This is a genomic window from Crossiella sp. SN42, from assembly GCF_023897065.1.
Lineage (GTDB): Bacteria > Actinomycetota > Actinomycetes > Mycobacteriales > Pseudonocardiaceae > Crossiella.
In genome coordinates this window covers 1-55,324 of record NZ_JAMHIV010000007.1, presented here as the reverse complement: position 1 = coordinate 55,324, position 55,324 = coordinate 1, and the positions used below count along the sequence as shown (strand labels likewise).

At 71.2% G+C, this 55,324-nt stretch carries 58 protein-coding genes (1 of these 58 cut by a window edge); 16 read left to right on the top strand and 42 right to left on the bottom strand.

The window, feature by feature from the left end:
- The 7 genes from M8C13_RS10170 to M8C13_RS10140 form a co-directional block, all read right to left on the bottom strand.
- On the bottom strand, positions 1-10 hold the 5' portion of the coding sequence (locus M8C13_RS10170) for an MFS transporter (RefSeq protein ID WP_252480268.1). The gene continues 1,193 nt to the left of window position 1, outside the view; only the first 10 of its 1,203 coding nucleotides appear in the window; its start codon is at positions 8-10; the stop codon falls past the left edge of the window.
- Between the two features lie 45 nt (positions 11-55).
- Positions 56-829, bottom strand: a complete 774-nt coding sequence (locus tag M8C13_RS10165) for an enoyl-CoA hydratase/isomerase family protein (RefSeq protein ID WP_256508872.1) — start codon at positions 827-829, stop codon at positions 56-58.
- Between the two features lie 57 nt (positions 830-886).
- Positions 887-1,681, bottom strand: a complete 795-nt coding sequence (locus tag M8C13_RS10160; RefSeq protein WP_252480266.1) for an LLM class flavin-dependent oxidoreductase — start codon at positions 1,679-1,681, stop codon at positions 887-889.
- Positions 1,682-1,737: 56 nt separating this feature from the next.
- Positions 1,738-2,640, bottom strand: a complete 903-nt coding sequence (locus M8C13_RS10155) for a GNAT family N-acetyltransferase (RefSeq protein ID WP_252480265.1) — start codon at positions 2,638-2,640, stop codon at positions 1,738-1,740.
- A 174-nt stretch (positions 2,641-2,814) separates the two neighbouring features.
- Positions 2,815-3,150 carry a DUF4333 domain-containing protein gene (locus tag M8C13_RS10150; protein WP_252480264.1) on the bottom strand — a complete coding sequence of 112 codons (336 nt, stop codon included), beginning with the start codon at positions 3,148-3,150 and terminating at the stop codon, positions 2,815-2,817.
- A 46-nt stretch (positions 3,151-3,196) separates the two neighbouring features.
- Positions 3,197-3,712 (bottom strand): SRPBCC family protein, encoded by a 516-nt coding sequence (locus M8C13_RS10145; RefSeq protein ID WP_252480263.1) that lies wholly within the window; start codon positions 3,710-3,712, stop codon positions 3,197-3,199.
- A gap of 781 nt (positions 3,713-4,493) precedes the next feature.
- Positions 4,494-4,934: a DUF1772 domain-containing protein gene (locus M8C13_RS10140; protein ID WP_252480262.1), complete on the bottom strand. Its 441-nt coding sequence runs from the start codon at positions 4,932-4,934 to the stop codon at positions 4,494-4,496.
- A gap of 138 nt (positions 4,935-5,072) precedes the next feature.
- Here M8C13_RS10140 and M8C13_RS45040 point away from each other — a divergent pair, with 138 nt between their 5' ends.
- Positions 5,073-6,029, top strand: coding sequence for an AraC family transcriptional regulator (locus M8C13_RS45040; protein ID WP_308202780.1), 957 nt, complete (start codon positions 5,073-5,075; stop codon positions 6,027-6,029).
- Positions 6,030-6,095: 66 nt separating this feature from the next.
- The gene (locus M8C13_RS10125) at positions 6,096-6,923 is read left to right on the top strand and encodes an MOSC N-terminal beta barrel domain-containing protein (RefSeq protein ID WP_252480261.1); all 828 of its coding nucleotides are present in this window, start codon (positions 6,096-6,098) and stop codon (positions 6,921-6,923) included.
- 3 nt (positions 6,924-6,926) lie between these two features.
- Here the strand turns inward: M8C13_RS10125 and M8C13_RS10120 are convergent, their stop codons facing one another.
- Complete coding sequence (locus M8C13_RS10120) at positions 6,927-7,919, bottom strand: DUF695 domain-containing protein (RefSeq protein ID WP_252480260.1); 993 nt, start codon at positions 7,917-7,919, stop codon at positions 6,927-6,929.
- Positions 7,920-8,021: 102 nt separating this feature from the next.
- Between M8C13_RS10120 and M8C13_RS10115 the strand changes: the two genes are divergently transcribed.
- Both M8C13_RS10115 and M8C13_RS10110 read left to right on the top strand, forming a co-directional pair.
- Positions 8,022-8,591, top strand: coding sequence for a DinB family protein (locus M8C13_RS10115; protein ID WP_252480259.1), 570 nt, complete (start codon positions 8,022-8,024; stop codon positions 8,589-8,591).
- Between the two features lie 34 nt (positions 8,592-8,625).
- Complete coding sequence (locus tag M8C13_RS10110; protein ID WP_256508845.1) at positions 8,626-9,648, top strand: tyrosine-type recombinase/integrase; 1,023 nt, start codon at positions 8,626-8,628, stop codon at positions 9,646-9,648.
- 578 nt (positions 9,649-10,226) lie between these two features.
- Here M8C13_RS10110 and M8C13_RS10105 read toward each other — a convergent pair.
- Positions 10,227-12,524, bottom strand: coding sequence for a GH92 family glycosyl hydrolase (locus M8C13_RS10105; protein ID WP_252480258.1), 2,298 nt, complete (start codon positions 12,522-12,524; stop codon positions 10,227-10,229).
- Between the two features lie 158 nt (positions 12,525-12,682).
- Between M8C13_RS10105 and M8C13_RS10100 the strand changes: the two genes are divergently transcribed.
- A complete protein-coding gene (locus tag M8C13_RS10100) occupies positions 12,683-13,417 on the top strand; it encodes an SDR family oxidoreductase (RefSeq protein WP_252480257.1) in 735 nt (244 codons plus the stop codon).
- On the opposite strand, the gene M8C13_RS10095 is transcribed toward M8C13_RS10100, so the two are convergent.
- Positions 13,398-13,826 (bottom strand): protein-tyrosine phosphatase family protein, encoded by a 429-nt coding sequence (locus tag M8C13_RS10095; protein ID WP_252480256.1) that lies wholly within the window; start codon positions 13,824-13,826, stop codon positions 13,398-13,400. The genes M8C13_RS10100 and M8C13_RS10095 overlap by 20 nt on opposite strands.
- A 196-nt stretch (positions 13,827-14,022) precedes the next feature.
- Between M8C13_RS10095 and M8C13_RS10090 the strand changes: the two genes are divergently transcribed.
- Positions 14,023-15,171, top strand: coding sequence for a Cmx/CmrA family chloramphenicol efflux MFS transporter (locus M8C13_RS10090; protein ID WP_252480255.1), 1,149 nt, complete (start codon positions 14,023-14,025; stop codon positions 15,169-15,171).
- A gap of 12 nt (positions 15,172-15,183) precedes the next feature.
- Positions 15,184-16,011, top strand: coding sequence for a pentapeptide repeat-containing protein (locus M8C13_RS10085; RefSeq protein ID WP_252480451.1), 828 nt, complete (start codon positions 15,184-15,186; stop codon positions 16,009-16,011).
- 180 nt (positions 16,012-16,191) lie between these two features.
- On the opposite strand, the gene M8C13_RS10080 is transcribed toward M8C13_RS10085, so the two are convergent.
- The 7 genes from M8C13_RS10080 to M8C13_RS10050 all read right to left on the bottom strand — a co-directional run bounded on the left by M8C13_RS10080 (position 16,192) and on the right by M8C13_RS10050 (position 23,716).
- The gene (locus M8C13_RS10080; protein WP_252480254.1) at positions 16,192-16,956 is read right to left on the bottom strand and encodes a 3-oxoacyl-ACP reductase; all 765 of its coding nucleotides are present in this window, start codon (positions 16,954-16,956) and stop codon (positions 16,192-16,194) included.
- Entirely contained in the window at positions 16,956-18,323 is a 1,368-nt protein-coding gene (locus tag M8C13_RS10075) for an aldehyde dehydrogenase family protein (protein ID WP_252480253.1), read from the bottom strand. Before M8C13_RS10075 ends, M8C13_RS10080 begins: the two co-directional genes overlap by 1 nt.
- Complete coding sequence (locus M8C13_RS10070) at positions 18,320-19,057, bottom strand: gamma-glutamyl-gamma-aminobutyrate hydrolase family protein (protein ID WP_252480252.1); 738 nt, start codon at positions 19,055-19,057, stop codon at positions 18,320-18,322. Before M8C13_RS10070 ends, M8C13_RS10075 begins: the two co-directional genes overlap by 4 nt.
- On the bottom strand, positions 19,038-20,411 hold the full coding sequence (locus M8C13_RS10065) for a glutamine synthetase family protein (protein WP_252480251.1): 1,374 nt from the start codon (positions 20,409-20,411) through the stop codon (positions 19,038-19,040). The genes M8C13_RS10070 and M8C13_RS10065 overlap by 20 nt, the downstream gene beginning before the upstream one ends.
- Positions 20,412-20,485: 74 nt before the next feature.
- Positions 20,486-21,235 carry a FadR/GntR family transcriptional regulator gene (locus tag M8C13_RS10060; RefSeq protein ID WP_252480250.1) on the bottom strand — a complete coding sequence of 250 codons (750 nt, stop codon included), beginning with the start codon at positions 21,233-21,235 and terminating at the stop codon, positions 20,486-20,488.
- Between the two features lie 13 nt (positions 21,236-21,248).
- Entirely contained in the window at positions 21,249-22,703 is a 1,455-nt protein-coding gene (eat, locus tag M8C13_RS10055; RefSeq protein ID WP_252480249.1) for an ethanolamine permease, read from the bottom strand.
- Between the two features lie 95 nt (positions 22,704-22,798).
- Positions 22,799-23,716: a phosphotransferase gene (locus tag M8C13_RS10050; RefSeq protein WP_252480248.1), complete on the bottom strand. Its 918-nt coding sequence runs from the start codon at positions 23,714-23,716 to the stop codon at positions 22,799-22,801.
- 97 nt (positions 23,717-23,813) lie between these two features.
- Here M8C13_RS10050 and M8C13_RS10045 point away from each other — a divergent pair, with 97 nt between their 5' ends.
- Positions 23,814-26,267, top strand: coding sequence for an FAD-dependent oxidoreductase (locus M8C13_RS10045; protein ID WP_252480247.1), 2,454 nt, complete (start codon positions 23,814-23,816; stop codon positions 26,265-26,267).
- A 50-nt stretch (positions 26,268-26,317) separates the two neighbouring features.
- On the opposite strand, the gene M8C13_RS10040 is transcribed toward M8C13_RS10045, so the two are convergent.
- Positions 26,318-27,199 (bottom strand): alpha/beta fold hydrolase, encoded by an 882-nt coding sequence (locus tag M8C13_RS10040; RefSeq protein WP_252480246.1) that lies wholly within the window; start codon positions 27,197-27,199, stop codon positions 26,318-26,320.
- 95 nt (positions 27,200-27,294) lie between these two features.
- Here M8C13_RS10040 and M8C13_RS10035 point away from each other — a divergent pair, with 95 nt between their 5' ends.
- The gene (locus M8C13_RS10035; RefSeq protein ID WP_252480245.1) at positions 27,295-27,915 is read left to right on the top strand and encodes a TetR/AcrR family transcriptional regulator; all 621 of its coding nucleotides are present in this window, start codon (positions 27,295-27,297) and stop codon (positions 27,913-27,915) included.
- Between the two features lie 27 nt (positions 27,916-27,942).
- Here the strand turns inward: M8C13_RS10035 and M8C13_RS10030 are convergent, their stop codons facing one another.
- Together M8C13_RS10030 and M8C13_RS10025 are read right to left on the bottom strand one after the other, a co-directional pair.
- On the bottom strand, positions 27,943-28,602 hold the full coding sequence (locus tag M8C13_RS10030) for a class I SAM-dependent methyltransferase (RefSeq protein ID WP_252480244.1): 660 nt from the start codon (positions 28,600-28,602) through the stop codon (positions 27,943-27,945).
- An 86-nt stretch (positions 28,603-28,688) separates the two neighbouring features.
- Positions 28,689-29,294 carry a VOC family protein gene (locus M8C13_RS10025; protein ID WP_252480243.1) on the bottom strand — a complete coding sequence of 202 codons (606 nt, stop codon included), beginning with the start codon at positions 29,292-29,294 and terminating at the stop codon, positions 28,689-28,691.
- Positions 29,295-29,799: 505 nt separating this feature from the next.
- Here M8C13_RS10025 and M8C13_RS45760 point away from each other — a divergent pair.
- Positions 29,800-30,126, top strand: coding sequence for a thiamine pyrophosphate-dependent enzyme (locus M8C13_RS45760; RefSeq protein ID WP_252480242.1), 327 nt, complete (start codon positions 29,800-29,802; stop codon positions 30,124-30,126).
- Here M8C13_RS45760 and M8C13_RS10015 read toward each other — a convergent pair.
- From M8C13_RS10015 to M8C13_RS10005, 3 genes are all read right to left on the bottom strand, one after another.
- The gene (locus M8C13_RS10015; RefSeq protein ID WP_252480241.1) at positions 30,112-31,713 is read right to left on the bottom strand and encodes an alkaline phosphatase D family protein; all 1,602 of its coding nucleotides are present in this window, start codon (positions 31,711-31,713) and stop codon (positions 30,112-30,114) included. The two genes, M8C13_RS45760 and M8C13_RS10015, sit on opposite strands and share 15 nt — an antisense overlap.
- A gap of 10 nt (positions 31,714-31,723) precedes the next feature.
- Positions 31,724-32,716, bottom strand: coding sequence for an adenosine deaminase (gene add, locus M8C13_RS10010; RefSeq protein ID WP_252480240.1), 993 nt, complete (start codon positions 32,714-32,716; stop codon positions 31,724-31,726).
- 190 nt (positions 32,717-32,906) lie between these two features.
- Positions 32,907-33,809, bottom strand: a complete 903-nt coding sequence (locus M8C13_RS10005; RefSeq protein WP_252480239.1) for a LysR family transcriptional regulator ArgP — start codon at positions 33,807-33,809, stop codon at positions 32,907-32,909.
- A gap of 66 nt (positions 33,810-33,875) precedes the next feature.
- On the opposite strand from M8C13_RS10005, the gene M8C13_RS10000 reads away from it, so the two are divergent.
- On the top strand, positions 33,876-34,493 hold the full coding sequence (locus M8C13_RS10000) for a LysE family transporter (RefSeq protein ID WP_252480238.1): 618 nt from the start codon (positions 33,876-33,878) through the stop codon (positions 34,491-34,493).
- Between the two features lie 19 nt (positions 34,494-34,512).
- Here the strand turns inward: M8C13_RS10000 and M8C13_RS09995 are convergent, their stop codons facing one another.
- From M8C13_RS09995 to M8C13_RS09945, 11 genes are all read right to left on the bottom strand, one after another.
- Positions 34,513-36,054, bottom strand: a complete 1,542-nt coding sequence (locus tag M8C13_RS09995; protein ID WP_252480237.1) for an alkaline phosphatase — start codon at positions 36,052-36,054, stop codon at positions 34,513-34,515.
- Entirely contained in the window at positions 36,054-36,584 is a 531-nt protein-coding gene (locus M8C13_RS09990) for a hypothetical protein (RefSeq protein WP_252480236.1), read from the bottom strand. The genes M8C13_RS09995 and M8C13_RS09990 overlap by 1 nt, the downstream gene beginning before the upstream one ends.
- Before the next feature lie 94 nt (positions 36,585-36,678).
- Complete coding sequence (locus M8C13_RS09985; protein ID WP_252480235.1) at positions 36,679-37,230, bottom strand: antibiotic biosynthesis monooxygenase; 552 nt, start codon at positions 37,228-37,230, stop codon at positions 36,679-36,681.
- A gap of 40 nt (positions 37,231-37,270) precedes the next feature.
- A complete protein-coding gene (locus tag M8C13_RS09980; RefSeq protein ID WP_252480234.1) occupies positions 37,271-38,851 on the bottom strand; it encodes an ABC transporter permease in 1,581 nt (526 codons plus the stop codon).
- The gene (locus tag M8C13_RS09975; protein WP_252480233.1) at positions 38,848-39,756 is read right to left on the bottom strand and encodes an ABC transporter ATP-binding protein; all 909 of its coding nucleotides are present in this window, start codon (positions 39,754-39,756) and stop codon (positions 38,848-38,850) included. Before M8C13_RS09975 ends, M8C13_RS09980 begins: the two co-directional genes overlap by 4 nt.
- 25 nt (positions 39,757-39,781) lie before the next feature.
- Positions 39,782-40,540 (bottom strand): alpha/beta fold hydrolase, encoded by a 759-nt coding sequence (locus M8C13_RS09970; protein WP_252480232.1) that lies wholly within the window; start codon positions 40,538-40,540, stop codon positions 39,782-39,784.
- 13 nt (positions 40,541-40,553) lie between these two features.
- Positions 40,554-41,045: a GyrI-like domain-containing protein gene (locus M8C13_RS09965; protein ID WP_252480231.1), complete on the bottom strand. Its 492-nt coding sequence runs from the start codon at positions 41,043-41,045 to the stop codon at positions 40,554-40,556.
- Positions 41,046-41,123: 78 nt separating this feature from the next.
- A complete protein-coding gene (locus M8C13_RS09960) occupies positions 41,124-42,257 on the bottom strand; it encodes a glycosyltransferase (RefSeq protein WP_252480230.1) in 1,134 nt (377 codons plus the stop codon).
- Between the two features lie 20 nt (positions 42,258-42,277).
- On the bottom strand, positions 42,278-43,390 hold the full coding sequence (locus tag M8C13_RS09955) for a serine hydrolase (RefSeq protein ID WP_252480229.1): 1,113 nt from the start codon (positions 43,388-43,390) through the stop codon (positions 42,278-42,280).
- 33 nt (positions 43,391-43,423) lie between these two features.
- Positions 43,424-44,236, bottom strand: a complete 813-nt coding sequence (locus M8C13_RS09950) for a class I SAM-dependent methyltransferase (protein ID WP_252480228.1) — start codon at positions 44,234-44,236, stop codon at positions 43,424-43,426.
- A gap of 1 nt (position 44,237) precedes the next feature.
- Positions 44,238-44,735: a MarR family winged helix-turn-helix transcriptional regulator gene (locus M8C13_RS09945; RefSeq protein ID WP_252480227.1), complete on the bottom strand. Its 498-nt coding sequence runs from the start codon at positions 44,733-44,735 to the stop codon at positions 44,238-44,240.
- Positions 44,736-44,788: 53 nt separating this feature from the next.
- Here M8C13_RS09945 and M8C13_RS09940 point away from each other — a divergent pair, with 53 nt between their 5' ends.
- From M8C13_RS09940 to M8C13_RS09925, 4 genes are all read left to right on the top strand, one after another.
- A complete protein-coding gene (locus M8C13_RS09940) occupies positions 44,789-45,658 on the top strand; it encodes an EamA family transporter (RefSeq protein ID WP_252480226.1) in 870 nt (289 codons plus the stop codon).
- Positions 45,659-45,663: 5 nt separating this feature from the next.
- Entirely contained in the window at positions 45,664-46,293 is a 630-nt protein-coding gene (locus M8C13_RS09935) for an NAD(P)-dependent oxidoreductase (protein ID WP_252480225.1), read from the top strand.
- Between the two features lie 37 nt (positions 46,294-46,330).
- Positions 46,331-46,867: a hypothetical protein gene (locus tag M8C13_RS09930; RefSeq protein WP_252480224.1), complete on the top strand. Its 537-nt coding sequence runs from the start codon at positions 46,331-46,333 to the stop codon at positions 46,865-46,867.
- Positions 46,868-46,945: 78 nt separating this feature from the next.
- Positions 46,946-47,758 (top strand): alpha/beta fold hydrolase, encoded by an 813-nt coding sequence (locus M8C13_RS09925; protein ID WP_252480223.1) that lies wholly within the window; start codon positions 46,946-46,948, stop codon positions 47,756-47,758.
- Here the strand turns inward: M8C13_RS09925 and M8C13_RS09920 are convergent.
- From M8C13_RS09920 to M8C13_RS09885, 8 genes are all read right to left on the bottom strand, one after another.
- Positions 47,755-48,252 carry a pyridoxamine 5'-phosphate oxidase family protein gene (locus tag M8C13_RS09920; protein ID WP_252480222.1) on the bottom strand — a complete coding sequence of 166 codons (498 nt, stop codon included), beginning with the start codon at positions 48,250-48,252 and terminating at the stop codon, positions 47,755-47,757. The genes M8C13_RS09925 and M8C13_RS09920 overlap by 4 nt on opposite strands.
- A 17-nt stretch (positions 48,253-48,269) precedes the next feature.
- A complete protein-coding gene (locus M8C13_RS09915; RefSeq protein ID WP_252480221.1) occupies positions 48,270-48,893 on the bottom strand; it encodes a Sua5/YciO/YrdC/YwlC family protein in 624 nt (207 codons plus the stop codon).
- 54 nt (positions 48,894-48,947) lie between these two features.
- Positions 48,948-49,868 (bottom strand): DUF5829 family protein, encoded by a 921-nt coding sequence (locus M8C13_RS09910; RefSeq protein ID WP_252480220.1) that lies wholly within the window; start codon positions 49,866-49,868, stop codon positions 48,948-48,950.
- A 58-nt stretch (positions 49,869-49,926) separates the two neighbouring features.
- Positions 49,927-51,072, bottom strand: a complete 1,146-nt coding sequence (locus tag M8C13_RS09905; RefSeq protein WP_252480219.1) for a hypothetical protein — start codon at positions 51,070-51,072, stop codon at positions 49,927-49,929.
- 196 nt (positions 51,073-51,268) lie between these two features.
- Entirely contained in the window at positions 51,269-52,063 is a 795-nt protein-coding gene (locus M8C13_RS09900) for an ABC transporter permease (RefSeq protein WP_252480218.1), read from the bottom strand.
- Complete coding sequence (locus M8C13_RS09895) at positions 52,060-53,025, bottom strand: ATP-binding cassette domain-containing protein (RefSeq protein ID WP_252480217.1); 966 nt, start codon at positions 53,023-53,025, stop codon at positions 52,060-52,062. The genes M8C13_RS09900 and M8C13_RS09895 overlap by 4 nt, the downstream gene beginning before the upstream one ends.
- 119 nt (positions 53,026-53,144) lie before the next feature.
- Positions 53,145-53,711, bottom strand: a complete 567-nt coding sequence (locus M8C13_RS09890) for an EXLDI protein (protein ID WP_252480216.1) — start codon at positions 53,709-53,711, stop codon at positions 53,145-53,147.
- Between the two features lie 101 nt (positions 53,712-53,812).
- Positions 53,813-54,682, bottom strand: a complete 870-nt coding sequence (locus M8C13_RS09885; RefSeq protein WP_252480215.1) for an alpha/beta fold hydrolase — start codon at positions 54,680-54,682, stop codon at positions 53,813-53,815.
- An 82-nt stretch (positions 54,683-54,764) separates the two neighbouring features.
- On the opposite strand from M8C13_RS09885, the gene M8C13_RS09880 reads away from it, so the two are divergent.
- Entirely contained in the window at positions 54,765-55,313 is a 549-nt protein-coding gene (locus M8C13_RS09880) for an ABATE domain-containing protein (RefSeq protein ID WP_252480214.1), read from the top strand.
- Positions 55,314-55,324 lie beyond the last annotated feature (11 nt).

The following is a 55,324-nucleotide window of genomic DNA, read 5'->3' as shown; positions in this document are numbered from 1 at the left end:
GAGTCCCCATGACCACAGGACGTGCCGCACCCGGAACGAGTTGCGGGGGAGGAGCTCACCTGCCGTTGAACGTGGCCTTGCCCGGACCCTCGGTCAGGAACGACCGCACGCCGCCACGCAGGTCCTCGGTCTCGAACAACTCCGCCGCGATCCCGGTGACCTCCCGGTTCGCCTCCGCCACCCCACCCCGCTCGTAATGCGCCAGCACCCGCTTCGTCGCCGCGTGCGCCCTGGTCGGACCACCGGCCAGCCGCACAGCCAGCTCCCGCGCCGCCTCGGCGAAACCCTCCGCCGGCAGCACCCGGTTCACCACACCCCACTCCCGCAACGTCTCCGCCGGATACCGGTCCCCGGTGAACACGAACTCCTTCGCCCGCGCCACCCCCGCCCGAGCCGCCAGCCGCTGCGTGCCACCCATCGTCGGGGTCAACCCGATCACGTTCTCCACCAGGCCGAAGGAGGCCCGCTCACTGGCCACCAACAGATCACACGCCAGCGCCACCTCAAACGTCCAGGTCAGGCACAAGCCATGCGCGGCGAACACAGTAGGGAACGGCAGCACCGCAATCCGCTCCGGCACCTGAAGCATCCGGTCGAACAACACCTTCGCCTGCCCCGCATCAGCCTGCTCGGCGAACACCGACACATCCACCCCGCCACTGACCACCTTGCCCGCCGCCCGCACCAGCAACGCCCTCGGCCGCGCCGACTCCAGCTCACCGATCGCGGCCAGCAGCTCCTCCTGCAACGCCGCGGTGTAGAGGTTCAACGGCGGCGCGTCGATGGTCAGCACGGCCAACCCGGACGATTCCCGCTCAAGGCGAAGCAACTGCACCTCAGACTCCCGTCATCCACGCAAGGGCACACACGACAACAGCAACCAGGCTCACCGAGGGGGACCGGCGGCCACCACCGCCCGCAACTCCGCAACCGACCGCCGCCAGGCATCCTGCAGCAACCAGGTCACCCCGGCCTCCGCATACGCAGGCACCAGCGCCGCCGCCGGCTGCACCCCGCTGCCCCACAACGCCAGATCCGCATCGGCCCGCCCACCCGAGGCAACGAAGTCCGCCTTGATCCGCCCCGCCTGCTCCGGCGTCGGCAACACAAACCCGTCCCCATCCCGGATGATCGGGAACAACCCGTCCACCCGCGCCGCGGACAGGAACGGCGCCTTGCGCGGCCACAACCCACTGGTCCACATCGGCACCCGCACCGGCGCGAACCCCACGTCCGAAACCTGGAAGTGCACGCCCTCGTGCCGAACCCGCTCCCCGGCGAAGAACCGCTCCAGCAGCTCCACACCCTCCCGGAACCGCCCAGCCCGCACCGCGGCCGGCTCCGCCTCGCCAAAACGCTCGTAGTCCCTGGGCACCCCCATGCCCAGCCCCAGCCGCAACCGCCCACCGGACAACCGCTGCAACGTACCGGCCTCCGCGGCCAGCTTCCACGGCCGGCGACGGGGGAGCGGCACGATCATCGGCCCGAACACGATCCGGCTGGTCCGCGCCGCCACCGCACCCAAGGTCACCCACGGATCAGCCACCGGCGGCGCCGCCACCAGGTGATCCCACAGGAAGAAACCGTCCCAGCCCGACTCCTCGGCAGCCACCGCCAGCTCGGCCAGCAACGCCGGATCCCCGTACGGGCCGTAACAGGGCACGTAGATCGCAAACCGCATACCCGCAGTCTGGCAAAAAACGGTGTGGGGCGGTCGAAACAACCGCCCCACACCCGTCACACCAGGTCGACGCGCTCCATCTGCACCGGATACCCGGCACGGGCGAACGTCGCCGCCATCGGCGTGTTCGTCTGATCGGTGGCGGCCACGATGCGGTCCACCCCAGCCGCGGCGTGCACCTGCGTCGCCTCGACCAACAGGTCAAACGCATAACCACGGCCCCGTTGTTCCGGCACCACCCCGACGTACCCGACCACCGGATCCGTCGGCGTGTGCCCCGGCACCGTGATCCCGGCCAGCTCACCAGCAGGCGTGTAAGCCAGCAACCAGGTCTCCGGCCCACTCGGCAGCCACTTGAGGTAGTCCAGCTCCTCCTGCGCCGCCGCCTCCAGACCCTCAGCCGCCACCGTGCGCCGCACATGCGCGTCCAAGCTGTCCTGGTGGATCAACCGGAACGCCGCCAGCACCGACTCCTCATCAGGAGCAGGCCGGAACACCAACCGCCCAGGCCGCTCCGGCACCCCGCACGCCGGCGTCCACCGGTACCGGAACCGCTCCACCAGCACCGAGTACCCAGCCGCCTCCGCCGCCGCGATCCGCGCCTCACCAGCAGCCCTGGCCACCGGATCCTGCCGCCAGCCCGGCGGCAACCGCAGCTCGTACTCGGTGCGCAGGGGAGCGGCCCGCAACAACTCCGCCGCCGCATCGGCATCGGAGAAGTCGAACCAGTCCAGCATCCGCGGCTCACGGTCCTGCGGACCACCCCACCAGGCGGCGCGCGCCACGACCACGTCCTCGCGCAACGCCACCCAGGTCCACTCCGGCCGGTAGTCGCCGGTAGCGGCCATGGTGAGGTAGTCCTGTCCGAACCGGGCCCTGCCTACCACAGCGGGATCAGGCAGCGAAGCGAACAACCGCTCCTCGCCAGGCACGATCGAACGAATGACCAGATCGGTCATGAGAAGAAGTCCCTTCGGAAAGCTCAGCGCTCCCCGCTCAGAACTTCGACGCCCTCGCAGCGAAGGGGGAGCACCAGATCGACAACGAACGAGCGATCACGGTCCTCACCTCCCTTTCTCGCCTCGGAGAGCGTGCCCGAACCCTAACAAACCCCGCCGCCAGGGACGAACCCATTACGCCGGCAAGCCCACCTCGTACGAGCCATCCGCACCGCGCACCGTCACCCGAACCTGCTTGGCAGCCCCGGAAACCACCACCAGACAAGCGAAACTGCTCGACGCCACCACCGGCTGCCCGCTCGGACAGCGCACCGACGCAAGCCCGGCCACCCGGTACTTCTCCACCAGCACCTTCCGCACGCCGTCCTCCAGCCGGGCCACCTCGAACACCGGCCCCGCCGGCGAGCGGACCGGGGGAGCGGCACTCGGACGCGCCACACCAGCGCACCCGGACAACGCCGCCAGCAACACCCCGCAGACGGCCAGGCCGGACCGCCCGAATCGCATCATGCGACAGAGGATATCGGCCCGGCCCACACTTACCGCAACCGGTTCACTACCGGGAGTCAGCGCCCGTCATCGCCTTGATCGTCTGCGTCATGTGCTCCCGCAGCTGCGCCAGCCGCTCCTCGACCACCACGGAGACCTCCGCCGGCGTCTTGCCCTCGGCCAGCACCCGCACCCCGGTGTTACCAGGACCGTGCTCGAAGGTGTGCCGCACCGTCGTCCCACCGTTGTCAGCAGGGGAGAGCTCGTACCGCCAGGTCGTCCCCGGCCGCGCCACATCGTCCTTGTCGTCGAGCACCACCCAGCTGAACACCCGGCCCGGCTCGCACTCGGTCACCTCACCGGTCACCTCGCCAACAAAACCGTTCCCGAACTCGTTGCGACCGGTGAACCGCGCACCAACCCTGGGCCCGGGGGAGCCCGCGTCCAGCCACGCCGCGTCCTTGCACTCCGGGCTGAACTCACCGATCCGGGTCACGTCAGCGACGATCTCCCAGAACTTCTCCGGCGGGACCCCCACGGTCAGCTCAACCTCGGTCCGCGCCCCGGTCACCTGATCCACCATGACATTCCTCCCTCTGTCGGCCTGCTGTCGGTATACCGACGAAAGGCGAGGAAGGAAATCGACCGAACTCAGCGAGGACGAGCGCGCCGAATGTCGCGGACAACGTCCCGCGCACGAAGAGTGAGCTCCAGCACCGGACAGTAGCGGCATCCGATCGCGAGAACCACTACTTAACATAATGTAGATTATCGGTCAGAAACCAGGATGGCCCAAGAGGGGCTGATCAGCTGGATTCCGGGCTGTCTCGCAACGCGTTGTCCGTCGCGCTGACAGCCGACGCCGACGGCCTGCTGACGGCGGTCGGCGCGCTCGGCGCTCGTGTCGACGCTCGACGCTCGACGCACAGCCGACCAGCGGGCGAGTCCAGACAGCGGCTGGCAGGGCTGACAGGTGAGCCGTCGAGCGACAGGCGGCGCTGAGAGCCCCGGATCGTCGTCCCGGCCGCACCCCGCCTATCCCAGGGCCTTACGTCACTGTGACGCTAGTTAGCCCTGGCTGATGCGCGGATTCAGGCCATTGCACGATCTGCGCCGGATCATCCGCACATCACCTCCGCTGAGCCTCGGGCCAAGCCGTCGGTCATCAGCCGCCGAGAGCGCCCGTCAGCGGGAGTTTCGTCGGAACGGCCACCCAGGCCAACCTGGACGACCCGGCAGCGAGCGGCATCCCCCGAGGGCATAAGCCCGCTGTCACTCCTGGTCAGACGGGTGTTTCGTGCATAACCGCCATTATGCACGAAACCATAAGAATCACGGGGGAGTAAGCAGCCAAGCTGATTTCGTCACGCCATCGCGTACAGCACCGTCGCCCCCAGACAGGCCACCGTGCGCAGGTGGTTCCACGCTGTCCACCGCCGCAGGTACCCGCTCCACAGCTCCTGCCCCGCTGTCGTGGCCGGGTCGCTGGCCTCCAGGGCGTTGTTCATCGGGACGTTCACCATCGCGGTCACCGCGAGCATCCCCCCTACCACCAGCACGGCGGCGATGGTCGGCAGCAGGGCGAACTCCCCCACCACCGCGACCGCCGCGGCGGTGATCGGCGCGCCCAGGAAGGCCAGCAGGAACAGCGGGTTGACGATGGTGCGGTTGAGCTGGCGCATGGTGTCGGCGGCCTCGGCCGGCGGGCGTTTGGCGAGGGCGGGCATGACGACCGCGGAGAAGGTGAAGAACAGGCCGGTCAGGACGGCGGTGGTGGTTTCGGCGGCGACGGTCAGCGCGGTCATGGTGTCCTCCCAGTGTTGTGCAGTGCGTCCAGTCTGGATGCCGTTGGTCGGATGATCCATGCTCGTGATGCGAGACTTTATGCTCGTGCGTCCAGCTGTCGTGGACGTTTGGGCAGGGTCTGGCCGATACTCGGTCAGGTGGCTGTCACCTCTCCCCTGGCCCCGGTCGGCGATCCGCTGGGCGCCGCGCTGCACCACCTGCGGATGGACGGGGCCTGTTACTTCCGGTCCGAGCTGACCGAACCGTGGCGGCTCAGTCTGCCGTCGATGGGTGACTGCCTGTGGTTCCACGTCGTCACCTCCGGGCGGTGCTGGCTGGCGGTGCCCGGCGAGGAACCGCGGCTGCTGCAGCCGGGTGAGCTGGCGCTGGTGCCGCACGGGCAGGGGCATGACCTGTGGAGTGCGCCGGGGCTGCCCGCTCCCCCGGCGATCCAGGACATCCCGCACGAGTTCGTCAGCGAGCGGTACGCGGTGCTGCGGCACGGCGGGAGTGGCGCGCCGGCGAGCCTGGTGTGCGGGGCGGTGCGCTTCGACCATCCGACCGGGTACGGGTTGATGGCGCTGCTCCCCCGGCTCATGGTGGTCGCGGATCCGGCGGTGGAGAGCACGTTGCGGCTGTTCGCGGAGGAGGCGCGGGTGTTGCTGCCCGGTGGCGAGACGGTGATCACCCGGCTGGCGGATGTGCTGGTCATCCAGGCGATCCGGAGCTGGCTGGCCAGTGCGCCCGAGGCGCGGGCCGGGTGGCTGGGGGCGTTGCGGGATCCGCAGGTGGGGCGGGCGGTGGCGCTGGTGCACCGGGAGCCGGCGCGGGCGTGGACGGTGGCGGGGCTGGCTTCGGCGGTGGCGATGTCGCGGTCGACGTTCGCGGCGCGGTTCACCGAGCTGGTGGGTGAGCCGGTGATGGGGTACGTGACGCGGTGGCGGATGCACGTGGCGGCGGGCCGGTTGCGGGCGGGTGAGGTGTCGGTGGCCGAGGTGGCGCGGGAGCTGGGGTACCGGTCGGAGGCGGCGTTCAGCCGGGCGTTCAAGCGGGTCACCGGGGTCTCCCCCGGTTCGGTGCGGCGGGCCGGGCCGCCGGTGGGGTTGCTGAGCTAAGTCTGCCGGTGGTGAAGGTGGCGATATTCGAGTCCTGGTGGTGGGGCTGGGCGGTAGTTTCGGGCTGTGGCGAGGGTGTTGGAGCTGAACTACTTCCCGATCAAGGGCTGTGCCGGGGTGTCGGCGGCGGATGTGTCGGTGACGCCGGCCGGGCTGGCCTTCGACCGGAGTTTCATGGTGGTCAGTCCGGAGGGGGTGTTCCGGTCGCAGCGGCGGGATCCGAGGCTGGCGCTGGTGCGGCCGTCGGTGCTGGGCGGCGGTGAGGTGCTGCGGCTGGCGGCCGAGGGGTTCGAGCCGGTGGAGTTCGAGGTGGCCGCGGCCGGTCCGGGGCGGCCGGTGGAGATGTTCGGGGTTCCGTATCGCGGGATCGACCAGGGTGAGGCAGCGGCGGCGTGGTTGTCGGCGGTGGTGGGTGATCCGTGCCGGTTGGTGCGGGTGCCCGCGGACCATGACCGGGTCACTGATGGGTTGACGCCGGGGACCTCGGGTTTCGCGGACAGCAGTGCGGTGCACCTGTTGTCGGCGGCCTCGCTGGCGGGGTTGAACGAGCGGATGGTGGTGGCGGGGGCGGTGGCGCTGCCGATGGCGCGGTTCCGGCCGAACATCGTGGTCGACGGGTGGGACGAGCCGCACGTGGAGGACGGGTTGCGGCGGCTGCGGGTCGGTGATGTGGAGCTGGGCTACACGAAGCTGGCGATCCGGTGTGCGGTGACCACGGTGGACCAGGAGTCCGGGGTGAAGCGGGGGCCGGAGCCGCTGCGGTCGCTGGCGAAGTACCGGCGGGCGGCGCAGGGCGGGGTGGCCTTCGGGGTGAAGTTCGCGGTGACGCGGGTGGGCAAGGTTTCGGTGGGTGATGAGGTGTCGGTGCTGGAGTGGGGCGAGTCGGAGCTCTGAGGGTCAGCGGAGGTGGCTGACCTGGTCCCAGGCGGGGTCGGGCTGGGTGTCCAGGCTGGCGTTGGGCTGGCGCTGGGTCCAGGTGGTGAGGGTGGCCTGGGTGGCGGCGTCGGTGGAGTCGCAGTAGAGGTGCAGGGTGCGGGCGCCGCGTCCGGTTTCGTGGGCGACGAGCAGGACGGCGTTGTCGAGTAGCCGGAGCAGGTCGTCTTCTTGCTGCTGGAGTTCGGCGAGGTCTTCCCCGGTGGGCAGGTCGCGGGGGTCCAGGGCCGGGTAGGTGAGGGTGATGCCGGCGTGCAGGTCCAGCAGTGGGTGGTCGATCCAGCGCAGGGGGCGCATGGCCACCGCGGTGAGCTGGGCGCCGTCCTGGCCCTCCCCCTCCATGACGACCCAGGTGGGTTCGGGGTGGCGGGCGGCCATGGCGTGCACGGTTTCCGGGAGCGCGTCGGCGGGCAGGGCGTCGGCTGGTTCGGCGGTGGCGGTGTTGACCTCGCCGATCCAGCGTTCCAGGTCGTCTTCGCCGAGTAGCCAGGTCAGGGCGAGGAAGGCGATCTGGAGGGCGGCGCTTTCGGGCATGGTGGCGAAGGTGGGGTGGTGCACGGTGACGTCGACGAGCAGGGACTGTTCGTCGACGGTGAGGGAGAGCCGGGTCTGGTCGAGCTCGACCTCCCAGTCGCCGAAGGTGAGCTGCTGGTTGAGCACGTCGGGGTCGGCTTGGCGGGCGGCGCGGTATTCCCAGGTGGCGTCGGGTGGTGGGGCGGCGCGGAGCCAGCGTTCGGTGAGGGGGCGCAGGGCGGGGTCGCCGTTGGCGGTGACGCAGAGTGAGTGCTGGGCCTGGGTGCCGGGGCCGAGCTCCCATTGCAGGTCTTTGTCGATGGCGTTGACCAGGTGGGCCATCTGTTCGGGCAGGTCGCTGAAGTCGCCGGTGTGGATGGCGTTGGCGAGTTGGGTGGCGCCGTCCTGCTGCCACCAGTGCCAGAAGTCCGCGATGCTCTGCATCTCACCCATCCCGCCGTGGGTTCGTGACGGTTGCGCGGTCAACGTAACCGATGCGGGGTTATTGCGTTGCGTATCGGGGCGCGGCGCGTCAGGGTCGCGCGCATGACGCAGGGTGAGCGGGCTTCGGGGTTCGCGTGGTCGAACATGTTCGTGCGGCCGGAGGAGGATCCGCGCAGCTATGACGGGTACAGCCCGGATGAGCGGGTGGTGCTGGCGGGGTATCTGCGGGATCAGCGGTTGACGCTGGAGCTGAAGTGCTCGGGGCTGGACGCTGAGCAGCTGGCGCGGCGGGCGGTGCCGCCGTCGGGGTTGTCGCTGCTGGGGTTGGTGCGGCATCTGGCGGATATGGAGCGGTTCTGGTTCCGGCGGGTGCTGGCTGGTGAGCAGGTTCCGTGGTTGTACCGGCGGGCGGAGTGCCGGGATGCGGACTTCGAGGAGGCGGTGGCGGATCCGGCGGTGGTGGCGCGTGCGTGGGCGGACTGGCGGGCTGAGGTCGAGTACGCGGAGGGTTTTCTGGCCGGGTGCGGGGACCTGGGTGCGGAGCTGGTGGACGCCGATGGGGAGTCGACCTCGGTGCGGGAGGTGGTGATCCATGTGATCGAGGAGTACGCGCGGCACATGGGGCACGCTGACCTGCTGCGGGAGTTGATCGACGGGCGGTTGGGTCAGTAGGTGGTGAGCGGCTGGTCACCGGCCGTGTCGATCTTTGTCGGTGGTGTGCGGTATTCCTCTGGGTGTGTTGTTGTCAGAGGCCCAGGAGTCGTTCTTCCTCGCGCGTCGGTCGCGGAAGGACTCGCCGCACACCACGGCGGCGTATCGGCGTGATCTGGCGGGGATCGTGGCGCTGCTGGCCGCCGCGGCCGGGTGTGCTCCCGCGGAGCTGGAGTTGGCGCGGGTGGGGGCGGGTGCGTTGCGGGCGGCGTTCGGGGAGTTCGCGGAGACCCATGCCAAGACCTCGGTGTCGCGGGCCTGGTCGACGTGGAACCAGTTCATGAACTTCTGCGTGGCCGATGGGCTGGTGGCGGGGAATCCGATGGGGGCGGTGGCGCGGCCGCGGCCTGCGCCGTCGATGCCGAAGCCGTTGCGGGGTGAGGACACGCCGGAGCAGTTGTTGTCGGCGGTGGCTTCGGGTGAGCGGAAGTCGCGGGATCCGTGGCCGGAGCGGGACCTGCTGGTGGTGGGGCTGGGACTGGTGACCGGGTTGCGGTCGGCGGAGATGCGGGCGTTGCTGGTCAGCAGTGTGGTGGGGCGGCCTGGGGAGCAGCGGTTGCACGTGCGGGGCAAGGGCAGCCGGGAGCGGTCGATTCCGATCAGTGCGCCGATGGAGGCGGTGATCGGGCGGTATCTGGCCTCCTGCCGGGCGCGGTTCCCGGGGTTGCGGTTGGGGCGGGAGTCGGCGCTGGTGCTGGATCTGCGGGGTGAGCCGATCGGGCGGGGTGCGCTGCAGTATCTGGTGAGTTGTTGTTATCGGGCGGCCGGAATTCATGACCGGGTGCCGACGGGGGCGAACCTGCACGCGTTGCGGCACACCTTTGCCACCAGGCTGGCTGAGGATGGGGCGAATGCGGCGGAGATCATGGCGTTGCTGGGGCATGCGAACCTGAATACGAGTCAGAACTACATCGAGGCGACGGGGCGGGAACAGCGGGCGGCGGCGGTGGGCAACCGTACTTACCGGGCGTTGGCGAAGGTGGCGGATCCGGGGTCGGCGGGGGTTGTGGAGGGCTGATCCTGGGTGGGTTTCATCCGGAATTGGGGTCGATTACGGGTGTTGTTCACCGGGTTGCGGAAAAGATGCTTGGGAATGGCGGGTTCGTCACTTATCGTGAACGTGTAACCACAGTTGTGACGCTCCCCCGTTCACCTGGAGGTGGCGCCGTGACCAGCCCAGGGCACGGCTTGACGCAGGGTACGACGTCGGTGGTGTCGTGTCCGGAATGTGGCCGGTCTGTTTCGCATCGGATGGAAAGGGAGCAGCTTCGGGCTGACCTGACCGTGGTGTGGCTGCTGGTGGATGTGGCTTCGGTGGTGCGGGTGCGCCGTTTCTGTGTGGGGTGTGCGCCGCGCGGCGGGGTGCTGAATGTGGAATGCCATGGGTGTGGCGATGGTCCGTTGGTGTGTGCGCCGGGGCCGGATTTGCCGGAGCCGGTGGTGGCGTGGTTGTGCGCGTCGGGTTGGTTGTTGGACGAGCCGGTGACGTGTGCGCGTTGTGCTTCGCGGTCGGTGCCCGCACAGCGGCAGCCGCGGTAGGCGCCGGAAGTTTTTCCGGGCCGACCGCGGCTGTTTTTCGTTATGGGGCAACAGTTGTCACTGATATGAGGGTGGGGCGGCCGCGGGTGTGGTCGCCCAGTTGTGGTCGGGTGTGGCGCGCAGCCGGAAGTGGAGTTCGCCGCCGGTGCGGACGATGCTTTGCGGCAGCCAGGTGCGGGCCCAGGGGCGGCCGTCGAGGTGGAGTCCGGTGATGTAGGGGCGGGCGGTGCCTGCGCCGGGTGCGGTGATGTGCAGCTCCCCCGCGTTGCCGGGGGTGATGGTGATGGCGGGGAACAGCGGGGTGTGCACGGAGAGGTCGGCGGTGCCGGGGGTGACCGGGTAGAGGCCGAGGGCGGACCAGACGTACCAGGAGGACTGGGCGCCGAGGTCGTCGTTGCCGGGCAGGCCGTCGGGGTTGGGGGCGAAGAGCTCGCTCTGGATGCGGCGGATGACGGCCTGGCTCTTCCAGGGCTGGCCGACGTAGTTGTAGAGCCAGGGGGTGGAGAAGTCGACCTCGTTGCCGGACCACTGGTAGGGCTCGTTGGGGCCGACGTTGATCTTGGTGAAGAACTCGTCCATGAGCGGCTGGGCCTTGACCTTGCCGCCGAGGGCGGTGATCAGGCCGGCGATGTTGTGCGGGACGAACCAGCGGTACTGGGCGGCGTTGCCCTCCTCGAAGCCGTCCTGGCCGAACTGGCCGGGTGGGGGTGGCACGAAGCCGGGTCCGGGCGGGAACTGGCCCTTGCTGTCCTTGGGGCGCAGGTAGCCGGTGTTCGGGTCGAACAGGTTGCGCCAGTACTCGCCGCGTTTGGCGAAGGTGGCCGCGGTGGTGTGCTCGCCGAGGGTGCGGGCGAAGCGGGAGATGGTGAAGTCGTCGACGGCGTACTCGAGGGTCTGGGAGGCGCCTTTGCGGACGTGGCCGACCAGGGCGCGGTCGTTGGGGACGTAGCCGAGCTTCTGGTAGTCCTCGATGCCCTGGCGTTCGATGTAGCCCCACTGGACGGGTTCGGCCTTGGTGGCGCCCTTGATCATGTATTGCAGGGCGGTGCGGGTGTCGAAGTCCTTGGCGCCGTAGGCGTGCAGGTTGACCATGAGCGGGACGCTGTTGTCGCCGTTCATCACGCTGGTGTAGCCGTTGGCCATGGGCCAGCGTGGCAGCCAGCCGCCTTGGACGGCGGCCAGCACGAGGCTCTGGGCCATGTCGGAGGCGCGGTCGGGGTAGAGCCAGCCGTGTAGTGGGGCCAGGCTGCGGTAGGTGTCCCAGTCGGAGAAGTTGGCGTAGTGGGTGCGGCCCTTCTCGACCTGGTGGATCTTGCTGTCGAAGCCGATGTAGCGGCCGTCGACGTCGTTGAAGGTGTTGGGGTGGATCAGGGAGTGGTAGAGGGCGGTGTAGAAGGTGGTGCGGTGGGCCGGGGTGCCGCCGCCGATGCGGATGCGGCTGAGGTGTTCGCGCCACTGGGCGCGGGTGGCGGCGCGGACGGGTTCGGGGTCCCAGCCGGGGATCTCGCTGAGGTTGGCGCGGGCGCCGTCGGCGCTGACGTAGGAGAGGGCGACCTTGGCGCGGAGCGGGCGGGTGCCGGCGGGGTCGAAGGTGAGGTAGGCGCCGGACTTGGGGTGGTTGGCGGTGGCGCTGCCGGGGGTGATGGTGGTGCCGTCCCAGGTGCCGTGGGCGTTGAAGGGGCGGTCGAACTTCAGGGCGAAGTAGACGGTGTACTTGTTGCCGCCTTCGCCGCAGAAGCGGCCGCTGGTGGCCGAGCCGGTGACCTCGTCGGGTCCGTTGACCGAGACGGTGGCGGCGCTGTTTCCTGCGAGGCTGGCGCCGGTTTTGACCAGGACCTGGGGGGTGGCGCCGTCGGGGTAGGTGAAGGTGCCGAGTCCGGCGCGGGTGCTGGCGGTGAGCTCGGCGCGGACGCCGGAGTCCTCCAGGGTGACGCCGTAGTGGGCGACCTCGGCGGTCTCGGTGCGGTGGGAGAACTTCTCGGTGCGGTTCCACGGGGTGGCGCCGAGCGCGCCGGCGACGGGGAGGATGGGGATGTCGCCGAAGGCGTGGCAGCCGACGGAGGCGTGGGTGAGGCTGAAGCCGCGGATGGGGCCCAGGTGGTAGTTGTAGCCGGCGTAGTTGCCGTTGTCCGGGCTCCACTGGATCATGCCGAAGGGGGCGGTGGGCCCGGGGAAGGTGTTGATCTCGCCGACGACCGGGCCGCCCTTGCCGGTGCCGATCATCGGGTCGACGTACTGGGTGGGGTCGTCGACGAGGGTCTGGTCGGGTTCGGCCGCGGTACCGGGGATGGCGGTGCTGAGCAGGGTGATCGCGGCGAGTGCGCCGATGATGGCGCGTCGGGTTCGTGGTCTCACACGTCCTCCTCGACCATGTCTGACAACGTTGTCAGGATCGGGTGCGAGATTGAGGATGGCCCGGTCCGGGTGTAACGGACAAGCTTCTAACGGGTGGTAGCCGCCCACCACCCATCGGGAGTCTTCCCCCTGGCCGGAAGGCGATCACAGACTTGCCCGTGCTCATCGAGGGAGAAGGGGCGCCGGTACCGCCGACCCGCGCCCAGGACCAGCCGACGGCGGTGGTCACGGGCGCTTCCCGGGGCATCGGGGCGGAGATCGCCGCCGCGTTGGGGGCCAGTCACCGGCTGGTGCTGGGCGGGCGGGGCTCCCCCGCGCTGACCCGGCTGGCACGGGAGTTGCCGGATGCGCGGGCGTGGCCGGTGAACCTGGCCGATCCGGCGGCCCTGCACGTCCCGCCGGGGGTGACGAGGCTAGACGCGCTGATCCACAACGCCGGGGTGCTGGCCACCGGGCGGATCGAGGAGTGCGACGGCGGGCTGTGGCGGCGGACCTTCGAGGTCAACGTCTTCGCCGTGGTCGAGCTGACCCGGTTGCTGCTGCCGGCGCTGCGGGCGGCCGGTGGGCACGTGGTGCTGGTCAACTCCACCGCGGGGTTGCAGGCCAACCCGGCGCGCGGGGCCTATTCGGCGAGCAAGTTCGCGCTGCGGGCCTTCGCCGACGCGTTGCGCGCCGAGGAGCCGCGGTTGCGGGTGACCACGGTGTTCCTGGGCCGGGTGGCCACCGACATGCAGCGGGATGTGTGCGCGGTGGAGGGGCTGCGCTACCAGCCCGAGCGCTACCTCTCCCCCGTCACCGTGGCCGAGACCATCCGGGCGCTGCTGGCCACGCCGAGGCAGGCGTGTGCGACCGAGCTGGTGCTGCGGCCGGGGCTCAGCCAGGGAAGCGGCTGACCCAGCGCTTCTGCCAGGGCGTCTCCACCGCGCGCTTGTGGTAGTGCGCGCGGGCCCAGGCGACGGCTTCGGTGGGCGGGATGCCGGAGAGGATGGCCAGGCAGGCGATCACGGTGCCGGTGCGGCCGACTCCGCCGTTGCAGGCGACCTCCACGGCCTGGCCGGAGTGGGCGGCGGCGTGCAGGGCGCGGATGCGGGCGATGGCCTCGGCCTGGTCGCGGGGCAGGCGGAAGTCCGGCCAGTCCAGCCAGTGGTGTGGCCAGGTGAGGGTGTGCTCGTGGCGGGCGCGGAGCTTGGGGCCGCCCAGGTAGAGCCCGAACTCCGGGGCGGGGCCGCCGGGGGCCGGGTTGCGCAGGCCGCGGCCGCGGATGATCGCGCCGTCGGGCAGGGTGATCGCTGCGGTCAACATGATCAAACCCTAGTCGTGGTGGAAATCGGTTCGACCCGGTTTCACTCTGGGCGATAACGTGCCCGTCGTGCGCAGCCCCGAGGCGTCCAGACGCTAGCCACCGGTCCTCTTTCCGGTGGCGTGCTCCTTCACGGCCACCGGCCGGACCGCTCTCGATGAGTCCTTCCTCGAGCCACTGTGGTTGCGGAGCGTTGCTGTGCCTTTCGTGTTGTACCTGCTTGCCCTTGCCGTGTTCGCGCAGGGGACCTCGGAGTTCATGCTGTCCGGTCTGCTGCCGGACATCGCCGCCGACCTGAACGTCTCGATCCCGGCCGCGGGCGCGCTGACCTCGGCCTTTGCTGCCGGGATGATCGTGGGCGCGCCGCTGACGGCGTTGCTGAGCCTGCGCTGGCCGCGCCGGGCCGCGCTGCTGGGATTTCTGGGCGTGTTCCTGCTCGCGCACGTGGTGGGCGCGCTGACCAGCAGTTATCCGGTGCTGCTCGGCACCAGGGTGATCGCCGCGCTGGCCAACGCCGGATTCCTGGCGGTGGCGCTGGCGACGGCGACCAGCCTGGTGGCGGCCAACGCCAAGGGCCGGGCCACCGCGGTGCTGCTGGGCGGGGTGACCCTGGCCTGCGTGGCCGGGGTGCCCGCGGGGGCGGTGCTGGGCCAGGCGTGGGGCTGGCGGGCGGCGTTCTGGGCAGTGGCCCTGGTCTCCGCGCCCGCGCTGGTGGCCATCCTGTGCTCGGTCCCGGCCGGCGGCAGTGGGGTGGCACCGAGTGTGCGAGGTGAGCTGGGCGCGTTGCGGCAACCCCGGCTGGGGTTGCTGTTGTTGTTGGGGGCGCTGGTCAACGGGGCCACCTTCTGCACGTTCACCTATCTCGCGCCGCTGGCCACCGAGGTCGCCGGGATCGGGGCGGGGTGGGTGCCGGTGGTGCTGGCGGTGTTCGGACTGGGTTCCTTCCTCGGTGTCAGCCTCGGCGGGCGGCTGGCGGACTCGCGGCCGAGGATGCTCGTAGTGGCGGGTGGCCTGGCGCTGGTGTGCGGGTGGGCGGTGTTCGGGCTGGTCGCGGCCGATCCCGTGGGCGCGCTGGTGCTGACGCTGGTACAGGGCACGCTGTCCTTCGCGGTCGGCTCGACGTTGATCTCCCAGGCGCTCTATGCCGCCACCGGCGCGCCGACGCTGGCCGGGGCGTGCGCGACCGCGGCGTTCAACGTCGGCGCGGCGCTGGGTCCGTGGGCCGGTGGGCTGGCCATCGCGGCCGGGTTCGGCTTTCGGTCGCCGCTGTGGGTGAGCGCGGGCCTGGCCGGGCTGGCGGTGCTGGCCGGGGCGGTGTCGAGGCGGTGGCTGTGGCCGCGGCCGTAGAGTCGGCGGGTGATGTTGCGAGCCGACTGCGCGAACTGCTTTGGCCTCTGCTGTGTAGTGCCCGCCTACTCAGCCTCGGCCGACTTCGCCATCACCAAGCCCGCGGGCACCCCCTGCCCGAACCTGCTCGCCGACTTCCGCTGCGGCATCCACACCCAGCTCCGCGACCGCGGTTTCCCCGGCTGCACGGTCTACGACTGCTTCGGCGCGGGCCAGCAGGTCGCCCAGCACACCTACCAGGGCAAGGACTGGCGCGCGCACCCCGAGCACGCCCAGGAGATGTTCGCCGTCTTCCCGGTGGTGCGCGCGCTGCACGAGTTGCTCTGGCACCTCACCGAAGCCGAGCGCTGGCCCGCCACCAGTCCCCTGCACCCCGACCTGACGCGCCTGCGCACCGAACTCACCGAGCTCACCGAGTTGCCCTCGGCCGACCTGCTCGCCCTGGACGTGGCCTCCCGCTGGAAGACCGCCGACCCGCTGCTGAGCCGGGCCAGCGAGCTCATCCGCGCCGACTCCCCCGGCCCGGAACACCGCGGCGCGGACTTCATCGGCGCGGACCTGCGCCGCAAGCGGCTGCGCGGGGCGAACCTGCGCGGCACCTACCTGATCGGCGCCAACCTGCGGGAGGCCGACCTGACCCTGGCGGATCTGATCGGCGCGGACCTGCGCGGCGCCGAGGTCAGCGGCGCGAACCTGTCCGAGGCGCTGTTCCTGACCCAGTTCCAGGTCAACGCCGCCCGCGGCGACAGCGCGACCCGCCTGCCGACAGGGCTGGACCGGCCTGCGCACTGGACCAGCGCCGCGCGGGCGAAGCGGCCAGGTCCCCGGCGACGGCGCTGACGCTCGGCCGGTGTGAGCCGGTCGAGCACGATCAGCAAGGCCTCGCCCACCGAGTCGGCCAGCAGCGCTCCCTGCGCGGTGCCCTCGGCCTCGGTCAGTGAGCCGAGCATCCAGTAGGCCACCGCGAACGTGACAGCGGCCCCGCACCGGCGGTCTCACGCGCCGGTGCGGGTGACTGCCCTAGAGCGGGGTGACGTAGGCGCCGGTGAGGCCGCCGTCGACGAGGAACTGGGACGCGGTGATGAAGCTGGAGTCGTCGCTGGCCAGGAAGGCGACCGCGGCGGCGATCTCGGTGGGCTCGGCGAAGCGGCCCATCGGGATGTGCACCAGGCGGCGGGCGGCGCGTTCGGGGTCCTTGGCGAAGAGCTCCTGCAGCAGGGGGGTGTTCACCGGGCCGGGGCAGAGGGCGTTGACGCGGATGCCCTCGCGGGCGAACTGCACGCCCAGTTCCCGGGACATGGCCAGCACGCCGCCCTTGGAGGCGGTGTAGGAGATCTGGCTGGTGGCCGCGCCCATCACCGCGACGAAGGAGGCGGTGTTGATGATCGAGCCCTTGCCCGCGCGCTGCATGTAGGGCAGCACGTGCTTGCAGCACAGGTACACCGAGGTCAGGTTGACCTCCTGGACCTTGCGCCAGGCCTCGATTCCGGTGGTCAGGATCGAGTCGTCCTCCGGCGGGGAGATGCCTGCGTTGTTGAAGGCGATGTCGATGCGCCCGTACTTGTCGAACACCGTGGCGTAGAGGGACTCCACGTCGGTGGCGCTGGTGACATCGGCCCGCACGAACAGGCCGTTGACCTCGTCGGCGACCTGCTTGCCGGTGGCCTCGTCGATGTCGACGACCACCACCGTGGCGCCCTCCTCGGCGAAGCGGCGGGCGGTGGCCAGGCCGATGCCGCTGGCCGCGCCGGTGATGACCGCGACGCGGTCGGTGAGCCGTCCCATCAGTTCTCCTCAGTGCTGACGAACACGTTCTTGACCTCGGTGAACCCATCCAGGGCGTCCGGTCCCAGCTCACGGCCGAGCCCGGACTGCTTGAAGCCGCCGAAGGGCGTCCAGTAGCGCACCGAGGAGTGTGAGTTGACCGAGAGGTTGCCCGCCTCGACCCCGCGGGCCACCCGCAACGCGCGGCCGACGTCCCGGGTCCAGATCGAGCCGGAGAGGCCGTACTCGGTGTCGTTGGCCAGCCGCAGCGCGTCGGCCTCGTCGGTGAAGGGCAGCGCCGAGACCACCGGCCCGAAGATCTCCTCGCGCCAGGCCCGGTCCCGCTCGTCCTTCGGCAGCAGCACGGTGGCCGGGTAGAAGAACCCGTCGCCGCCGGGGGCCTGGCCGCGGTAGGCCACGGTGGTCTCCTCCACGTAGGAGGCGACCCGGTCGCGGTGCGCGGCGGTGATCAGCGGACCCATCTCGGTGGACTCGGCCGCCGGGTCGCCGACCACGACGCCCTTGACCGCGGGTTCGAGCAGTTCCAGGAACCGGTCGTAGACCTCGCGCTGGACGAGGATCCGGGAGCGGGCGCAGCAGTCCTGGCCCGCGTTGTCGAACACCCCGTACGGCGCGGCGGCCGCGGCCCGTTCCAGGTCGGCGTCGGCGAAGATGATGTTGGCGCTCTTGCCGCCCAGTTCCAGGGTCAGTCGTTTCACCTGGTCCGCGCAGCCGGCCATGATCTGTTTGCCGACGGCGGTGGAGCCGGTGAAGACCACCTTGCGCACCGCGGGGTGGGTGACGAAGCGCTGGCCGACCACCCGGCCGGCACCGGGCAGCACCTGGAAGACGTCCTCGGGGATGCCGGCCTGGTGCGCCAGCTCGGCAAGGCGCACCGCGGTCAGCGGGGTCAGCTCGGCCGGTTTGAGCACCACGGTGTTCCCGGCGGCCAGCGCGGGGGCGAAGCCCCAGGCGGCGATCGGCATCGGGAAGTTCCACGGCACGATCACCCCGATCACGCCCAGCGGCTCGTGGAAGGTGACGTTGAGGCCGCCGGGCACCGGGATCTGGCGGCCGAAGTGCCGTTCGGGCGCGCCCGCGTAGTAGCGGATCACGTCCCTGGCGTTGCCGGCCTCCCAGCGGGCGTTGCCGATGGTGTGCCCGGCGTTGCGGACCTCCAGCTGGGCCAGGTGTTCCAGGTCGGCCTCCACCGCCTCGGCGAAGCGGTGCAGCAGCCGCACGCGGTCGCCGGGGCTGACCGCCCGCCAGGCCGGGAAGGCCTTGTCCGCGCGCTCGATCGCGGCGTCGGTGGCGGCCTCGTCGGCCAGGGCGATGCTGTCGAAGACCGCGCCCGTGGCCGGGTTGATCAACTCGTGGGTGGCGGTCACGCTCTCGCTCCTTCTGCCGCGGCGTTCACCAGCGCGGTGAACAGGGGTGCGCTGGGATGCGCGGGGTCGGCGGTGTCTTCCTCGGGATGCCACTGCACCCCGAGTACGAACGGATGGCCAGGCCGGCGGATGGCCTCGATGGTGCCGTCGGTGGCGTGCCCGACGGCTTCCAGGCCGGGAGCCAGCTCCTCAATGGCCTGGTGGTGGTAGCAGGAGACCTCGATCTTCTCCCCCAGCAGCGTCGCCGGCGGGCAGCCCGGTTCCAGCCGGACCGTGGTGCGCCCGTACTGCCCCGGCGCGGGCTGGTGGTCGCGGTGACCGAGCACCTCGGGCAGGTGCTGGTGCAGGGTGCCGCCCAGGCCGACGTTGAGCAGCTGCGCGCCCCGGCAGATGGCCAGCAGCGGGGTCCGCCGCTCCAACGCGCGGTGCAGCAGGGCCAGTTCGGTGGTGTCGCGGTCGGGCCGGATGCCGGTGGTGTGCTCGTGCGGTGCGGCCTGGTAGCGGGCCGGGTCGATGTCGGCGCCGCCTGCCAGGACCAGCCCGTCCAGCCGGGGCAGCGCGCGGGCGGCCTCGGCGCCCGGCGGCAGCAGCACCGGGATGCCGCCCGCGGTGATGACGGCGTCGACGTAGGTGCGGGGCAGCAGTGCGGCCGGGCGCTGCCACACGCCCCAGGCGGCGGTCTCGCTGTAGCAGCTGATCCCGATGACGGGCGCGTCAGAGGCGTTCGAAGCCACGGAAGAGCTCCCAGTCGGTGACGGCGGCCTGGTAGGCGCCGATCTCGATGCGCGCGGCGTTGAGGTAGTGCGCCACCACGTCCTCGCCGAAGGCGGTGCGGGCCAGCTCGCTGGCGGCGAAGGCTTCCACCGCCTCGGGCATGGTGGCCGGCACGTGCTCGGCGTCGCTGGCGTAGGCGTTGCCGGTGAGCGCCTCGCCCAGCGGCAGCTCGCGGTCGATGCCGTCCAGGCCGGCGGCGATCAGCGCGGCGGTGGCCAGGTAGGGGTTGACGTCGCCGCCGGGCACCCGGTTCTCCACCCGCAGGCTGGCCCCGCCGTGGCCGACCAGCCGCAGCGCGCAGGTCCGGTTGTCCGGGCCCCAGGCCACCGCGGTGGGGGCGAAGCTGCCGGGCACGAACCGCTTGTAGGAGTTGATGTTCGGCGCGAGCAGCAGGGTCAGCGCGCGCAGGTGGGCCAGCTGCCCGGCCAGGAAGTGCTCGGCCAGCGCGGACATGCCGTGGCGGCGGTCCCCGGCGAAGACCAGTTCGCCGTCGGCGCCGCGCAGGCTGATGTGGATGTGGCAGGAGTTGCCCTCGCGCTGGTTGTACTTGGCCATGAAGGTCAGGCTCTTGCCCTCCTGGGCGGCGATCTCCTTCGCGGCGGTCTTGTAGATGCTGTGGTTGTCGCAGGTGGCCAGTGCCTCGGCGTAGCGGAAGGCGATCTCGTGCTGGCCGGGATTGCACTCGCCCTTGGCCGACTCCACCCGCAGCCCGGCGGCGGTCATCTCGTTGCGGATGCGGCGCAGCAGCGGCTCGATCCGGGAGGTGCCCAGCAGCGAGTAGTCCACGTTGTACTGGTTGCTGGGGGTCATGTTCCGGTAGCCGTTGGTCCAGGCCTGCTCGTAGCTGTCGTCGAAGACGATGAACTCCAGCTCGGTGCCGACCTGGGCGACCAGGCCGCGCTCGGCGAGCCGGTCGAGCTGGCGGCGCAGGACCTGCCGGGGTGAGGCGGCCACCGGGCTGCCGTCGGCCCAGGTGACATCGGCCAGCACCAGCGCGGTGGCCGGGTGCCAGGTGGCCATGCGCAGGGTGTCCAGGTCGGGCCGGAGGGTGAAGTCGCCGTAGCCGCGTTCCCAGGAGGACATCTGGTAGCCGCCGACGGTGTTCATCTCCACGTCGACCGCGAGCAGGTAGTTGCAGGCCTCGGCGGAGTGCGGGACGACGTCGTCGAGGAAGTGCCGGGCGGCGATCCGCTTGCCCTGCAACCGGCCCTGCATGTCGGTCATGGCCAGCAGCACGGTGTCCACCGCGCCGGTGTCGACCAGCTCGTGCAGGCGGGCGAGCGAGAGCGGGGCCGTGGTTCCCGGCTGCGACACGTCCGCCTCCAAATGGTCTGCGATTGGACCTTTGCAGGATGGTGGGTGACCGGCACCACTGTCAAGCGCGCAGGTCAGCTCAGGAATCCGCGCAGCAGCGCCGCGGTCCCTTCCAGGTGTTCGGCCATCGCCGCGCGTGCGGCCTCGGCGTCCCCGGCCAGCACCGCGGCCACGATCCGCTCGTGCTGCTCGTGCGAGTGCTCGATGTTGTGCCCCAGCAACGGGATCGCATCCAGCAGCTCGTTGATCCGCATCCGGTTGTCAGCCACCGCCGATGCCAGCGAGGCCGAGCCGGTGATCTGCGCGATCGCCAGGTGGAACCGCGAGTCCAGCTGCCGGTAGGTCTCCGGGGTGGCGGCGCGGACCTGCTCGTGCACCGCGCGCAGCAGCGCCCGGTCCGGCTCCGGCAGCGCCCGGCCGGCGGCGGCCTGCGCCGCGCCGGTCTCCAGCACCTCCCGGAAGATCAGCGTGTCCTCCAGGCCGACCTGGCCCATGCCGACCACCAGCTTGCGCAGCCGGGCCCGCCCGCGCGGGGCCTGCTCGGCCCGGTTGACCACAAACGTGCCGCCGAAGCGCCCGCGCCGGGACTCCACGTACCCGGACTGCTGCAGCGCCCGGATCGCCTCCCGCAGCGTCATCCGGCTGACCCCCAGCCGCACGGCCAGGTCCCGCTCGGCGGGCAGCCGCTCACCGGGACCGACCACGCCGAGCTTGATCGCCTGCAGGATCCGCTCCACCGCCTCCTCGAAGGCGTTGCCGCTGCGGACCGGACGGAAGACCGCCCGGTCTGCCAGGGTGGCCGGTGAGTCCTGCTCGGTGCTCATGACCGCCACGATCTCACGGGTCCTCCAGCTCGGCCGTGGCGCGACGCACCGCCTCGAACTCCTCCTCAGGGGCCTGGGCGACCAGGTGGTGGCGGCTGTAGAACCAGAAGTAGGCCAGCGCCAGCAGGAAGATCCCGGCCATGATCCCGGCGGCCAGGATGTCCACCAGGAAGGTGGCCACCACCGCGGCCGCGGCCAGCACCAGCGCGATGCCCGTGGTGACCACCCCGCCCGGCGTGCGGTAGGGGCGCGGCAGGTTCGGCTCGCGGACCCGCAGCACGATGTGGGAGACCATCATCAGCACGTAGGACACCGCCGCGCCGAAGACCGCGATGTTGATCAGCTTGGCCCCGTTCTGGGTGGCCGCGGCCAGGATGAACCCGATCGCGCCGGGAACCAGCAGCGCCAGGATCGGCGTCTTGCGCTTGCCGGTCACCGACAGCTTCCTGGGCAGGTACCCGGCCCTGGAGAGGGCGAACAGCTGCCGGGAGTAGCCGTAGATGATGGAGAAGAAGCTGGCCACCAGCCCGGCCAGGCCGATGTAGTTGACGATGTCGGCGATCACCGCGTTGCTCCCGTAGACCGCGCGCAGCGCCGCGGGCAGCGGGTTGTCCGAGGACTTCAGCGCGTTGCTGCCCGCCCCGCCCGGCGCGGCGATGAGGATCAGCCCGGCGAAGACCAGCAGCACCAGCATCGCGGCCACGATGCCCTTGGGCATGTCCTTGCGCGGGTCCCGCGCCTCCTCCGCGGCCAGCGGCACGCCCTCGATGGCCAGGAAGAACCAGATGCCGTAGACGAAGGCGGCCAGGATGCCCGCGTAGCCGAAGGGCAGGAACGAGCTGGCCCCGACCGCGTCGGTGGGCGGGATGTCGGTCAGCCGGGACAGGTCGATCATCGGGATCATCGCCACCACGAAGATCACCAGGCCGACCACGGCGATCGCGGTGATGACGAACATCAGCCGCAGCGCCTCACCGACGCCGTAGAGGTGCACGCCGACGAAGATGGCGTAACAGACCAGGTAGACCGGCCAGCCGTTGGTCAGCCCGAACAGCCCCAGCGCCTCGACGTAGCCGCCGATGAACACCGAGATCGCCGCGGGGGCGATGGTGTACTCGATCAGGATCGCGGTGCCGGTGGCGAACCCGCCCAGCGGCCCCAGCGCGCGCCGGGCGAAGCCGTAGCCCGCCCCGGCCACCGGCATCGCCGAGGCCATCTCGGCCAGGCCGAAGACCATGCAGGTGTACATCACCGCCATCAGGATGGTGGCGATCAACAGCCCGCCGAACCCGCCCTGGGCCAGGCCGTTGTTCCAGCCGGAGAAGTCACCGGAGATCACGTAGGAGACGCCGAGCCCTGCCAGCAGCACCCAGCCCGCGGCGCCCTTCTTGAGCTGGCGTTGCTCCAGGTAGCCCGCCTCGACCGAGGTGTAGTCCACTCCCCTGCCCTGGGGTTGTTCTGTGCTCACGCGCGCCTCCACCTGGGGTCCGGACAGCGGCTAATTAGTCAACGGTCAGACCATTGCCTATATGTGTGAGCGAGGTTACAAACGCTGTCAAGCCCTCAGTGGGCCAGTTGCAGCAGCCGGCCCAGCCCTGGATCGGTCAGGGCGGCCTTGGCCCGCCCCCATTTGCCCGCGGCCTCGCCCCAGTAGTCGAAGGTGCTGCCCGGCTTGCTGAGCAGGCCGTGGTGGATGCAGAACCACAGCGTCCAGGTGAAGTCCGACATCGCCTGGAACAGCCGCACCCGCGCGGTCAGCCGCGGTGAGCGCTCGCCGAAGTAGGCATCGGCCAGCAGCGTCACCCGGTCGGGGTCGAACTGGCCTTCGGCGCAGATGTTGCCCAGCTCGAAGCCGGGGTCGCCGGTGCCGCTGAGCTGGTAGTCCACGATCCGGATGCCGCCGGGCCCGGCGATGAAGTTCTCCGCCAGCAGGTCGTTGTGGCAGGGTTTCGCCGGCAGCGGGTCCGCGCCCAGCACCGCCTCCAGCTTGCGCGCCAGGCCCAGGTGGTCCAGGTAGTCCTCGAACAGGGTCAGCTCGTGGCGGCGGCAGATCTCCAGCAGCTGCCGCTGCTTGGCGAAGATGTCGAACTCGTTGACGAAGGGCCGCGGCGCGGCGTGCAGCCGCAGGCAGGCCGCGGCCAGCAGCGGGATGCGCCCGGGTTCGCGGGTGTCGTCGAAGTTGAGCGTGCGGCCGGGCAGGTACTCCAGCACCAGCGCGGGCAGCTCGGGCAGGATGTGCAGCACCCTCGGCCCGGCCCCGGACTCCGCGGCCACCACGGTGTTGGCGATCTCCTGCTCCAGCGGCACCCCGAGCCCGGCCTCGGCGACCGCGGGGTCGAGCACCCGCAGCACCTGGTCCACCCCGTCGACCCGCAGGTGGGCGACCTGGTGGCTGAGCCCGCCGGTCATCGGCAGCAGCTCCACCTGCCGTCCCGTCCACGCCGGGACCTGACTGATCGCGTCCTGCACGGTCGCCGACATAGTCGCCGAGTGTGTTGGCGCGCACACTTGTCCGTCAAGACACGCGGCCGCACGGTTCCCCCGACCGGCCCACCTGCGCTACCAAGGACCGGTGTCCGTGGATCGAACGCTCCCAGACCGCGCCCGCATCGTCGTGATCGGCGGTGGCGTCGGCGGAACCAGCATCGCCTACCACCTCGCCAAGCTCGGCGAACGAGACGTCCTGCTGCTCGACCGCAACGAGCTGACCAGCGGCTCGACCTTCCACTCGGCGGGCCTGGTCGGCCAGCTGCGCGCCGATGTGACGCTGACCAGGATGAACATCTACTCCGCCCAGCTCTACGCCGAGCTGGAGGCCGGGGACAACCCGGTCGGTTTCGTGCCCTGCGGCGGCATCCGGCTGGCCTGCACGCCTGAGCGGATGCAGGAGGCACGGCGGCAGATAGGCTGGTCCCGCACCGTCGACCTGCCGTTGCAGGAGATCAGCCCGGCCGAGGCCAAAGAACTGTTCCCACTGCTGGACACCACCGGGGTGCTCGGCGGCACCTACCTGGCCACCGACGGCTACGTCGACCCCGCCCAGCTCACCTACTCCCTGGCCGCCGGGGCGCGCGCGGGCGGAGTGCGCATCCACCCGCACACCAGGGTGCTGGGCATCGACGTGCGCGAGGGCCGGGTCCGCGGTGTGCGCACCGACCGCGGCGACATCGAGGCCGAGATCGTGGTCAACTGCGGCGGCATGTTCGCCGCCGAGATCGGCCGCCTGGCCGGGGTGCGGGTGCCGATCGTGCCGATGTCGCACCAGTACCTGATCACCGAGCCGGTCCGCCCGCGCGACGGCAGCCACCTGCCGACCCTGCGCGACCCGGACAACCTGGTCTACTTCCGCGAGGAGGTCGACGGGCTGCTCATGGGCGGCTACGAGCGCGACTCCGCGCCGTGGGCGCAGACCGGGGCGAACTTCGAGACGGTGCCGCCGGACTTCAACGGCAAGCTGCTGCCCGAGGACTGGGACCGCTTCGCCGAGATCGCCGAGGCCGCCCAGCAGCGGGTGCCGACCATGGCCACCGCGGGCATCCGCAAGATGATCAACGGTCCGGAGGCCTTCACCCCGGACAACGAGTTCTGCCTCGGCGAGACCGAGGTCGGCGGGTTCTTCGTGGCCGCGGGGTTCTGCGCGCACGGCATCGCCGGGGCCGGCGGCATCGGCAAGGTGATGGCCGAGTGGATCGTGGCCGGGGAACCGGAGTTCGACCTCTCGCACATGGACATCCGCCGCTTCGGCCGCCAGTACCGCTCCCCGTCCTACACCCGCAAGCGCACGGTGGAGAACTACGAGACCTACTACGACATCCCGTTCCCGCACCGGGAACGCGGCGCCGGCCGCCCGCTGCGGGTCTCCTCGGCCTACTCCTGGCACCGCAAGCACGGCGCCAGCTTCGGCGAGAAGTCCGGCTGGGAGCGGGTCAACCACTACGAGAGCAACGCCGCCGCCGGCCAGGAGTCCTGGCGGCCCGAAGGCTGGGCCGGTCGCAACTGGTCCCCGGCCATCGGCGCCGAACACCTGGGCACCCGGGAACGCGCCGGCCTGTTCGACGAGTCCTCCTTCGCCAAGATCGAGGTCACCGGCCCCGGCGCGGCCAAGCTGCTGGACTGGGTGTGCGCCAACGAGGTCGCGGGCCCGGTCGGCGCGGTCACCTACACCCAGGCGCTCAACGCCCGCGGCGGCATCGAGTGCGACTTCACCGTCACCCGCTGGGCCGAGCAGGAGTTCCAGGTCGTCACCGGCACCGCCTTCGGCTCCCACGACGCCGCCTGGCTGCGCAGGCACGCCCCCACAGACGGCTCGGTCCGCATCGCCGATGTCACCGGCGCCTACTCCTGCTTCGCCCTGTGGGGGCCGAGCTCCCGGGACATCCTGGCCGGACTCACCCCCGCGGCCTTGGACAACGAGTCCTTCCCCTACCTCACCGCCCAGGAGACCACCGTCGGCGACGTGCCGGTGCGCGCGCTGCGGGTGACCTTCGCCGGGGAGCTGGGCTGGGAGCTGTACTGCTCCAGCGAGTACGGCGCCGCCCTGTGGCGCACGCTGTGGGAGGCGGGCCAGGAGCACGGCGTCATCGCCGGCGGCTACCGCGCCATCGACAGCCTCCGCCTGGAGAAGGGCTACCGGCTGTGGGGCTCGGACCTCACCCCGGAACGCACCCCGTACGAGGCGGGCCTGGGCTTCTGCGTCAAACCTGACAAGCCCGGCGGCTTCCACGGCCGCGAGGCCCTGCTGCGCCGCAAGGAGGCCGGGTTCACCCACCGCCTGCGTTGCCTCACCCTGGACGACTCGACCGTCTGGCCGCTGGGCAGCGAGGCGGTCCGGGTCGGCGGCGAGGTGCTGGGCCGGGTGACCACCGGCGGCTTCGGCTACTCGGTGGGCCGCGCCATCGCCTTCGTCTACCTGCCGGTGGACCGGGTCAAGATCGGCACCGAGGTGGAGGTGGAGATCTTCGGCCGCTGGGTGCCCGGCGTGGTCGAACGCGACCCGCTGTTCGACCCCAAGGGCACTCGCGTCCGCGCGTGATCGCGACCGGTGCTCGGGAACAGCGCGTGTTTCCGAGCACCGGTCCCTGATCAGTGCACCTGCGCACCGACGAAGTCCAGCACCAGCTCAACCACCCGCTCCGGCTCATCCAGGGACAGCACGTGGCCAGCCTCGGGCAGCACCTCGACCCGGGTGATGTTGGGCAACCCGGCCAGCCGCTCCCGCAGCGAGTCCAGGTCGTTGAGCCTGCTCTTGCCGCCGAGCACCACCAGGCTCGGCCTGCTCAACCCGGACAGCTGCGCCTCGGTGTAGAGCTGAGGCAGGGGCAGCACCTGCCGGAAGCCGACCAGCTTTGGCAGCAGCCTGCGGAAGACCTCCGACCGCAGCGTCCCGTTGACCAGCCACCGCGACCCCCACTCCCGCACCCGGCGCGGGGTTAACAGGAACAACGCGCAGGCCAGGTTCCACCTGATGAACCGCCAGCCGATCTTCTCGAACCCCGGCGGGTCCAGCAGCGACACCGAGGCCACCCGCTCCGGCGCGCGCAGGGCCGTGCGCACCGACACCCACGCCCCGTGGGACATCCCCACCAGGTGCGACCGCTCGACCTCGAGCCCGTCGAGCACCTCCACCAGCCACGCGGCCAGATCCTCACCGTCGAGCACCGGCCGCTCGGGCAGGTGATGCCCAGGTTCGGCGATGGTCTCCGGGGAGAAGACAGTGTGCGCCGCGCTCAGCCGCCCGATGATGTTGCTGTAGGTCAGCGGCAGGCCGCCGGAGGGCGCCACCAGCACGATCGGGATGCCGTCGCCGGTGCCGTTGCGCTGCACCCTGGTGGTGCCGAAGGCGGTGCGCACCTCGGTGAAGTCCGTGGCCGACGGCCAGAACTCGGCCATCAGCTCGTCGTAGGTCCGGATGAAGTCCTCACGCGCCCGCTCGGTCCGAAAGCCGGCTCGCTTCGTCTTGCTCACCTGCGCCCCCCTCACATCATTCACCACAGCAACCCCCGTCACTGTCCGTTATGATACGAACGTACCATGATGCTGAGTGTCGTAGGGTGTGCGCCGTGCCAAAACTGGTTGATCATGAGCAGCGCCGTGCCGAGATCGCCGAGGCGTTGCTGCGCATCGCCGGCACCCGTGGCCTGCACGCCGCCAGCATGCGCGAGGTCGCCGCCGAAGCCGGCGTCTCACTGCGCCTGGTGCAGTACTACTTCCACACCAAGGAAGAGCTGCTGCTCAACGGGCTGACCCGCCTGGTCGACAAGCTCAACGAGCGCATACTCGACCGCATCCGCAAGGCGGGCCTGCCGCCAACGCCACGCAGCATCCTGTACGCGGCCCTGATCGGCCTGCTGCCCACAGACGAGGACAGCCGCCGAGTGCAGCTCACCCTGGTCGCCTACCAGGCCCTGATGATCTCCGACCCGGCATTCGCCAGCCGCAACTTCGGCACCACCCCGGACAAGCTCGAGCAGTACCTGGCTGGCCAGATCCGCCTGGCCCAGGAGGCAGGCGAGATCGACGCCGACCGGGACCCGGCGATCACCGCCACCACCCTGGTGGCGCTCACCGGCGGCCTGGTCTCCAGCGTCATCGGTGGACAACGCGACGGCGCGGCGGCCGAGCGCGTCCTCCGCGACCACCTGGATCGCCTGTTCACCGAGCAGCCCGAACCGTCGGCATGATGCTCAGGTGCCGTTCGTCATCGGCAGTCACTCCTTTCGTACTCGCACTCCGAACACTGTCGGTGTCGGAGCTCCACCCTCGCCGAAGCGCTCCAGCATCAGGCCGGCGGCCAGGAAGTCGTGGAGCAGGTCCGGCAGTGGGCGGTGGGTGGCGCCCACCTTGTCGCGCAGCCCCTCTGCGGTCCACGACGCGGTCGTCCAATGGGCGTCCCGGTAACCGGGCTTGATCACTATGGCCGCCGGGTCAGACCGGTCAGCAAAGCCGCCGCAGAAACACGGGTGCACCCCGAGGTGGACGAATACGCCGCCAGGACGCAGAACTCGGGCCACCTCGCGAAGCACCGCCGGATAGCCGGGCATGTCGGTATGGGTGAGCACCGTCATGACGGCCGCCAGTGAACTGTCGGCGATGGGTAGGCATTCGGCGTCGGCCTGAGCCACGGGCAGTTTCGCCGACGCATGACGGAGCATACCGCAGGAAATGTCGAGTCCAAACGGATCCCAGCCCAGTGCGCGCAGTCGATCGGCATGCGCGCCGGTTCCGCAGCCTATTTCCAGGCACGGTCCGCCGCCTGAGCCGAGCAGGTCGGCCAGCAGCGCGGTCAGCTCCAGCGGATCGGAATCCCGTTGTGCGGCAAGGAAGTCGTGCTCGTACCAGTCGGCGATGTCGTCGTAGTGGGCGCGCATACATACACCAAAGCGGACGCAATGGTCCATATGCGACCGATTCTTCGCTGGGTGAACACCGAATGACACGATTGGGTCAGAAAGACCTAAGAACCGGTGATCAATTCGAATTCGCCATTTCGACCGTGTATGACTGATCTCAGGCCGACGCGGTTGGCTGGACGGACCGGCAACGAGACGTCCAGTGCAGCCAAGGTGGTGCGAAGCGGTTCCGGATCCGGGGACATCGCGTGCAGCTCCACCAGCGGCGCCACCGGAAGGTTCCCGGCAGGGTGTGCCGTGTCACCCCAGTCGATCAGGAACGGGACGACCCCAGTGCCTGGCGGGGTGAGCCGCCAGCTCAGTCGCCGTCCATCGGTGGTGACACGTCCCATTGCCTGCGGTGTACCCGGATCAACACCGCGGGCGCGGGCGGCGGCCACGCTCGCGTCGATGTCCGTGACGCGGGCGGCCCAGGTCATCAGGCTGGGTCCGGTCAGCGTGCCGAGTCCGAACACGGTCGGCTCGGCCACGCGGTCCGGATCCGGTCCGATGATCTCCAAAAAGGCCTGCTCACCCAGACCGAGCAAGTAGTTCGCCGTCCCCCACGCTTCATGGCGTCCGCCTGGTACCGGGCGGACGCCGGAAAGGAGGTGCACCAGGCCGACTGTGCCGGCCAGGTCCGGCGTCGCCAGCACGAGGTGGTCGAGCATTGGGTCCCCCGTTCCCTTGACATCCCGGCACCGTCATACCAGATTGCCGCTGACTGATTGATCAGCCACAGCGCCTGGAGGTGGCAGTGCGGCCCTCGGGAGCCCGCTGCGGCGGGTATCCGCCCGCTGACGCAGGTGGCATCCGCGGGGCAAGCGGCCCCCGCGGCGCTGCCAGCCGTTGATGTGCGACAGCGCGGTGAGTGACGGCGTGCTGGGGGCTGTTGCCGGGGTCAAGGCCTGCTGGAGTGAGTCAGACGGCGGTCTCATCACCTACTGGAGTGCACGAGTGTTGCTGTGCGCGTTCGGTGGGCCGCAGTCAGCGGGTGAGTTCGCGGACCGAGTTGCGGACTCGGCCGCGCGGGCCGTTCGTGCTGAAGGCGGGCTGGATCGAGCAGGACGCGGTGCGGTCGGATCCGGTGGCGATGCCGGCCGCTTACGACGAGATGGTGGGGCGGTGGCCTGTCCGGGGGTGCGGACGGCTGCCTTGCTTGGGGATGGTGGGGTGATGTTCACCGTGGCCGAGTTGGCCACGGCGGTGCAGCTGAGGCTGGCGTTGCCGGTGCTGGTGGTGGACAACGCCGGGTACGGGGAGATCAAGGCGGAGATGGTGGCTCGGGCGGATCCGGTGCACGCGGTGGACCTGCCTTCGCCGGATTTCGCGGCGAGGGGGCGGGCGTTGGGGTGTCATGGGGTTCAGGTGGTGGGGGCGGCGGAGTTGCGGGTGGAGCTGGCTCGGGCGTTCAGGGCGGATCGGCCGACGGTGTTGGACCTGCCGGAGGAGCCCGTGTCAGAGGAGCTGGGGTCAGAGGAACCGGGGTCAGCGCAGGGGTAGGCGGCAGACCTCGGTGAGGCTGGTTTCGCTGGCGCGCTCGAAGGTCAGGGTGGCCTCGGTGGCGGTGAGGTTGAGGGTCGCGAGCAGGTTGCCGAAGTGGGGGCCGGTGATCTTGGTCCAGTGGGTGGGCTGGGCGGGGACGCCGGAGAGGCGGGCCCAGGCGTGCGACAGCGCGGTCAGGGGGTGCCACCAGGCCAGGCGCAGGGCCGGTTTGAACAGGTCCGGTTCGGCGTTGCGCAGTGGGGAGCAGGTCAGCTGGTGCACCGGGGCCTGCTCGGTGGTGCGGGCGACGTAGCTGTGGTGGACGTCGCCGGAGAGCACCGCGACCGTGCCATCGGTCTTGGCCGCGGTCTGGTGCAGCAGCCGGGAGAGCTGGTCGAAGGACTCGCGGAAGCTGGCCCAGTGGTCGAAGTCGCCTGCCTGGCGGATGCGTTCGGCCAGGCGGCCGCGCCAGCCGGGGCGGTGCGCGGCGTGCTCGTTGCGGGCCTGCAGGTGGTGGATCACCGGCGGCAGCAGCCAGGGCAGGGAGCTGCCGACGAGCAGGTGGCGGTACTCGCTGCCCGCGCCGTCGAGCTGGGCGGTGAGCCAGGCGAACTCCTCGTCGTCGAGCATCTTGCGGCGGCCGCCGGTGAGGATGCGGCCCGCGCGGCTGTCCACCATGAGCAGGCGGACCGGGCCGAAGTCGCGGCAGTAGCTCCACTGGGCGTGCTTGTGCTCGCCGATCTCGGTGTCCCAGCGAGCGGCGTGGGACTCCAGCAACTCCTGGGCGTCAGCCCCGTGCAGGGCCAGGACCTGCTGGTACAGCTCGTCCTTGGCCAGCGCGGTCGGCGCCAGGTTGCCCAGGTGCTGGTAGACCCAGTACGAGGCCAGTGCGCCGCGGGCCCGCTTGGCCCACCAGGGTTTGGCGGCCATCTCCTGCCGCCAGATCTCCGAGGTGTTCCAGTCGTCGCGGACGTCGTGGTCGTCGAAGATCATCGAGGTGGGCACGGTGGAGAACAGCCAGCGGACCTCGGGTTCGGTCCAGCTCTCCCGGTAGAGCTGGGTGTACTCCTCGAAGTCGGCGACCTCCACTCCCGGCGGCTGGCTGAGGTCGCGGCGCTGCTTGAGGTACTGCTGGGTGCGGTCGGTGGTCTCATCGGCGTAGATCTGGTCGCCGAGCAGCAGCAGCGCCTCCGGCCGTTCCCGCACCGGCTGCGTGATGAGGCGGTTGGCCAGCGCGGACAGTGCGCAGTAGCCGACCTTGGCCCGTCGCTGGGCGTCCTCGGGCTGGGCGAAGCGGCAGGAGCCGAAGGAGACTCGTACGGGGTGGTCGGAGTGGGTGGGCAGGGTGCGGATGACGCTGGGCGGGTAGGCCGAGCCGGCCTGTGGCCACACCGCTTCGCCGTCGAGGTGGACCTGGTACTCGTGTTCGGTGTCCGGGGTCAGGCCGCTGATCACGACCAGCGCGTAGTGGTGGCCGGCGACCTGGAAGGTGGTGGCTTCGGCGTCGAGCACCCGGACGGTGCCGGGGCGGTCGGTCTCCACCCAGACGGTGGCCGAGTTGTCATCGACGTGGCGCAGCAGCGGACCGAGTACGAGGTTGGGCACGCTGCCTTGTTTATCGCATCGGCGGCGGGGGCGGTGCGGCGCTCCAGGCATCGATGTCGCGGTGCAGGGCGGCCTTGGTGGTGGCTGGGGCGAAGGAGGCGTCCACGGCGTCGCGGGCCAGGTCGGCCAGTTGCGGGTCGGTCAGGCCGAAGGTGTCGCGGGCCTGCTGGTACTCCTCGGTGAGGGTGGTGCCGGTGAAGTTGGGGATGTCGGTGTTGAGGGTGACCACCAGTCCGGCGGCGAGCAGGTCGGGCAGCGGGTGGCCGGCCAGGTTCGGGACCAGGCCGAGGGTGACGTTGGAGGAGGGGCAGACTTCCAGGGGGATGCCGCGGTCGGCGACCTCGGCGGTCAGCTCGCGGTCCTCCAGCACGCGGAAGCCGTGGCCGAGGCGTTCGGTGTGCCCGAGGGTCAGCGCTTCCCGGATGCTGTCCGCGCCGCAGCACTCACCCGCGTGGTGCACCTGGTGCAGGCCCGCGTCCTTGGCTTCCCCGATGACCTGGGCGAACGGGGCCAGCGGGTAGGTCTCCTCCCCCGCCATGTCCAGCCCGATCACCCGCTCCGGGAACCTGCGGGCCAGCTCCAGGGTGCGGCGGGCCCGTTCGACGGAGCGGCGGCGGGAGTGGTCGAGGATGACCTGGACCTCGATGTTGTGCTCGGCCTCGCCCTCGGCCAGTCCTTCCAGCACCGCGGTCAGTGGCATGGCCAGGTCGCCGAGGCGTTCGCCGTGCGCGGCGGCGGTGAACCGGATCTCGGCGTAGCGGGTGCCCTGGGCGGCCTCGTCGGCGCAGAACTCCCTGGCCAGGCGGCGGAAGTCGGCCGGGTCGCGCAGGCAGTCACGGATGCGGGAGTTGGCGTCGGCGAAGGCGCGGAAGCCCTGGAAGGCGGAGCCGCTGGGCAGCTCGACCCCGTGCCGGGCGGCCAGTTCGCGGAGGGTGGCCGGGCGCAGGGTGCTTTCCAGGTGCACGTGCAGATGGGCCTTGGGCAGTGCGCGCAGATCCCGCATGGCCGCAGCTTAAGCATCCGGGGCGGGTGGCGCCGCCGAATTACGGGTCAGTCGAACCAGCCTAGCCAGGGGCATTCCAGGGCGAACCAGTAGTCGAGCACCACAGCTGGGGTATCGGGCGGCAGGTCCTCGGAAAGGTGCATGCCGGCAGCGTGCTACCTCCAGCTAGGTGGAGGTCAAGGCAGTGAGGTCAGGGCAGTGGGGCGAGGTGTTGTGCCGCGGTGCGCGCCACCGCCTCGGCCAGTGCGGTCAGCGGCGGCGAGTCCAGTTTCCACTGCTGCCAGTACAGCGGCACGTCCACCGGGTGCGCCGGGGCGAGGTCGGTCAGCAGGCCGCGGGCGGCGTGGTCACCGGCTTGCACGTCCGGGATCATGCCCCAGCCCAGGCCCTGCACGACCGCGGCCAGGAAGATGTCGGAGGCGGGCACCAGGTGCTGGCGGCTGCTGGGGTCGCGGCCGGTGCGGGCGCGGGCGAACTGGTGCTGCAGGTCGTCCTTGCCGTCGAAGAGCACCACCGGCGCCTCGGGCAGCAGCTCGGCCAGCGGGCCGCCGGTGAGCCAGCGCTCGACGAAGGCCGGGTTGGCCATCGCGCGGTAGCGCATCCGGCCCAGCGGTCGCACCGAGCAGCCCTGCACGGGTTCCGGGCTGGAGGTGACCGCGGCCAGCACCAAGCCCTCGCGCAACAGGTCGGTGGTGTGGTCCTGGTCCTCGCGGCGCAGCGCGAAGCAGACCTGGAGGTGCTCGGGGACCCTGGTCAGCGCGGTGAGGAACCAGGTGGCCAGCGAGTCGGCGTTGACCGCGACCGGCAGCACCGTGGGCCTGCCGTCCTCGGGCAGGCCGAGCTCGGCGCGGGCGTCGTGGGCGAGCAGCGCGAGCTGCCGGCCGAAGCGGGCCACCACCTCGCCGGAGGGGGTGAGCCGGACCGGTTTGGCGCGTTGCAGCAGCACCCGGCCGACCCGCTGTTCCAGGGCCTTGATCCGCTGGCTGACCGCGGAGGGGGTGACGTGCAGGGCGCGGGCGGCGGCCTCGAAGGTGCCCTCGTCGACCGCGGCCAGCAGGGTGCGGACCTGGTCGAAGGGCAGCTCGTCCATCACGATGGCTAATGATAGTGAAGAATCTTTAGCTGGCCTGCTGGATCCGCACTCCTTAGCGTCAAGAACGTGTACGGATACTTGACACCGCTGGCCGCCGGACTGGGCACCGGGTTGTCCCTCATCATCGCGATCGGTTCGCAAAACGCGTTTGTGCTGCGCCAGGGCCTGCGCCGGGAGCACGTGCTGCCAGTGGTGGGCATCTGCGCGGTCTCCGACGCGGTGCTGATCGTGGCCGGGATCAGCGGTATCGGCGGGCTGCTGACGCTGTGGCCGGCCGCGCTGACCGTGGTCGGCTGGGCCGGGGCGATCTTCCTCATCGGCTACGGCCTGCTCGCCGCGCGCCGGGCGCTGCGCCCGGCAGCCCTGCACGCCGGGGGCGCCGGGGGCGGTTCGCTGCGGGCCGCCGTGCTCACCTGCCTGGCGCTGACCTGGCTCAACCCGCACGTCTACCTGGACACCGTGCTGCTGCTGGGCTCGGTCGGCAACGGCTACGGGCAGGCCCGCTGGTTCTTCGCCGCGGGTGCGGTGGCAGGCAGCCTGCTGTGGTTCGGGGCGCTGGGCTTCGGGGCGCGCTCGCTGTCGGGGGTGTTCGCCCGGCCGGTGGCCTGGCGGGTGCTGGACTCGCTGATCGCGGTGACCATGCTGGCCCTGGGGGTCACGATGGCCGTGCGCGCCTCGGCGTGACGGCCATCGTGACCAGGGCTCAGGCCCGCCGGTACTGCGCGGCCGAGCCGACGGTGGCCGGGTCCTCGTAGCTGCCCGGCTTGCCGCGGTCGACGTGGAAGGTGGTCAGCGTGCTGACCGGGGAGTCGGCCACCTTGCGGTCGCCGATCACCCGCATGTGGGTGGACCAGCGCCGCGGGGTGACCTCGTAGACGTCGTAGCCGTAGCGGTTGCCCTCGAAGTACTTCAGGTGCGGGTTGGCCTTGCCCATCACCGGCCCGTTGGTCTTGTTCCACTCCGCGGAGTAGGCGCCGGAGGTGACCGAGTGCGCGGTGAACTCGGTGCCGATGACCGGGGCGTCGGGGTTGTCGAAGTCCGGGCGGATGTCGTCGACGAAGGCGGAGTGCCAGTCGCCGGTGATCACCACCAGGTCCTCCAGGCCCTTGCGGTGGGCCTGGCCGAGCACGCTGTCGCGCTCGGTGCGGAAGCCGTCCCACTGGTCGGTGAAGTAGTAGCCGCCGCCGGGTTTGGCCAGCTGGCTGAGCATGATCGAGTTGACCCAGCAGTGCCAGGCGTCGCTGGGCGAGTCGATCTGGCGGCCCAGCCAGGCGCGCTGCTCGGCGCCGAGGATGGTGCCATCGGGCAGGTTCTGCGCAGAGCGGTACTGACGCAGGTCCAGGATGGACAGGTCGAGCAGGTCGCCCCAGCGGCGCTGCCGGTAGATCTGGATGTCCGGCAGGCCGGTGTCGGCGCGCGCGGGCATGTGCTCGTACCAGGCCTGGTAGGCCGCGGCGCGGCGCTTGACGAACGGCGCGGAGCCCTCGGTGCCGCTGTGGTCGTTGACCACCTCGTGATCATCCCAGGTCAGGTACCAGGGGTGCGCGGCGTGCGCCTCCCGCAGGGAGGGGTCGCCCTTGTAGAGGGCGTGCCGCTTGCGGTAGTCGGCCAGGGTGAGGATCTCCGGGCCGTCGTGGTCGCGGATGTGGCTGCCGCCGACCTTGCCGTGCTCGTAGATGTAGTCGCCCAGGTGCACCACGAAGTCCAGGTTCTCCCTGGCGATGCCGCGGTGGGCGGCGTAGAGGCCGTCGTGGAAGGCCTGGCAGTTGGCCGAGGCGAACCGGACCTTGTCCACCCGGCCGACCGGGGCGGTGCGGGTGCGGCCCAGGCGGCTGCGCTGGCCGAGGGCCTCGAAGGCGTAGTAGTAGGTGCGGCCGGGCCGCAGGCCGTGCACCGGCACGTGCACGCTGTGCCCGAGCAGCGAGGTGGCCGGGGTGGTGCCGCAGGCGACCGTGCGGCGCAGTTCGCGGTCCTCGGCCACGGTCCACTTGACCTCGACCGCGGCGGGCAGTGGCTGTTCGGCGGCCAGCGGGTCGGGGGCCAGGCGGGTCCAGAGCACCACGCTGGTGGGCATCGGATCGCCGGAGGCCACGCCGAGGGTGAAGGGTTTCGGGTCGTAGGAGACGCCGAGGTCGGCGGCCGCGGCGTAGGCCTGGGCCGGGGTGAGCGCGCTGGACAGCGGCCACACGGTGCCCAGTGCGCCTGCGGCGGCCGCGCCGCGGAGCAGGGTGCGTCGGTTCAGCATCAGCGGGCTCCCACGGTCAGGCTGAGGTTGTCCGCGTAGCCGTCGTTGGACGTGCCACTGCCGGAGCGGGTGAACAGCAGGGTGATCCGGGCGCGGGTGCTGCCCGCGGGGACCGGGCCGGTGGTGGTCTGCTCGACCAGGCCGGTGCGCAGGCCGCGTTCCTGGGCGGTGACCGGGCCGAGCACGGCCAGGCCGATCGGGTAGCCGGTGTGGTCCAGGAACTCCACTGACAACCGGACCCCGTCCTGCTGGGTGGCGTAGCCGCCGAGCCAGCCGGAGAGCCGGAACACCGAACCCGGGGGCAGCCGCACGGTCTGGGTGAGCCGGGTGCGCGGGCTGTTGCCGCCGCTGAGGAACTGCGCGCCCCGGTCGGCCGGGCCGGGATCGCTGGTGGTGGGGTAGCCGCCGCCCGCGGCGTAGCGGATCAGCGCGGGGGCGCCCTCGACGGTCTGCCAGCCGGGCACCGTCGGCGTGGGCTCCCCCGCGCCGCCGGTGCCGCGCTCGGCGTCGCCGTTGTTGATCAGGTTCACCGGTGACCTGCCTCCTGGATTCGGGAACGGCGGGATTCTGCCGACCGTAAGAGGTGTTCCGGTGAACGGAACATGGCCGTTGGTCGTGGACTTTTCAGTGCCTGGGGGCGGGGTGTGGCAGATAACGGCGCCAGGCCGGGCTCTCCTGGACGCCGGTGAAGGCCAGGTGGGCGGCCGGGTCGGTCCACTCGGCGTAGTTGCGCACGCCGGTGCCGTCGGCGCTGAGGTGGAAGTGCGCGGCCAGCAGCCCCGGGATCCGCACCCCTTCGGCCTCGGCCTGCTCCCCGGCGGCGAACATCTCGTCGACGAAGTCGCGCTGGCGCTGGGCGTCCGGGCGGTCGAAGTCGATCGCGGCGATGACCACGCACCCGGCCGGTCCGGTGGCGTCGACCTGGCTGCGGTAGCGGCGGTACTCCGCCAGCGGGACCGGCGCGGTCGCGGCGTGCGCGCGGGCGGCGGCGCTGGTGGCCCACTGCGAGTAGTGCAGCAGGCTGGCGCCGTCGGTGCCGAGGTAGTGCGCGCGGGCCAGGCAGCCCTCCGGCAGGGGCTCGGCGGTGAGCCGGTCGAGTTCGGCGGTGGGGTCGGCGCTGGTCCACTGGCCGATCAGGGCCACGGCGGCGTCCGGGCGGGTGAGGTCGGGGAGCATGGGCGCAGCCAACCAACCCCACCTGTGGTGCTCAACCGAGTTAGCCGATCCGCAGGTCACGGCGCTGGATGAGGACCAATCCGGCGGCGGCGAACAGCGCGGCCACCCCGAGCAGGGCCAGCGCGGCGGCGCCATCGAAGGGCTGGGCCGGGAGCAGGGCCTGGTGCCGGAACGGGGAGAGGTCGAGCAGCCAGGCGGGCAGGCCGGCCAGTGGTCCGAACAGGGTGAGCACGAACCCGGCCATCGGCAGCAGGGTGCCGAGGGCGGCCGCCCAGCGGGGCAGCACCGCGACGAGCAGGGTGGCCGCTCCGGCGAACACGGCGGCGGCAGGCAGGGTGTTCAGCGCGGCGGCGACCAGCACCGAGGTGTCGTGGCCGCCACTGGCCCACCAGGACAGCGCGGCCGCGGATCCGGCGACGGTGGCGGTCAGGGTCGCGGCCAGCAGGCCTGTGAGCAGGTGCGCGCCCAGCCAGCGGGACCTGGTCAGCGGGCGGGCCAGCAGCACCTCGGCCTGGCCGGTGCGTTCCTGTTCGCGGGCGCTGACCACGGCCTGGGCGGCGACCAGGGCGATGAGCAGGCCGATGATCTGGAACAGGGTGGCCAGGAACGCCTCGGTGAACCGCCGCTCGCCGCCGGAGATCGCCGCGAGCATCGCGCCCAGCTGGGAGTTTCCGGCCAGGATGCCGGAGACGCCGTCCACGATCGCGCCGATGGAGGCGGCCAGCACGGCCAGGCCGAGGGCCCAGCCGAGGATGGCTCCGGTGTGCAGGCGCAGGGTGAGCAGTTCGACCGCGCGCAGGGACCGGCCGTGCGCGGGGCCGGGGCGGGCGTGCAGCAGTCCGGCGCCGAGGTCGCGGCGCGCCTCCATGGCCAGGGCGGCGGCGATGGTCAGCGCGGTGAGGCCGAGCAGCAGCAGGAGCGGCCAGGCGCGGTCGGTGGTGTAAGGATCCACCCGCTGGGCCCAGCCGAGCGGGCTCAGCCAGCGCAGCCAGGAGACGTCGGCGTTGGCGTCGGCGAGGGTGCGCAGCAGGTAGCCGGTGGCCAGCGCCGCGCCGGTGAGGCCGCTGACCGCGCGGCGGGAGGTGGCCAGCTGACTGGCCAGCGCGGCGAGGCCCAGGTGAGCGAGTCCGGCCCCGGCGCAGGCGGCCCCGAAGAGCACCGCACCCAGCGCCGGAGTGCCCTCGGCGAGCATCACCGTGGTGATCACCGCGCCGAGCAGCAGGGTGCCGGTGCCAACCACGAGCAGGGCGGAAGTCAGCGGCGCGGTGCGGCGCACGGCTCCGGCCCAGAGCGCCTCGCGCAGGCCGTTCTCCTCATCGCCCCTGGTCAGCTGGGCGAGGGTGAGCAGGGCGAACAGCGCGATGACCACGCACTCGAACTGCCCCATCCGCCAGGTGACGAACCCGCCGAGGGTGCCGATATCGCCGGGCGCGCCCAGGGTGGCGTAGAGCGCGGGCTGACTGGCCAGCGCGGCGATGGTGGCCTCGCGCTGGGCCGGGTCGGGAAAAGCTTCCTGGTAGGCGGCGATGCCGACGATCATCAGCACACCGATCGCCGCGCCCCAGGACAGAGTGCGCAACCAGACCCGGCGCAGGGTAAGCCGCAGCAGCAGCGCGTTCACCGGCCCGCCTCGGTGTAGTAGCCGAGGAAGAGCTCCTCCAGGGTGGGTGGCCTGCTGGTCAGGGTGTGCACCCCGGCGGCGGCCAGTGCGGTCAGCAGCTCGTCCATGGCGCCGGGCTGGGCGCGGCAGGTCAGCCGGTAGCGGCCGTCCTCGGACTGGGTGAGGGTGGCGCCGGTGACGCCGGGCAGGCCGTCGGTCTGCACCGTGCGGGCCAGTTCGGCTTCCACGGTGTAGGCGGAGAGGTGCCGCAGCTCGGCCAGGCTGCCGCTGTCGACCAGTTCGCCGGCGCGGACCACGCCGACCCGGTCGCAGATCGACTCGACCTCGCCGAGGATGTGCGAGGACAGGAACAGCGTGCGGCCGTCCTCGCGGGCCTCGCGCACGCAGTCCCGGAAGGTCTCCCCCATCAACGGGTCCAGGCCGCTGGTGGGCTCGTCCAGGATGAGCAGTTCGGCTCCGGTGGCGAAGGCGGCGACCAGGGCGACCTTCTGCCGGTTGCCCTTGGAGTAGGTGCGGCAGCGCAGCGAGGGGTCCAGCTGGAACCGCTCGATCAGCTCGGCCCGCCGGGCCGTCTCGCCGGGGCTGCCGTGCAGGTGCAGCAGCGCGTCGATGGCCTGGCCGCCGGTGAGCTGCGGCCACAGCGCGACATCGCCTGGCACATAGGCGATCCGGCGGTGCAGGGCCATCGCCTGCCGCCGCACGTCCAGTCCGAGCACGGTAGCCCGGCCGGACGTGGGGCGCAGCAGGTCGAGCAGGATGCGGATGGTGGTGGTCTTGCCCGCGCCGTTGGGCCCGAGGAAGCCGAAGACCTCACCGGTGCGGACCTGGAGGGTCAGCGCGTCCAGGGCGCGCCGCCTGCCGTAGTCCTTGGTGAGGTTGTCGATGTCGATCGCGACTTCGCCCATGGGCGAGATCATCCACCTCGCGGATTCACCCTGCGCGTCGGATCGGTATCCAGGTGGGCACGGCTTCATCTCGCAGGAACTCGCCCACGATCTCCCGGCAGCGCAGGGGTTTCTCCTCCAGCAGCGCGTGCGAGGTGCCGGGCACCACGGCCAGCTCGGAGTCCGGGATGCCGCGGTAGAGCGCGAGGGTGTGCTCCAGGCTGATGATGTCGTCGTCGGCGGCCACCACCAGTGTGCGCACGCCGATCCTGGCCAGGTCCTCGGTGGTGAGCAGCTGCTCGGCCGCGGCGGAGGCGGCGAGCTTGGCCAGCACCACCTGGAGGTGCTCCGGCGGATGCGGGGCCACCTCGGCGTAGGCGCGGGTGATCACCTCGGGGATCTCGCCGCCGGGCTCCGGGGTCATCAGCCAGCCCGAGTGGTCGTAGGCCCCGCTGATCAGCACCAGCTTGCGCACCAGGTCCGGCCGCCGGTGCGCGAGCAGCAGGGCGACCACCGCGCCGTCGCTGTACCCGGCCAGGTGCACCGGCCCGCCGACCACGGTCTCGATGAACTCGATCATGTCGGCGGCCATCAGGTCGTGGCTGATCGGGCCCTCGACGTCGGGGGTGTGGCCGTGGCCCCGACGTTCGGGCAGGTAGAGGCGGAACTGCTCGGCGAGGGCGTCCAGGTTGCCCGCGAAGCAGCGGGCGTCGGTCATGCCGCCGTGGAAGAGGACAAGGGGTTCGCCGTCGCCGCGGACGTCGTACCAGGTGGGCACGCCGTTGACGGTCACCGTGTCAGGCATTGGTCAGCTGCTCTCAGTCGGCGAGCCGGAAGGCCAGCTGGGTGGACCACTTGGTCATGTCGGGTTCTTCCTGCGGGTTGGTCAGGAAGCTCTCGAGCCGGCTGCCCCAGTGCTCACCGCGGTCGGAGGTGCGCCGGTCCCAGGTCAGGTTCTGCTTCTCGGCCCACGTGAGCAGGTTCTCGGTGACCTCGATCAGCTGGTCGGGGTGGCCGGTGTGGGTGAGCGTGACGTAGCGCCCGGCGGGCAGCTCGCCGGGGGTGATGTCGCCTTCGCCGGTCATCGGCTCGGCGGTGGGCACCCCGGCCTCCACCACGAGCTCACCCGCCATGTCGATGACGTGGTAGCGGAAGAACGGGGCGCCCGCGAGGTTCCCGCCCCGGCCCACGATCAGGCCGATGATCTCGCCGATGCGGTCGGCGACGAGGTGGAAGCTGGTCATGGTGACCGTGGCGGTGACACCCAGGTAGGGCTGGGCGGCGCGGGTCTCGATCTGCGGTTCGGTCAACGGAGTTCCCTTTCGCATCCGGCTGTCGGTCACCCGACGAACGAGCCTGCCGCAGATCGACACCCCGGGCAGGGCGAATCAGGGCATCGCGGTGATCCAGTCGAGCGCGACGCCCGGTCCGGGCAGGGCGGCGATCTCGCTGGCGAACTTCTGGGTACGTTCGGCGTATCCAGGGTCGGTGAGCAGCGCGGCCGCGGCGGCCCGGATCTGCTCCGGGGTGGCGGTGGTCGGGTCGAGGTGGCTGCCGAGGCCGAGCGCGGCGCAGCGGGCGGCGTTGTGCGGCTGGTCAGCGCCCATCGGCAGCAGCAGGCTGGGCAGACCGTGGGCCAGCGCGCCGGTGACGCTGCCGGAGCCGCCGTGGGAGACGACCAGGTCGCAGTACGGGAGCACCTCGGCCTGGGGCAGGTAGCGCTCGATCCGGACGTGGGCGGGCTGCGGGCCGAACTCGGCGGGGTCGAGGTGACGGCCGAGGGTGACCAGCACCGCGGCGTCCAGTTCGCGCAGGCCGGTGAGCACCCGGTGGAACAGGTCGCCGGACTCGCGGTTGAAGATCGTGCCGAGGGTGAAGTAGATCGTCGGGCGGCCGGGGATGACCCAGTCCGGGGTCTCGGCCGGGCGCTGCGGGATAAGGGGTCGGAAGGCGCGGGCGGTGGCGGGCAGCGGGTCGGCCGGGTCGCGGAAGGACAGCGGCAGCGGGGACAGGACCAGGCGGCGCAACGCGTTCAGGTCCGGATCCGGTGGCAGGCCGTGGGCGGCGCGCAGCTCGTGCAGCGGCTCACCGACCACCTCGGTGGTGGCGAAACCACCGGCGGGCATGCACGTGTTGGTGGCGCAGGGCAGGCCGAGCACCTCGGCCGCGATGCCGGTGGCGTAGTCGGTCTCGTCCCTGACCAGCACGTCCGGCCGCCACTGCCGGATCAGCTCCAGCTTGCCGGGCAGCTGGTCGGTGGTGATCCGCCTGCCGAAGGCCTCGCGCAGGTCGCGGCGTTCCCGTTCCGGGTCGATGGGCGCGAGCGGGGTGATCTCGCTGCGCTGGTCGGGGCCGCCGGAGCCCACTGGGAAGGCGGTGAACCCGGCGGCCTCGACCACCTCGTGCAGCATGTGCCCGGTGGCGAAGGCGATGGTGTGCCCGGCGGATTGTGCTGCCCGGGCAAGGGGTTTGAGCGGTTCGAAGTGTCCGTTGCCGCCGACGAAGCTGAACAGGATGCGCACAACCGGCCAGCCTGCCAGCCTCAGCTCGGCGGCCGCCAAGGTTCGCCGCAGAACTCCAGGTTGATCACGTTGACCATGTGCAGCACCTGCTTGCCGTCCTTCGGGCTGAACAGCGAGCTGGAGATGATCACCTGCCGTTTCGCGTCGGCGGTGGCGAAGGCCATGGTCGAGTAGCCGGGGATGGCGCCGGTGTGCCCCCACAGCCGCACGCCGCAGGTGGTGCTCATCTCCTCGATGCCCAGGCCGTAGCGCGGCCAGGCCGGATGGCCGGTGCTCACGGCCTCGGTGCGCATCCGCTCGACCAGCCGGGCCGGGAGCAGACGGCCCTCGGCGAGCGCGGTCTGGAAGCGCCGGAGATCGTCCACAGTGGACACCGCGCCGTAGGCGGCCCAGGCGAAGGAGGGGTCCAGGTGGGTCAGCTCGGTCCGGGGACCGGGGTCGATCCGGTAGTGGCCGGAGGCGTGCGGGCCCCACAGCAGCGGCAGCCGGGGCAGCTCGCTGGCGTGCATGCCCGCGGGCCGGAACACCCGGTGGCGCAGCTGGTTCGCCAGGCCGTCACGGGTGACGCGCTCGATGAGCAGGCCGAGCAGGATGTAGTTGGTGTTGGCGTACTTCCAGCTGCCGGGCTGGCCGTGGCCGAGTGCGTTGGCGGTGCGCACCAACTGTTCCGGGGTGAACCGGCGGTGGACGTAGTCCGCGGGGTCGGCGAACTCGGGCGCGCCGATGTAGTCGGTCAGGCCGCTGGTGTTGTGCAGCAGTTGCTCGACGCGGATGTCCTCGCCGCCAGGGACCAGGCCGGGCAGCCGCTGGCCGAGGGTGTCGGTCAGCGCCAGCTCGCCCTTGTCCACCAGTTGCAGCAGCACGGTGGCCACCAGCATCTTGGTCAGGCTGGCGATCCGGAACCGGCCCTGCGCCGGCACGGGCGCGCCGGTGTCCAGGTCGGCCACGCCCGCCTGCGCCCGGTGCACCTGGTCGCCGTTGTGCACGGCGAGCATGACGCCGGGCACGCCCGCGGCGACCATGCCGTCGAGTTCACGCTGGAGGTCCGGGCGGGTGTCCGCGGCGGCGGTGCCGGGGGTGAGCAGGGTGGCGGCGAGGACGAGCGCGAGGACCCTGCGTGGAGTTGATCTCACACGCCGAAGCTAGCGAGGCGTTGCTGAGAGCCTTCACAGCCAGAGGTCGACGACCACCGCGTCGAACTGCTCGCTGAACCGGCCACTCGGACTGGCCTGCGCCAGCAGTCGCCGCAGCCGGTCCTCGAACTCCGCGCGGCGGTCGCCGAAGAGGTGCGGGGCCGAGCTGGACAGGGAGAACACCGCGGCGACGACCTCATCGGGCGTGCGGATGGCCACCTGGCCGGGCACCTCGATCCGCCTCGGACCGGTGAACCCGGCGGCGCGGTAGACCTCGGCCTCGCCCCCGGCGGTGCCCTGCGGCAGGTGACCCTGGCCCGCGCGACGCACCGGGCCGAGGAACTCGCGCACCAGCCCGGTGATCTCCTCGTGCGGCGGCCGGGGATGCGGCAGCGGGACCGTGGGCTCGATGCCCTGGTGCGTGGTGGCGTGCACGTGCGCGCAGGCCCCGCCCTCGGCCAGCATGCCGCGCACCGCCTTCGCCACCACGGGCCGGTCCATCCAGTGGAAGGACTGGGCCAGGGTGACCAGGCGGAAGGTCCCGAGTCCGGCGGGCAGCTCCTCGGCGCGCAGGCGCAGCCAGCGGATGTTGCCCGTCCCGGCCGCCTGCCGCTTGGCCTCGGTGATCATGTCCGGGTCGGCGTCCACCCCGACCGCCTCCTGGAACAGGCGGGCCAGCGGCAGGGTCAGGGAGCCGGGGCCGCAGCCGATGTCGAGCAGGCGGCCGGTGCCGTCCAGCCGCAGTTCGGCGGCCAGCGCGTCGGCGAGCCCGGCCGGGTAGGCGAGGCGGCCGCGCGCGTAGTGCTCGGCGCTGCCCGCGTACAGCGACGCGTCCCAGGTCCACATGTCAGAAAACGGTATCCCCCAAGGAGGTCAGCAGGGTGCGCAGGATGTCGGCGAGGTCGGTGCGCTGCTGCGGGGTGAGTCCGGCGAGCAGGCGTTCCTCGGTGGCCACGTGGTCGGGCAGTGCCCGGTCGATCAGCGCCTTGCCCTCGGCGGTGAGCTGGACGTGCACCACCCGGCCGTCGGTGGGGCTGGGTTCGCGGGTGATCAGGCCGCGGGCCTGCAACCGGTCCAGGCGCTGGGTGATCGCGCCGGAGGTGACCATGGCCGAGCGCATCAGCTCGGCCGGGGTCAGCCGGTGCGGCGGGTCGTTGCGGCGCAGGGTGGCCAGCACGTCGAAGGAGGCCCGGTCCAGGCCGTGCTCGGCGAAGGTGCGGGCCATCGCGGTGCCGGTGAGCCGGTTCGCCCTGCCCAGCCTGCCGAGCACGGCCATCGGGGAGACGTCCAGGTCCGGGCGCTGGGCGGCCCACTGCGCGAGTACGCGGTCGACGTGATCTGTCACGCACCCATCCTAAATGACTTAGCGATGTCTTAGCGGTGAGATACATTGCCTTAGTGCTAAGCAATCGCCTGGGGGTCTTGCTGGTCACGGCACTGGCCCCCGCCATCTGGGGATCGACCTACCTCGTCACCACCGAACTGCTGCCACCGGACCGCCCGCTGCTGGCCGCCGTGCTCCGCGCGCTGCCGGCGGGTCTGCTGCTCGTGCTGATCACCCGCCGATTACCGAGCGGCCAGTGGTGGTGGCGCGCAGCCGTGCTCGGCACGCTCAACATCGGCATCTTCCTGGCCCTGCTCTTCGTCGCGGCCTACCGCCTGCCCGGCGGTGTCGCGGCCACCCTGGGCGCGGTGCAGCCGCTGCTGGTGGCCGGGTTCTCCGCTGGACTGCTCGGCACCCGGCTGACCAGCCGGACCGTGCTCGCGGCGCTGGCCGGGCTCGCCGGGGTGAGCCTGCTGGTGCTGCGCGCCGACGCCGCCCTGGACGGCCTCGGCGTGGCCGCCGCGCTCGGCGGCGCGGTGGTGATGGCCCTGGGCGTGGTGCTCAGCAAGCGCTGGCGCGCCGAGGCCCCGCTGCTCGCGGTCACCGGCTGGCAGCTGGTCGCCGGCGGCCTGGTCCTGCTCCCGGTCACCCTGCTGGTGGAAGGCCCGCCGCCGCCCGTGCTGACCGGGGCGAACCTGCTCGGCTACGGCTACCTGGCGATCATCGGCGCGGCGGTGTCCTACGCGCTGTGGTTCCGCGGCATCAACGCCCTCTCCCCCACCGAGGTCACCTTCCTCGGCCTGCTCAGCCCACTGGTGGCCACCCTGCTCGGCTGGCTCGTCCTCGGCCAGGGCCTCACCCCGGTCCAGGGCCTGGGCGGCCTGGTCGTGCTGGCCGCCGTGGTCACCGCCCAACTCCCCTCCCGCACCCTCGTCAGGAGCTGATTCCCTTGCGCATCACCGTTTTTGGCGCCACCGGCGCGACCGGCAGCCGGGTCGTCACCGAGGCCCTCGCCCGCGGCCACCAGGTCACCGCGGTGGCCCGCTCAGCCGACCGCTTCCCCGCCCTGCACCCGAAGGCGATCCACCGCGCGGCCGAGGCCACCGACCCGGCCGCGATCGCCGAACTGGCCGAGGGCCAGGACCTGGTGATCACCGCGACCCGCCCGCGACCGGGCCGGGAACCTGAGCTGGTCCAGGTCGCCGAGGCCATGCTCACCGCCCTGCGCGAGACCGGGGTCCGGCTGCTGATGGTCGGCGGTTCGGCCAGCCTGCGGGTGGCAGGCGGCGAACTGCTCGTGCACACCGCCGACTTCCCCGCCCACCTGCGCCCGATCGCGTTGGCCTGCAAGGACCAGCTGGCCGTCGCCGAGGCCAGCACCGGCGTGGACTGGACCTACCTGAGCCCGCCGATGCTGCTGGAGCCGGGGGTGCGCACCGGGCGGTACCGGGTGGGCAAGGACGAGCTGCTGGTCGACGAGCGGGGTGAGTCCGCGATCTCCATGGAGGACTTCGCGGTGGCGCTGCTGGACGAGGCGGAACGGCCACGGCACCGCGGCCGGTTCACCGTGGCCTACTGACGGGAGGGATCCCGGGGACCTGTGGTGCGGTGGGCGGATGACGCCACTGCTGCGCGCGCTCGGCCCACTGGCCGCGCTCGCCCTCGCCGGGTGCGCCGCACCGCCGCCCCAGGCCCCGCCGCCCGCCACGTCCGCGACCACCACCGCGGCACCCAGCCCCACCTCAATGCCCAGTTCCACCCCGGCGGCCAGCTCGCCCGCCCTGCCATCCGCGCCGAGCACGTTGCCGGAGGCGGCCGACGGCGCCAACCTCGCCGCCTGCGCCGACGGGACCTGCGAGGTGCTGATGACCAAGCCCGCAGCGGTCCGGCTGCCCAAGAACATGAATGCCAGGCTGGCGGTGAAGTCGATCGGCGAGGGCGCGGCCGTGCTCGGGTTCGGGCCGACCGTTCCCGGGGGCGACTTCTCCGTCGGCTGCGAACCGGTGCAGTGCAAGTCGCGGCTGGTCGCGGGCGACGGCAGCGAGCCGAGCGTGGTGACCGTGCCGGCGGGGGTGACGGTCACCTTCAACAAGGTCAAGGTGACCACGGTGGCCGTGGTCGGCGAGACCGCGGTGCTGCGCGTCCGCTATTAAGTGTTGCTAGGTACCGGCAGTTAACGCTACCTTGCACCGGTACTCAGTGACACCAAGTAGCGCAAGGAGCAGCTGACCATGGCCGAGGCGAACGAGACAGCCCCGAAGACCGCGAAGTGGACCGGCATGGTCCCGGTGGACGACACGGCCCTGGCCGTCACCGACACCGGCGGTCCCGGCATCCCGGTGCTCTACCTCAACGGCCACATGGCCTCGCAGGTGCACTGGCGACGGACCATCGCCGAGCTGGGGCCCGGTTGGCGGCACATCACCTACGACATGCGGGCCCGCGGCAAGTCCAAGCGTTCGGCGGACTACTCCTTCGAGACCAACGTCCGCGACGTCGACGCCGTGCTCGCGGCCAGGGGCGTGGATCGGGCGCTGGTGGTGGGCTGGTCCTACGGCGCGTTCGTCGCGGCGCACTGGGCCAGCCGCAACCCCGGCCGCACCGTGGGCGCGGTGTTCGTCGAGGGCGCGCAGCCCTACGACTGGTACGACGAGGCCATGGCGCAGCGGATCCGGAAACTGTGGCGGTGGCTGAGTGTGGCCATGCTGCCGCTGCGCCTGGCGCGGCTGACGCCGACGATGACCGGTGCCCAGATGGCGGAGAGCAACATCGAGGTCGGCAGGCTCGCCCGGGAGAGCGTCCTGGGCCCGGTGCTGGACGAGATCATCGTCCCGGCCCGGTACGTGAACGCCTCGGGATCGTCCTTCGGCAGCAAGGGCGATGAGCAGGAGCTGATCCGCGCCAGCCTGTCCAAGGTGACCGCCCGCAACCCGCACATCAAGATCCACGCCAAGGTCGCCAGCACGCACGGATCCATCCTGCGCAAGGACTTCCGCGCCATCGCCGGGGCCATCCGCGAGGTCGCCGCGCCCGGCCCGGCCTAGGCGGGCCGGCGCTCGGCCCGCTGCCGGATCAGCTCCTCCACCGGGCTGGGCAGGGTGGTCTCGAAGTCGATCAGCTTCACCCAGGTCGGGGTCACCACGATCCGGACCATGCCGTCATAGAGCGAGCGGACCTCGGCCTCCCACACCACCCGCTGCTCGGGCGTCATCTGGTAGCTGCCGTTCATCTCCAAGTACTCCGCCGGGATCCCCTCCACCACGTCCAGCTCGGCCCGGCCGCGGATGAGCAGGAGCTTGGGCGGGTGCACCTCGGTGTCGATGGTGAGGGCCACCATCGGGTTCGCCCGCAGCGAGGCCAGCTTCGGGGCGTTCGTGCTGGTGCACATGACGATCTCGGCGCCGTTCCAGGTGAATCCGATCGGCACGTTGCGGGGGGTGCCGTCCTTGGCCACGTAGGCCAGGCGGGTCAGGTCCCGGGCCAGCAGCTCCTGGCTGATCGGCCGGTTCAGGACCTCGGTGATCTCGTTGGCGTGCATGGCCGTTCCTCTCGTCCTCAGGTTCTCAACCCTGGGACGGAGCCATCGCCGCGTTCTCGACATCCGGCAGCACGTTGTTCGCGCAGGTATTCCAGATAGGCAGCCGCTCCGCCGTGCGCGTGGCACTGCGCGCCTGGCCGGAGGTGCTCGATCCCGGCTCTGGTCAGGCGCACGGTGGTGGTGGCGCGCCTGTCCTGCGCGGGGCGGCCGTCCCCGGCAGCCAGCACGTGCACCTCCGGCGGGAACTCCGCCCGCGCGGCCGCCGGTCCGGCAACCGGGGCGTGTCCGGTGCGGTTGGCGCTGCTCACCCGCAGCGGGTGGGTGAGCAGCGGCCGCAACGGCGCCCAGCAGGAGCCGAACACGAGCACAAACCCGTCCCGCGCCGCCTCCTGGACCCAGTCCGGCGCGGTGCGGGTGACCGGCAGCAGCGCGGTCACCCGTTCCTGGGCCAAAAGCTCCCTGGCCCAGGTGACCTGGTGCGGATCGAGGTCCAGTGCCGCGGCGAACTCCGCCCACGGCCCGTCCTCGACCAGCCACAACGCCACCGCCTGGCCTGCCGGGCGGCCCTTGGCCGCGTTGACCGCCTCGGCGGTGGTGGCGGCCACCACCGAGGTGAGCGGGTGCGGGTTGGGCAGCACCACCGCCGCGCCACTGGCCAGCGCGGCCGCCGCCCGGACCAGGTCAGTGATGGCAGGTCACCGCTGGAAGGTCCACACGGCGCGGGTGCCGGGGCCGACGGTCAGGGTCGAACGGCCGATCGGCACCACCTGACGCGCGCCCAGGTCCCGGTTCAGGGTGAACTCGACCATGCGCAGGCCGATCTGGTCCTGCGGCACGGCCTCCAGGCGCATCGTGGTGCCACCGCGGGTCACCAGCACGCCACCGGGGAAGGGGGTGACCACAAAACCGCCCGCGGTCAGCAGCGGCAGCGTCACCTTCAGGTCGCGCGCGGTGATACCGATGTGCATCGCGGAGACGTCCCGCATCAGGTGCTTCTGGTAGTCCTCGTTGAGGTAGCGGTCCCTGCTGACCTCGCCGGGGTAGGCGGCGGGCCGGATCTTGGTGCGCGGATCGCTGAGGTACTCCTCGCGGTACTCCATGCCCCAGGCGTTGAGCGACTCGTACTGCTCGGGGCTGGTGAAGATGGCGTCGAACCAGGGCACCGGCACGCCGTCGCCGAAGTCCCTGGTCTGCTGGAACTCCACCGGCTTCACGCCCTGGTCGCGCAGGCGCTGGCGCACCTTCTCCAGCTCGCCGGCGTTCTCGGTGGAGACGCCGAAGCCGGTCATGCCGAGCTTGCCGTCCTCGCCGGGCAGGTCGCCGACCCCGAACATCTCGAAGTAGGTCTCGCGGCCCATCAGGTAGCGGCCGGTCCAGGTCTGCCCGCCCGCACCGGTGGTGGTGCGCACGTGGAAGCTGGCGAACTCCCGCAGGTAGGCGGAGTGCTCGATGGCGTCGGCGGTCTCTCGGTCGACCACCCCGTAGCCGTGGTTGAAGAACATCAGTTGCCGTGCAGGCGTCGGCTCGGCCGAGGCCGTCCCGGTGACACCGGCCAGTGCCAGTGGGACGGCCAGTGCGGCGGCCGTGATCACACGTAATACCCGTCGAAGCAGCATGACCGGATGCTAGATCGCGCTGACCTGCGGCGTTAGTGATTCGAACAGACCCGAATCCTCACTTGGACATCAACTGGTCGAGTTGCCGCTCGGCGCGTTCGGCGCGGGCCAGGGTCTGGGCGCGGGCCTCGTCCAGCGCGGCCAGGCGTTCCTCGGCGGTGGCGCGGGCCTGTTCGACCGCGGCCGCCAGCTCGCGGGCGTGGCCCTCCCGCAGCTCGCGGAGTTCCTGGCGGAGTCGGTCCAGCTCAGCGCGGGCGTCCTCGGCGGTCTGCTCGGCGCGTTCGGCACGGACCTCGGCCTGGGCGCGGGCTTGGTCCGCGGCGGTGATGCGGACCTGGGCGGCCCGGTCGGCCTGCTCGGTGGCGGTGATGGCCTCCTTCCTGGCCTGGGCCACGGCGTTGGTGGCTTCGCGCTGGGCGCGTTCAACCGCGGACTGGGCGTCCCGCTGCACCTGGGCCACCGAGGCGGCGGCCTCCCGCTGAGCCGCCTCCACGTCCTTGGCCGCCTGGCGACGGGCCTGCTCGGCCTGGGCCACCGCCTCCTGCTGGACGCGGTCGATCTCGGCAGCGGCCTCCCGGCGCACGCCCTTGATCAGCACCTCGGCCTCGTTGCGGGCGGCCAGCACCTCCTCGGCGGCCTGGCGGGTGGCGGCCTCGGCCTGGGCTTCGGCGTGGTCCCGGGCGGCCAGCGCGGTGATCGCTTCCTGCTCCGCGGCCTCGGCGGCGCTGGCCGCGTCGTCCGCGGCGGCTTCGGCCTGGGCCCTGGCAGTCTCGGCTTCCCGGCGGGCCGCTTCGGCGGCGACCGCGGTGGCCTCGGCCTCGGCGATCCGGCGGGCGGCGTCGGCCTGGACCGCCTGCACCTGGGCTTCGGCGGCGCTGGGGTCAGCCAGGGTGGACAGTTCGGTGACCGCGGAGTTGAGGGTCTGGTTCAGCTGGCCGGCCAGCGTGCGGAACTGGGTCAGAAGCTCGTCAGCGCGTAGTCGGGCCGCTGTCACTGGTCCAGTTTGTTTCGTCACGGTGACGATGGATTCGGCTGCTTCCTCGCCCTGTTGCAGCCGCTGTCGTTCCCGCCAGGCCCGCCAGCGGGTGTGTTCGGGCAGGTCGCAGTACTCCGAGGGGCGCCCTGGGCCGCCGGTGCGGGCGATCGGGCGGGTGCAGCCCGGGTAGTTGCATATTCCGGGCTCGCGGCTGACTTCGACGGTCACCGGAGAATCGTAGCGTTACTTCCGTCGCGCGCACACGTAACGACACGAAACGAAATCCAATCGGAGCGATTGGGCATCGTAGACGAAAGCCCTGGTTGACCTCCGATAAGTGAACATTATCGGCGGTCAACCAGGGCTGGTCGGGTTGATCGAGTCGAACTGAGTTTGGTTTGCGTTGTGTTTGTGCGACGTTACGTTACTGCGACGAATCGCGGTTGTAGAGCCGGACCGCCATCACCGCGCCGAAGATCGCCAGTCCGAGGCACCAGGCGATCGCGATCAGCCAGCTGTAGCCGATCGGGGTGCCGGTGAGCAGCCCGCGCAGGGTGTCCACGATGGGGGTGAACGGCTGGTACTGGGCGACCAGCGCCACCCCGTCGGACATGGCGGCCGGCGGGATGAACGCGCTGCTCAGGAAGGGCAGGAACTGCAGCGGGAAGGCCGCGGTGTTGGCCCCGCCCTCGGTCTTGGCCACCAGGCCGATGGCCACCGCGAGCCAGGTGAAGGCCACGATCACCAGCGTGACCAGGCCGAACACCGCCAGCCACTCCCCCGGTCCGGCGGTCGGCCGGAAGCCCATCAGCAGGGCCAGCAGGATGATCAGCGTGACGCTGACCAGGGTGCGCAGCAGCCCGCCCAGCACCTGGCCGATCAGCACCGAGCTGCGGCTGATCGACATGGTGCGGAACCGGGCGATGATGCCCTGCTGCATGTCCGAGCAGACCTTGATCGCCACCGCGCTGCCGCTGGCGGCGCCGATGGCCATCAGCACGATGCCGGGGGTGAGGTAGTTGAGGTAGTTGCCGGACCCGGTGAGCGGGCTCATCGCGTTGCCGAAGACGAAGCCGAACAGCAGCATCATCAACAGCGGCATCATCACCGTGGCCACGGTCATCAGCGGATAGCGCTGGGCGTGCCGCAGGTCCCTGCGCAGCATGGTCAGCGAGTCGCGGATGGTGGCGGGCCGGGCGGTCAGGGTCATCGTGCTCATCGGGCGGGTTCCTTGTCAGCGTCGGCCGCGTGGCCGGTGAGGGCGAAGAAGACGTCGTCGAGGTCGGGGGTGTGCACGGTGAGCCGGTCGACCTCGACGCGGTTGCTGTCGAGCCGGTCCAGCACGGCGCGCAGCTCCAGCACGCTGCCGTCGCCGGGGACCTGCAGGGTCAGCGACTGCGGATCGGGCGTGCCCGCCGGGAAGATCCGCTCGGCGGCGGCCAGCTGGTACTGGCTGGGGAAGCGCAGCTGGACGAACCCGCCGGGGATGCGGCGCTTGAGCTCCTCCGCCGTGCCCTCGGCGACCAGCCTGCCGTGGTCGAGCACGGCGATCCGGTCGGCGAGCTGGTCGGCCTCCTCCAGGTACTGGGTGGTCAGGAACAGGGTCACGCCCTGCTCGGCGACCAGCTCGCGGATGATCTCCCACATGGTGTGCCTGCTGCGCGGGTCCAGCCCGGTGGTGGGCTCGTCCAGGAAGATCACCCGCGGCGAGCCGACCAGGGTCATGGCCAGGTCCAGCCGCCTGCGCATGCCACCGGAGTAGGTGGCCGCGAGCTTGTCCGCGGCCTGGACCAGGTCGAACTTGGCCAGCAGCTCGGCGGCGCGGCGGCGGCCTGCCGGGGTGGGCAGGTGGTTGAGGTCGGCCATCAGCTGGAGGTTCTCCCGGCCGGTGAGCAGGTTGTCCACCGCGGAGAACTGCCCGGTGACCCCGATCGCGGCGCGCACTCCGGCCGGGTCGGCGACCACGTCGTGCCCGGCCACGCTCAGCTGTCCGCGGTCCGGGCTGATCAGCGTGGACAGGATGCGCACCGCGGTGGTCTTGCCCGCGCCGTTGGGGCCGAGCAGGGCGAAGACCGTGCTCTCGGCGACGTCCAGCTCCAGGCCGTCGAGCACCACGTGCTCGCCGAAGGACTTGTGCAGGCCGGTCACCGTGATCGCCGACCGGGCGGACGTGACTGTCATGATGTGCTCACTTCGTTTCCGTTTGCGAATGTCGATGGGCGCGCTCGGCCCTTGATGGGCAGCGCGAAGAGACCCGGCGTGCTCAGCCGGGCGGAACTACCGCGGGTGGAAGCGGTGGATCAGATGTCGAGGTCCTCGACGGGCGGCTGTTCGGCGGCCCTGGCGATCAGGCTGTACAGCTCGGCCGGGATCTTGGCCTGCAGTTCGGCCACGGTCTCGACCACCTCAAGGGTGGCCTCGCCCTCGTTGAAGCCCCAGGTCTGCTCGCTGAGGCCGAGGAAGCTGGACCAGCTCTGGTTCTGGCCCATGCCGATCAGGCCGCGCCAGCCCTCGGCCGGCCCGGTGCCCTCACTACCCGGCTCGCCAGCGGTCCACTCCGGCGAGCGGTCGATGTGCAGCACGAACTTGCCGGTGCGCGAGCGGTAGACCCGGTACACCTCGACCCGATGGTCGCTGGCCTTGCCCCACTCGCCGAGCAGCACGCCGGAGAAGCGCACCTTGCGGCCGACGCCGGGCCCGACCTTGACCACGACCTCGTCAAAACCGGCGGCCCTGCCCTCTTCCATGTCCACGTACCGGCGCAGCGCGGCCACGATCGCGGCGGAGAGGCTGCCCCCGGCGAGCTCCTGCGCTCGGGCGAACAGCTCCAGGTCATCACCGGAAACGTAGATCGTCTTGTTCGGCACGACAGCATCCTAACCCCCACCCCTCGGCCTGCTATACGTATGAGTGTACGTAGATAGGGCCGGTCGCGCAAGGATCGCGCGACCGGCCCCGTTCATGCAGGTCAGAGCTTGTCCAGGAACTCCGCGATGAGCGTCGCGATTTCCTGCAGACGCTCCTCCAGGGCGAAGTGACCGGTGTCGAAGAGGTGCAGCTCGGCCTCCGGAAGATCGCGGAGGTAGGCGTGCGCGCCGGCCTCGGTGAAGAACGGGTCGGCCCGGCCCCAGGTGATCAGCGTGGGCGGGGTGTGCGTGCGCAGCCAGTGCTGCCAGTCCGGGTAGCGCTCCAGGTTGCGGTGGTAGTCGAACATCAACTGGACCTGGACCCGCTGGTGCAGTGGCAGGTCGAGCAGCCGCTGGTCCAGGGCGGGACCGTCCGGGTCGACCAGCGAGCGGTCGCGCACGCCGGTGAGGTACTGCAGGTCGAGCGAGCCGCTGGAGACCTCGCGCAGCAGGACCTCCTCGGCGCCGGGCTGGTCCGGGCGCAGGTCGAGGAGCTGCTGGAACAGTGCGGAGATGCCCTGCTGGTAGGCGTTGCCGTTCTGCACCACGAGTCCGGCGACCCGCTCCGGCCTGGCCTCGGCGAGGCGGAAGCCGACCGGTGCGCCGTAGTCGAAGACGTAGAGGGCGTAGCGGCGCAGGTCCAATGCGTCGACAAAGCCGGTGATCACTTCGGCGAGGTGGTCGAAGGTGTAGGCGAACTCGGCCGGGTCCGGGGTGTCGCTGTGGCCGAAGCCGGGCAGGTCGGGGGCGATGAGGTGGTAGTCGGAGCCGAGGGCCTCGAACAGGCGGCGGAACTGGTGCGAGGCGGTCGGGAAACCGTGCAGCAGCAGCAAGGTGGGCGCCTCGGCCGGGCCGGCCTCCCGGTAGAAGATCCGCAGTCCGTCCACCTCGACGTGCCGGTGGGTGATCCGGGGCAGGGTCAGCGCGGTCATGTCACATGCCTTTCTGGTCGCTTGATGCATTAGTAGACCGTTGTCGACTAATGCGTCAAGGCGGTGCGGTAGCATTAGGTACATGGTGGAGTTCCCGCTGACCGGTGAGCAGCTGGCGTTGGACCTGCTCAACACGCGTCCGCACCTCGGCGGCGAGCCGGTGGACCTGCTGGCCACACCGGAGGGACTGCGCGAGTGGCTGGCCGTGCAGTCCGACCGGTTGTCCGCGCCCCCGGACACCGAGGTGGTGCGCGAGGTGGTGTTCGCGGCGCGCGAGCTGGCGGCGGCCGCGGTGGCGGCGCTGCGGCAGGGGCAGGTGCCGCCGACGGAGGTGCTGCCGGGACTGACCGAGTTGCAGCGGGCCGCGCCGGTGCACCAGGAGTTGAGCTGGGACGGCGGGGTGGTGGTGCGCCGGGTCCGGTCGGGTTCGGCCGCGCAGCGGGTGGGGGCGGAGCTGGCCGAGGCGGTGGCGGAGCTGATCGCGGGGCCGGTGGCCGGGGTGCGGGAGTGCGAGAGCGAGGACTGCGTGCTGCTGTTCCTGCCCGCCCATCCGCGGCGGCGGTGGTGCTCGGCGCAGCGCTGCGGCAACCGGGCCCGGGTGGCGCGCTACTACCAGCGGCACAAGGGCTAGCCGCGCCGGTT

Excerpts from the sequence above, each read along its gene's own strand:
- M8C13_RS10160 (WP_252480266.1), bottom strand. The coding sequence starts at position 1,681 with ATGCGGTTTGCGATCTACGTGCCCTGTTACGGCCCGTACGGGGATCCG.
- M8C13_RS10155 (WP_252480265.1), bottom strand. The coding sequence starts at position 2,640 with ATGACCGATCTGGTCATTCGTTCGATCGTGCCTGGCGAGGAGCGGTTG.
- M8C13_RS10150 (WP_252480264.1), bottom strand. The coding sequence starts at position 3,150 with ATGATGCGATTCGGGCGGTCCGGCCTGGCCGTCTGCGGGGTGTTGCTG.
- M8C13_RS10145 (WP_252480263.1), bottom strand. The coding sequence starts at position 3,712 with ATGGTGGATCAGGTGACCGGGGCGCGGACCGAGGTTGAGCTGACCGTG.
- M8C13_RS10140 (WP_252480262.1), bottom strand. The coding sequence starts at position 4,934 with ATGACCGCGCTGACCGTCGCCGCCGAAACCACCACCGCCGTCCTGACC.
- M8C13_RS10120 (WP_252480260.1), bottom strand. The coding sequence starts at position 7,919 with ATGCAGAGCATCGCGGACTTCTGGCACTGGTGGCAGCAGGACGGCGCC.
- M8C13_RS10115 (WP_252480259.1), top strand. The coding sequence starts at position 8,022 with ATGACGCAGGGTGAGCGGGCTTCGGGGTTCGCGTGGTCGAACATGTTC.
- M8C13_RS10095 (WP_252480256.1), bottom strand. The coding sequence starts at position 13,826 with ATGTTGACCGCAGCGATCACCCTGCCCGACGGCGCGATCATCCGCGGC.
- M8C13_RS10085 (WP_252480451.1), top strand. The coding sequence starts at position 15,184 with ATGTTGCGAGCCGACTGCGCGAACTGCTTTGGCCTCTGCTGTGTAGTG.
- M8C13_RS10080 (WP_252480254.1), bottom strand. The coding sequence starts at position 16,956 with ATGGGACGGCTCACCGACCGCGTCGCGGTCATCACCGGCGCGGCCAGC.
- M8C13_RS10060 (WP_252480250.1), bottom strand. The coding sequence starts at position 21,235 with ATGAGCACCGAGCAGGACTCACCGGCCACCCTGGCAGACCGGGCGGTC.
- M8C13_RS10050 (WP_252480248.1), bottom strand. The coding sequence starts at position 23,716 with ATGTCGGCGACCGTGCAGGACGCGATCAGTCAGGTCCCGGCGTGGACG.
- M8C13_RS10030 (WP_252480244.1), bottom strand. The coding sequence starts at position 28,602 with ATGCGCGCCCACTACGACGACATCGCCGACTGGTACGAGCACGACTTC.
- M8C13_RS10025 (WP_252480243.1), bottom strand. The coding sequence starts at position 29,294 with ATGCTCGACCACCTCGTGCTGGCGACGCCGGACCTGGCCGGCACAGTC.
- M8C13_RS45760 (WP_252480242.1), top strand. The coding sequence starts at position 29,800 with ATGTTCACCGTGGCCGAGTTGGCCACGGCGGTGCAGCTGAGGCTGGCG.
- add (WP_252480240.1), bottom strand. The coding sequence starts at position 32,716 with ATGCGGGATCTGCGCGCACTGCCCAAGGCCCATCTGCACGTGCACCTG.
- M8C13_RS09995 (WP_252480237.1), bottom strand. The coding sequence starts at position 36,054 with ATGCTGAACCGACGCACCCTGCTCCGCGGCGCGGCCGCCGCAGGCGCA.
- M8C13_RS09985 (WP_252480235.1), bottom strand. The coding sequence starts at position 37,230 with ATGCTCCCCGACCTCACCCGCCCGGACGCCGCCGTGGCCCTGATCGGC.
- M8C13_RS09975 (WP_252480233.1), bottom strand. The coding sequence starts at position 39,756 with ATGGGCGAAGTCGCGATCGACATCGACAACCTCACCAAGGACTACGGC.
- M8C13_RS09970 (WP_252480232.1), bottom strand. The coding sequence starts at position 40,540 with ATGCCTGACACGGTGACCGTCAACGGCGTGCCCACCTGGTACGACGTC.
- M8C13_RS09950 (WP_252480228.1), bottom strand. The coding sequence starts at position 44,236 with ATGTGGACCTGGGACGCGTCGCTGTACGCGGGCAGCGCCGAGCACTAC.
- M8C13_RS09930 (WP_252480224.1), top strand. The coding sequence starts at position 46,331 with ATGACGCCACTGCTGCGCGCGCTCGGCCCACTGGCCGCGCTCGCCCTC.
- M8C13_RS09925 (WP_252480223.1), top strand. The coding sequence starts at position 46,946 with ATGGCCGAGGCGAACGAGACAGCCCCGAAGACCGCGAAGTGGACCGGC.
- M8C13_RS09920 (WP_252480222.1), bottom strand. The coding sequence starts at position 48,252 with ATGCACGCCAACGAGATCACCGAGGTCCTGAACCGGCCGATCAGCCAG.
- M8C13_RS09910 (WP_252480220.1), bottom strand. The coding sequence starts at position 49,868 with ATGCTGCTTCGACGGGTATTACGTGTGATCACGGCCGCCGCACTGGCC.
- M8C13_RS09900 (WP_252480218.1), bottom strand. The coding sequence starts at position 52,063 with ATGAGCACGATGACCCTGACCGCCCGGCCCGCCACCATCCGCGACTCG.
- M8C13_RS09895 (WP_252480217.1), bottom strand. The coding sequence starts at position 53,025 with ATGACAGTCACGTCCGCCCGGTCGGCGATCACGGTGACCGGCCTGCAC.
- M8C13_RS09885 (WP_252480215.1), bottom strand. The coding sequence starts at position 54,682 with ATGACCGCGCTGACCCTGCCCCGGATCACCCACCGGCACGTCGAGGTG.
- M8C13_RS09880 (WP_252480214.1), top strand. The coding sequence starts at position 54,765 with ATGGTGGAGTTCCCGCTGACCGGTGAGCAGCTGGCGTTGGACCTGCTC.